At 30.9% G+C, this 57,671-nt stretch carries 39 protein-coding genes and 1 pseudogene (1 of these 40 running past the window's edge); 22 read left to right on the forward strand and 18 right to left on the reverse strand.

Going from position 1 to position 57,671, the window contains the following annotated elements:
- Positions 1-308 (forward strand): annotated as a pseudogene (locus tag H527_RS21870) (hypothetical protein); the annotation flags it as partial.
- Positions 309-403: 95 nt separating this feature from the next.
- Here H527_RS21870 and H527_RS0110980 read toward each other — a convergent pair.
- The 4 genes from H527_RS0110980 to H527_RS0110995 all read right to left on the reverse strand — a co-directional run bounded on the left by H527_RS0110980 (position 404) and on the right by H527_RS0110995 (position 5,813).
- Positions 404-2,467: a M13 family metallopeptidase gene (locus H527_RS0110980; protein ID WP_027412768.1), complete on the reverse strand. Its 2,064-nt coding sequence runs from the start codon at positions 2,465-2,467 to the stop codon at positions 404-406.
- Positions 2,468-2,669: 202 nt separating this feature from the next.
- Complete coding sequence (locus H527_RS0110985) at positions 2,670-3,125, reverse strand: RES family NAD+ phosphorylase (RefSeq protein ID WP_027412769.1); 456 nt, start codon at positions 3,123-3,125, stop codon at positions 2,670-2,672.
- Positions 3,125-3,577 carry a type II RES/Xre toxin-antitoxin system antitoxin gene (gene parS, locus H527_RS21875; RefSeq protein ID WP_051316725.1) on the reverse strand — a complete coding sequence of 151 codons (453 nt, stop codon included), beginning with the start codon at positions 3,575-3,577 and terminating at the stop codon, positions 3,125-3,127. Before parS ends, H527_RS0110985 begins: the two co-directional genes overlap by 1 nt.
- 46 nt (positions 3,578-3,623) lie before the next feature.
- Positions 3,624-5,813: a patatin-like phospholipase family protein gene (locus H527_RS0110995; protein WP_155837867.1), complete on the reverse strand. Its 2,190-nt coding sequence runs from the start codon at positions 5,811-5,813 to the stop codon at positions 3,624-3,626.
- 495 nt (positions 5,814-6,308) lie between these two features.
- Here H527_RS0110995 and H527_RS0111005 point away from each other — a divergent pair, with 495 nt between their 5' ends.
- From H527_RS0111005 to H527_RS0111020, 4 genes are all read left to right on the forward strand, one after another.
- Positions 6,309-6,842, forward strand: a complete 534-nt coding sequence (locus tag H527_RS0111005) for a hypothetical protein (RefSeq protein ID WP_155837868.1) — start codon at positions 6,309-6,311, stop codon at positions 6,840-6,842.
- Between the two features lie 214 nt (positions 6,843-7,056).
- Complete coding sequence (locus tag H527_RS21880) at positions 7,057-8,460, forward strand: ATP-binding protein (RefSeq protein ID WP_051316726.1); 1,404 nt, start codon at positions 7,057-7,059, stop codon at positions 8,458-8,460.
- A 135-nt stretch (positions 8,461-8,595) separates the two neighbouring features.
- A complete protein-coding gene (locus tag H527_RS0111015; protein ID WP_027412772.1) occupies positions 8,596-9,897 on the forward strand; it encodes a carboxypeptidase-like regulatory domain-containing protein in 1,302 nt (433 codons plus the stop codon).
- Positions 9,898-10,177: 280 nt separating this feature from the next.
- Positions 10,178-11,632: a S41 family peptidase gene (locus tag H527_RS0111020; protein ID WP_081414596.1), complete on the forward strand. Its 1,455-nt coding sequence runs from the start codon at positions 10,178-10,180 to the stop codon at positions 11,630-11,632.
- A 27-nt stretch (positions 11,633-11,659) separates the two neighbouring features.
- Here H527_RS0111020 and H527_RS0111025 read toward each other — a convergent pair whose 3' ends face one another.
- Complete coding sequence (locus tag H527_RS0111025; RefSeq protein ID WP_027412774.1) at positions 11,660-11,848, reverse strand: hypothetical protein; 189 nt, start codon at positions 11,846-11,848, stop codon at positions 11,660-11,662.
- A 498-nt stretch (positions 11,849-12,346) separates the two neighbouring features.
- Positions 12,347-12,661 (reverse strand): hypothetical protein, encoded by a 315-nt coding sequence (locus H527_RS0111030; protein WP_027412775.1) that lies wholly within the window; start codon positions 12,659-12,661, stop codon positions 12,347-12,349.
- Between the two features lie 357 nt (positions 12,662-13,018).
- Between H527_RS0111030 and H527_RS0111035 the strand changes: the two genes are divergently transcribed.
- Positions 13,019-13,603, forward strand: coding sequence for a DUF4202 domain-containing protein (locus tag H527_RS0111035; RefSeq protein WP_027412776.1), 585 nt, complete (start codon positions 13,019-13,021; stop codon positions 13,601-13,603).
- A 30-nt stretch (positions 13,604-13,633) separates the two neighbouring features.
- Here H527_RS0111035 and H527_RS0111040 read toward each other — a convergent pair whose 3' ends face one another.
- The 9 genes from H527_RS0111040 to H527_RS0111080 form a co-directional block, all read right to left on the reverse strand.
- Positions 13,634-14,494, reverse strand: coding sequence for a BadF/BadG/BcrA/BcrD ATPase family protein (locus H527_RS0111040; protein ID WP_027412777.1), 861 nt, complete (start codon positions 14,492-14,494; stop codon positions 13,634-13,636).
- 222 nt (positions 14,495-14,716) lie between these two features.
- Complete coding sequence (gap, locus tag H527_RS0111045) at positions 14,717-15,718, reverse strand: type I glyceraldehyde-3-phosphate dehydrogenase (protein ID WP_027412778.1); 1,002 nt, start codon at positions 15,716-15,718, stop codon at positions 14,717-14,719.
- 51 nt (positions 15,719-15,769) lie between these two features.
- Complete coding sequence (gene pfkA, locus H527_RS0111050; protein ID WP_027412779.1) at positions 15,770-16,756, reverse strand: 6-phosphofructokinase; 987 nt, start codon at positions 16,754-16,756, stop codon at positions 15,770-15,772.
- A 215-nt stretch (positions 16,757-16,971) separates the two neighbouring features.
- A complete protein-coding gene (locus H527_RS0111055) occupies positions 16,972-18,360 on the reverse strand; it encodes an alpha-amylase family glycosyl hydrolase (RefSeq protein ID WP_027412780.1) in 1,389 nt (462 codons plus the stop codon).
- 37 nt (positions 18,361-18,397) lie between these two features.
- Positions 18,398-20,254 carry a glycoside hydrolase family 13 protein gene (locus H527_RS0111060; RefSeq protein WP_027412781.1) on the reverse strand — a complete coding sequence of 619 codons (1,857 nt, stop codon included), beginning with the start codon at positions 20,252-20,254 and terminating at the stop codon, positions 18,398-18,400.
- A gap of 380 nt (positions 20,255-20,634) precedes the next feature.
- A complete protein-coding gene (locus H527_RS0111065; RefSeq protein WP_027412782.1) occupies positions 20,635-22,941 on the reverse strand; it encodes a glycoside hydrolase family 65 protein in 2,307 nt (768 codons plus the stop codon).
- A gap of 93 nt (positions 22,942-23,034) precedes the next feature.
- Positions 23,035-23,697 carry a beta-phosphoglucomutase gene (gene pgmB, locus H527_RS0111070; RefSeq protein ID WP_035087912.1) on the reverse strand — a complete coding sequence of 221 codons (663 nt, stop codon included), beginning with the start codon at positions 23,695-23,697 and terminating at the stop codon, positions 23,035-23,037.
- A 2-nt stretch (positions 23,698-23,699) separates the two neighbouring features.
- Positions 23,700-25,079 carry an MFS transporter gene (locus H527_RS0111075; protein WP_035087914.1) on the reverse strand — a complete coding sequence of 460 codons (1,380 nt, stop codon included), beginning with the start codon at positions 25,077-25,079 and terminating at the stop codon, positions 23,700-23,702.
- 135 nt (positions 25,080-25,214) lie between these two features.
- A complete protein-coding gene (locus tag H527_RS0111080) occupies positions 25,215-26,240 on the reverse strand; it encodes a LacI family DNA-binding transcriptional regulator (RefSeq protein ID WP_027412785.1) in 1,026 nt (341 codons plus the stop codon).
- Positions 26,241-26,752: 512 nt separating this feature from the next.
- Here H527_RS0111080 and H527_RS0111085 point away from each other — a divergent pair.
- Genes H527_RS0111085 through H527_RS0111100 form a run of 4 tightly spaced genes read left to right on the forward strand, consistent with a single transcriptional unit; the run spans position 26,753 to position 33,969 of the window.
- Positions 26,753-29,680, forward strand: a complete 2,928-nt coding sequence (locus H527_RS0111085; RefSeq protein ID WP_027412786.1) for a SusC/RagA family TonB-linked outer membrane protein — start codon at positions 26,753-26,755, stop codon at positions 29,678-29,680.
- Between the two features lie 12 nt (positions 29,681-29,692).
- Positions 29,693-31,357 carry a RagB/SusD family nutrient uptake outer membrane protein gene (locus H527_RS0111090; protein ID WP_027412787.1) on the forward strand — a complete coding sequence of 555 codons (1,665 nt, stop codon included), beginning with the start codon at positions 29,693-29,695 and terminating at the stop codon, positions 31,355-31,357.
- A gap of 30 nt (positions 31,358-31,387) precedes the next feature.
- Positions 31,388-32,497, forward strand: coding sequence for a SusE domain-containing protein (locus H527_RS0111095; RefSeq protein WP_027412788.1), 1,110 nt, complete (start codon positions 31,388-31,390; stop codon positions 32,495-32,497).
- Between the two features lie 26 nt (positions 32,498-32,523).
- Complete coding sequence (locus H527_RS0111100) at positions 32,524-33,969, forward strand: alpha-amylase (protein WP_027412789.1); 1,446 nt, start codon at positions 32,524-32,526, stop codon at positions 33,967-33,969.
- Between the two features lie 111 nt (positions 33,970-34,080).
- On the opposite strand, the gene H527_RS23955 is transcribed toward H527_RS0111100, so the two are convergent.
- On the reverse strand, positions 34,081-34,221 hold the full coding sequence (locus H527_RS23955; RefSeq protein ID WP_155837869.1) for a hypothetical protein: 141 nt from the start codon (positions 34,219-34,221) through the stop codon (positions 34,081-34,083).
- A 355-nt stretch (positions 34,222-34,576) separates the two neighbouring features.
- Between H527_RS23955 and H527_RS0111115 the strand changes: the two genes are divergently transcribed.
- Together H527_RS0111115 and H527_RS0111120 are read left to right on the forward strand one after the other, a co-directional pair.
- The gene (locus tag H527_RS0111115) at positions 34,577-36,781 is read left to right on the forward strand and encodes a peptidase domain-containing ABC transporter (protein ID WP_027412790.1); all 2,205 of its coding nucleotides are present in this window, start codon (positions 34,577-34,579) and stop codon (positions 36,779-36,781) included.
- Positions 36,782-37,016: 235 nt separating this feature from the next.
- On the forward strand, positions 37,017-38,309 hold the full coding sequence (locus tag H527_RS0111120) for an HlyD family secretion protein (RefSeq protein ID WP_027412791.1): 1,293 nt from the start codon (positions 37,017-37,019) through the stop codon (positions 38,307-38,309).
- Positions 38,310-38,750: 441 nt separating this feature from the next.
- Here the strand turns inward: H527_RS0111120 and H527_RS0111125 are convergent, their stop codons facing one another.
- Complete coding sequence (locus H527_RS0111125) at positions 38,751-39,887, reverse strand: Fe(II)-2OG oxygenase family protein (RefSeq protein ID WP_035087925.1); 1,137 nt, start codon at positions 39,885-39,887, stop codon at positions 38,751-38,753.
- A 159-nt stretch (positions 39,888-40,046) separates the two neighbouring features.
- On the opposite strand from H527_RS0111125, the gene H527_RS0111130 reads away from it, so the two are divergent.
- The 9 genes from H527_RS0111130 (at position 40,047) to H527_RS0111170 (ending at position 52,525) form a co-directional block, all read left to right on the forward strand.
- Entirely contained in the window at positions 40,047-40,691 is a 645-nt protein-coding gene (locus H527_RS0111130; protein ID WP_051316727.1) for a nitroreductase family protein, read from the forward strand.
- 25 nt (positions 40,692-40,716) lie between these two features.
- Entirely contained in the window at positions 40,717-42,249 is a 1,533-nt protein-coding gene (locus H527_RS0111135) for a pyridoxal phosphate-dependent decarboxylase family protein (protein WP_027412794.1), read from the forward strand.
- On the forward strand, positions 42,221-44,680 hold the full coding sequence (locus H527_RS21885) for a GNAT family N-acetyltransferase (RefSeq protein ID WP_035087928.1): 2,460 nt from the start codon (positions 42,221-42,223) through the stop codon (positions 44,678-44,680). Before H527_RS0111135 ends, H527_RS21885 begins: the two co-directional genes overlap by 29 nt.
- A gap of 1 nt (position 44,681) precedes the next feature.
- The gene (locus H527_RS0111145) at positions 44,682-46,010 is read left to right on the forward strand and encodes a lysine N(6)-hydroxylase/L-ornithine N(5)-oxygenase family protein (protein WP_027412795.1); all 1,329 of its coding nucleotides are present in this window, start codon (positions 44,682-44,684) and stop codon (positions 46,008-46,010) included.
- A gap of 36 nt (positions 46,011-46,046) precedes the next feature.
- Positions 46,047-47,861, forward strand: a complete 1,815-nt coding sequence (locus H527_RS0111150) for an IucA/IucC family protein (protein ID WP_027412796.1) — start codon at positions 46,047-46,049, stop codon at positions 47,859-47,861.
- A gap of 142 nt (positions 47,862-48,003) precedes the next feature.
- Positions 48,004-49,410, forward strand: a complete 1,407-nt coding sequence (locus tag H527_RS0111155; RefSeq protein WP_027412797.1) for an MATE family efflux transporter — start codon at positions 48,004-48,006, stop codon at positions 49,408-49,410.
- 40 nt (positions 49,411-49,450) lie between these two features.
- On the forward strand, positions 49,451-49,693 hold the full coding sequence (locus tag H527_RS0111160) for an acyl carrier protein (RefSeq protein ID WP_027412798.1): 243 nt from the start codon (positions 49,451-49,453) through the stop codon (positions 49,691-49,693).
- Between the two features lie 55 nt (positions 49,694-49,748).
- Positions 49,749-51,140: an AMP-binding protein gene (locus H527_RS0111165; protein WP_027412799.1), complete on the forward strand. Its 1,392-nt coding sequence runs from the start codon at positions 49,749-49,751 to the stop codon at positions 51,138-51,140.
- Between the two features lie 275 nt (positions 51,141-51,415).
- Positions 51,416-52,525, forward strand: coding sequence for a heparan-alpha-glucosaminide N-acetyltransferase domain-containing protein (locus tag H527_RS0111170; RefSeq protein ID WP_027412800.1), 1,110 nt, complete (start codon positions 51,416-51,418; stop codon positions 52,523-52,525).
- A gap of 181 nt (positions 52,526-52,706) precedes the next feature.
- Here H527_RS0111170 and H527_RS0111175 read toward each other — a convergent pair whose 3' ends face one another.
- Positions 52,707-55,019 carry a type IA DNA topoisomerase gene (locus H527_RS0111175; RefSeq protein ID WP_027412801.1) on the reverse strand — a complete coding sequence of 771 codons (2,313 nt, stop codon included), beginning with the start codon at positions 55,017-55,019 and terminating at the stop codon, positions 52,707-52,709.
- Positions 55,020-55,938: 919 nt separating this feature from the next.
- On the opposite strand from H527_RS0111175, the gene H527_RS21890 reads away from it, so the two are divergent.
- On the forward strand, positions 55,939-57,671 hold the 5' portion of the coding sequence (locus H527_RS21890; protein WP_051316728.1) for a TonB-dependent receptor. It continues 640 nt past the right edge of the window; 1,733 of the gene's 2,373 nt are visible here — the first part of the coding sequence; it begins with the start codon at positions 55,939-55,941; the stop codon falls past the right edge of the window.

The following is a 57,671-nucleotide window of genomic DNA, read 5'->3' on the forward strand; positions in this document are numbered from 1 at the left end:
TCAAACAAGATTTTGGACTAGATAACTTTTGTCTCCAAGATTTTTGGGCTACTGAAGCTTCATTTAGATGTATAATGATGGCTTATAATCTGATGAGTTTGTTCCGACATTTTGCACTAAACCATCATAATCGGGCAACATTAAAAACCTTAAAAGTCTATTGCTTTGCATTAGGAGCTTGGCAGGTTAAACACGCTAATAAAAAGGTGTTGAAGATTGCTTTACCTGCTAAAAAGAGACCTTGGATGGACGGATTATTTAGTCAAATTAAAAATCTGAACCCTCCTTTTGTATATTCTAACGCATAAACTGGGATAAACGGCATATTTTTTTTGTAAAATCCAAGCAATAAAAAAACCCTGCTAAATTGCAGGGTTTGTAATAAAAATATACTGTTTTTTAATTACCAGATGTGTACTCTTTTTTCTGGTGCTAAATACATTTTGTCTCCTTCTTTAATATCAAATGCATCATAAAACGCTTGAACATTTAATAGTGGTTGTATTGCACGAACTTTACCTGGTGAATGTGGGTCTGTTTTAATTTGTGTTCTTAAAGCATCATCACGCACTAAAGTACGCCATACTGTAGCCCAAGACATAAAGAAACGTTGTTCTGGTGTAAATCCATCAATATTTTCTGGTGTACCGTTTTCTGCAAAATGCATTTGCAGTCCATCATAGGCACCTAATACTCCTCCTAGGTCACCTATATTTTCTCCCAGTGTAAATTTACCATTAATGTATACACTATCTAACACTTCTATTGCACTATATTGTTCTGCCAAAGCATCTCCTCTTTCTGTAAATTTAGCAAGATCATTATCTGTCCACCAATTAGAAAGGTTTCCGTTTGCATCAAAACGAGCGCCAGAATCATCAAAAGCGTGTGATATCTCATGCCCTATTACTGCACCAATTCCTCCATAATTAACAGCATCATCTGCTGTATAATTATAAAATGGTGGTTGCAGTATTGCTGCTGGAAAAACTATTTCATTATTAAGTGGATTAAAGTATGCATTTACTGTTTGAGGTGACATTCCCCATTCTGATTTATCTACAGGCTCTCCTATCTCAGCATAGTTTTTATCTTTAGCCCATTTGTTTACTGCAATCATATTATCAAAATAGGTTTTATCTGCTGATACTTCCATTTTTGAATAATCTTCCCATTTATCAGGATAACCAATCTTAACCGTAAACTTTTCTAATTTTTCAATTGCTTTTGTTTTTGTTTCATCTCCCATCCAATCTAACTTCTGAATACGTTTTTTATATGCATTGATTACATTAGCAATCATTTTTTCTGCTTTTTCCTTAGCTTCTGGCGGAAATTTTGCATCTACATATAATTGCCCTAGTGCTTCTCCTACCGTATTATTAACTACTGCAAGCGCTCTTTCATCTGCTGGTCGTTGTTCTTTTTGTCCTCTTAAGTATTTGCTATAAAACTCCCAGTTTTTTCTTTCAATATCTGTAGTTAACTTATTTGTCGCACTATTAAAAGTATCCCATCTAACCAAAGTCTTTACATCTTCGATAGGTGTGTTCTTTAAAAATCCGTCTAACGCTTTAGCATATTTTAATTGTGCTACAATAATGGTGTCAAACTTTTTGGTAACTCCAAGATCACTTATCATTTTATTAAGGTCGATAGACGATAACATTTTATCTGCTTCAGCTATTGTTCTAGGATTATTATAGTTTCTTGCATCTCTACTTTCTACCTTATTTAATCTTGGCTCTGCTAATTTGGTTTCTAATTCAAGAATTTTATTTGCCGCAGCTGTAGCATCTGCCTCTGAGTCCCCTAATATTTGTAACATCCTAACGATGTGCTTTTTGTACTCTTTTCTAATTTCTTTAGATTTTTTGTCCTGCTCTAAATAATAATCTCTATCTGGCAATCCTAAACCATTTGCTCCTAAATACACAGCATTCATTGCACTGTTATTTAAATCTGCTTGTACGGCTATACCAATAAAAGGAGAAGATACTGATGGATTTTTTGCTAGTATTGTTTGTAAGTCGGCTATATTTTTAATCGACTCTATATCTTTAAAAGCGGATTCTAAAGGTGTAACTCCTGCTTTATTTCTAGCTATAGTATCTAGTTTAGTATCAAAAATAGCTAGCGCTTTTGCTTGATCTGTATCTGCACTATATTTTCCACTTTTCTTAGCATTAGCCAAAATTTCTAATACGTTCTGATCTGTTGATTTACGAAGAACTCCAAATCCCCCCCAGCTGGTACGATCATCAGGAATAGTGGTGTTTTTCATCCAATTACCATTAACATAATTGTAAAAATCATCTTTAGGACTAACTGTAGTATCCATATTCTCCAAGACTATTCCTGGGATTTTTTCTACTTGGGCAACTGGCTCAGTATCTGTTTTTTTTGTTTCATTTTTACAACTTACAAAAACAAAAGTAAATGCTGCCAAAAAGTATACATTTTTCATTTTTATACTCATTCTAGTATTAATATTAAGATTAGTTATTTATGATATGACGTATGAATTGAGAGTTCGTTACGTATATTAAACTCGTAATTTATATAAAATGAAGCATGCTAACTCTTTTTCTGCTTTTTTTTAACTAAAAAATAAGAATAAATCAAAAGCACTGATATGTTTAAAAATAGACATTGAAGATAAGTATTTCTTATTTCAATAATCGAGTATCAAAAGAAAAAGGCTCTACATTTAGAAGTTTTATTTTATTAAATTTTGGGTGTAGAGGATTTATTAAAATATTTTGTTCTTTAGGTATTATAATGCTTGGTACCATAAGTCCTAAATGTTTTTCTTCTATTATCCACTGCATTCCAAAATTCTGAACTTCTACAGGTACTGGTATTTTATTCCAATCCTCTGGTAATTGTAATAAATCCATTTTGGTTATTAAAGCATCTGGAATTTCTATGGAAGCAATTGACATATCATCTGGAAAATATGCGGCTGGTAAATGCGCTAACACTTCAAGTGCTGAAAGTGCTGCAGTTGTGCTAGTATACAAAACAGCTACGCCTTTAGGGTTCCATCTACCACCTACTGTTTTGGCTCCAATCCCAGTTAAATCTTTAATATATTTCTGCTTTGCTATTCTATATACCTGCATTATGCAAAAATTCCATGCTCTATACGAACTAATTCTTCATTTAGTAATTGAAACCCAAAAGTAGTATCTAAAAGCTCTTTTGGTTTTTTCATAGCTAGTGCTACACTTGGATGCTCCATCCAACTTTTAAAACGGCTTAAATCTCCGAAAATATTCTCTCCCTTTGCATAAAGTTTAGCTAATTGTAATACTTTAGCACTCGCTTCTGTATTTAGTTTTTTATTTAAATCATACCGTTGTATGGTACGCTCTGACATGTTTAGAACATGTGATAATTCTTTAACATCAAAATCAATAGTTTTTGCTAAATGCAATAATGCTTTTTTATCTATTCCGTTTCTTGATAACTCTATAAAATCATACATATTGCGTAATGGAATATCTATATTTAAGTATCTTAATAAACCTTTATTTTCAAAACTATCAAAATCCAATGGTGATACTGCAGTCATAACTATATATTTTATGACAAAAATACAAAAAAAAACGACAATTGTCTTATTTTGTTGTTAAAATTGCATCTAATTCCGGTTTTACCTTACCTAACCTCGCTTCTATAGACCTAATCGCCACCGTAGATAAATATCTGCCTAGTGGAAGAACAGGCTTTATTAAAAGAACTTCTTTTTCCACCTTTCCGAATAATGATTTTGGAGGAGATAGCGGTATTATAGTTGGTTTTAATTTCACTACATAACTATTTCCTAATTTTTTTATAATTTCTTGAGTATGACCATATCTAACATTTCGTAAAGTTGTTAATGGAGCATCAAATTGTGTTTGAGTTTTTATGATACTACGCTCTTCATTATTAGTAATAATTAAATGTTTAATCTTTATTTTATCTTGTAACAAAGGAAAAGAATCTTGTAATACTTTTTTTAAAACTTCCTCTACTCCTTTGGATACTGTTCCTCCAATATTATCATAATATCCTGCATCAGCATATTGATCTGAATATGACATTTTAGATTCAGATTTTTTTTGTATTTCTCCAACAGGTGTTATATATGGAAAACTTGCGTTTATACGCATGGCTGTAGATATTGCTATAGATTTTTTGGGATAGCTTTGTTGTAGGTTTTCTAAAAAATCGTTTAACCCTGTAAGAGGTCTTAAATGGCTATATGTAACAGGGCTTATCACATTATAGTTTCCTGTTTGTGTATGTGTAGTATTAATCAATAATAAAGGAGGTATTATCTCGCCATTTATTACCCCCTCTTTATCTATAACGCTTTTATAAAAAGATAAAAACTCTTTTTCTAAAACATCTTCTCCTTTTTTTTGAATAAACAACTCTCTGTACTTACTATTCCATTGTTCTTCTAGTAATTGTCCTCTATTTTTAAAATCGAATAAGCTTGTGATTTCTTTAAATAAATCCCTGCCTAATAATGAAAGTAAAGCAATGGATAAATAATTCTCTTTATAAATAGCACTTGCTTTGTATTTTAAAACTGAAGTTTTACTATCTGATCTTATTTTAAAATTAGCTTTTGTGTGTTTTAACAGTGCTTGTTGTGCCTCAACAAAAAACATAGAATTACCAACACTTCCTCCTGAAGCTCCTGTTAAAGATAATAGATTTTCTTCAAAATATTTCCCGTTAGACTTTTCATACAAATAACTGTGTACCAAAAAAGACCAAAGACCAGCTCTAGAGCCTCCTCCTTCTGATGAGGCTATAATTATAGGGAACTTGTCTTTTTCACCCTTTATTAAATCAGTTCTATTTTTAATCCATTCATATATATACTTCTCCATCGGAGGTCTAACTACGTTAGTTGATTTTAAGATAAGTTGATAATGATCAGAATTTTTTGAAAAAAATCTTGCAGAGAACAAGCATAAGATAATAGTAATAGAAAATAATGGTAGTTTTAGTTTTTTGCCTAAAAGAATCAATACAAAACTTATCATAAAAAGACTTAGTAAAGATAGTATCAAAATAGATAGCGGATTAATTCTACCAGACCATTCTGGGATAAAATTAAGCAACAAAAAAGAAAACAGTAAAAGAAAGCCTGATATCAAAACCGTACCATAAAATAATTTTCTTGGAAATTCTTTTAAAAAACTATAACTATTAAAAGATAATGTAAAAAAGAATATTATTAATGCACTATTAGACAGAAAAAGATTTCCTAAATCTTTTTCTGTCTGAGTATTTAATGTCCCTAATGATACTATAAAAATAACTAATCCTACAGATAGTAAAATTAAAAAAGCATTAGTTTTGGGTATTTTATTAAAAAAATCCTGTATGCTTTTGTACAATACAGGTTCTGATAATAAGAGTAAAAAAAGGATGCTAAAAACTAGAGTGTTTTCTGGGTTTAAGGAATTAGTATATATATTATCCAATTCAAAAAGTTCCATAGCATTTAATATACTTAAGGCTGAAATTACCAATAACAATAGAGCTAAGATTCTGGGTACAATCTTTCTCATATGAACTTTAACCTGATAGTGGTACCGTATGGGTTTTGTTTTTAGTTGAAATTGATAGTGTTGATTAGGTATAAAACCTATCAGATTAGAAAATGAAATATCTTTATAATTATAGAAATAAAAATATTTAGGGATATTCCAAATTAAAAATGCAGAGGCTGTAAGAAGAAAAAAATACAAAGGCACCTCAAAAATAAAAGCATCTGCTTGATTAAGGATCAATAACAAGTCCATTGTTTGAGGAAAATGCCATAAAGCAAAATATACGGCTAGTAAAAAAAATAAGCTAATAAGATTATTATATAGTTCCTCCAAGAATACTTTAAACCAGACACTAAAATGCTGAAAAAACAACAATAGTTTTATCATTTCTACAATAATTAGGTATTTAAGAATGGTATAAATCTAAATGAATTAAACTAATACTCCTATTTTCAAAAAAAATAATTCATTTATCTCTTAAAAATCAGTGGAATAAAAAAACATTTTTTTTAAATGTTAAAAAAATAAAAAATATTAGTTAAAATCACAGCATTTACTAGAGATACCTATATTTTTTTAAATTTAAAATTATATATGATACTTAATATTAAATATAAAAAACACGTTTTTAACAAAAAATATTGTATATTGTCGTTGATTTTACATATTACAACGATTTAAAGTTAAAAAAAGTAAGTATTAACCTACTTTATATAAAATAAATGTTCAACCCCAAAACCAAATTTTATGAAAACATTTTTACCCATATTAGCTTTGTTTATAACAAGCATTACATTTGCAAATACAAAAATTGACATTTCATATAAATTAATGTCTGTTACAGAAAACACAATTGTTAATGGTTTGGACGAAAACACAGAAGAAGGTGTTATCTTTATTACAGAAAGCCTGCATTTAGAAGCAGGAGTACGAATAAAAATCAGAAACGCCTGCTTGATAATCCTTGGTGATCTTACTGGAAGTGGTATAATTGATATTGATGACACCGCAACGGTAACACTAGAAGGTCTAGAACAAGGAAGAATCACTTTTATTAATAATTTTTTAGCTGATGATACATGTCAGCAAAGTACGGATCAAAAAACTTTTAAACACATAAAAGACGTTCCACAAGGTCTTAACTACAGTCTTTATAATATGTCTGGAAGATTACTAGACAAAGGCAATGTAGATGATTATATTCAAAACTACATGGATCCAAAAACATATTTAATAAAAATAGAAGGATACAAATTAAAAAAAATAATTTTTAAAGGATAAATCAATTATCAAAAGTAAGGTTTTAAATCCACGACAATGTATTGTCGTGGATTTAAAAAAAAAACTTCTTTTTTCTTTATTTAATTTCTATTAAATATAAGCATTGTATTTCACAAAAAACTTATATTTAGTAATTCATCCCCCTCTAGTGTAAAACCGTAACCTCTAATTTTAAACACTAAATCACATAGAGACCAAATAAATTAATTAATATATGGTGCGTATATCATGGTTTAAATCTGAGGCTGCTAGATACACTTTATATGGAATCATATTTGGTTTTTCTTTTCCTATTCTGGCTACGATTATAGATATAGTAAACCTTGATCTTAAGTTTTCATGGCAATCTGCAATATTTGTACAAAAAAACCATCCGATACATTATATAATAGATACCGCTCCTTTTTTTTTAGGGTTATTTGCTATGTTTGGGGGCAGAAATTTGGATAAACTAAAGCAAACCAATGAACAAATATTGAAATCTTCAAAGTTTAAGCAAGATTTTCTGGCTAACATGAGTCATGAAATAAGAACTCCAATGGTTGGTGTGATAGGAATGATAGATTTACTTTTCAAGAATACCACTTTAAATGATCTTCAAAAAGAATATGTTTCTACAATCCATCAATCTTCACTTAATCTTTTAGATATTCTAAATCAAATTTTGGATTTATCAAAAATAGAATCAGGAAAATTCAGTTTATTTCCTACAAATATTAATTTTAAAAAATTAATCCATCAAAACATGGATCTTTTTTCCGCTAATTCTACTTCCAAAGAAATAAAATTAATTTCGACATATTCAGAAAAACTACCAGAAAATATAATCGCTGATAGTAATCGTTTAACTCAAATTATTTCTAACCTTATAGGTAATGCTATAAAATTTACTCAAAAAGGCGAAATACATATTAAAACCTCTATTCTAACTAAAAAAGATAATGAATTAACTATAAAAGTAGAGATTATAGATTCAGGTATTGGTATTAACAAAAAAGATCAACAAACTTTGTTTACTAGGTTTAGTCAGTTTAACGAAGCATCTATTATAGCTGGAGAAGGAAGCGGACTAGGACTTACAATATGTAAAAAATTAATAGATCTAATGAAAGGAGAATTAGGAGTAGAAAGTGAAATTGGACAAGGAAGTAACTTCTGGTTTACCTTTAAAGCAAATATGATTACTCCTTCTATAATTAAAGAAAATAAAATTATACCAAATACTGTTTTTCAAAAATACAACCTTCATATATTATTAGTAGAGGACTCTGAAACAAGTATATTAGTATCCGAACAAATTTTAAAATATTTGGGATGTACCACAGATGTAGCAAAAACCGGAAAACAAGCTTTACACATGTTTAAAGAAAATCAATATGATCTTATTTTAATGGACATTAATTTACCAGGTTTAAATGGTATACAAACATGTAATCTTATTCGTAACAGCCATAAAAATGTTCCCCCTATAATAGCTTTAACTTCTAATGCTTTACCAGGAGATGGAGAGCGATATATTGCCAAAGGTCTTGATGATTATATTACCAAACCCTTTACTACAGAAATTCTAAATATTAAACTCAAAAACTGGTTCGGAAACTATAATAGTTATCATTAAAAACATATAAAATAATACTTCATCTTATATTGATTATTGTTTTAACGTATTGACAACAAACTTTTCCCCAAAATTTATTATATTGTAATTGATAGGACTAGATCTTAAGCTAATCTTACAATCAAAAAATGAGCTATGTCTAAAAATAACACCTTATTTAATAAAGCATTTAAAAACTTATTTTTTTCAGTTTTACTTATAACAGGATGCTCTATAAACATTCATGCACTTACTTATTTCCAAGATACAAATAGCAATATTAATTACAATAAATATCAAGGATACATCCTTGATTCAGAAACCAATAAACCACTTATTTCTGTAACCATTTCAGTAAAAGAAACTAATATTTCTACTATCACTAATGATGAAGGAGAGTTCCTATTAAAAGTCCCCAAAGGTATGGCCGGCTCAAAAATAATTATATCTCACCTTGGATATCGCGACAAAATAGTTCCACTTTCAAAATTTAATGAAGAAATATTAAAAATAAAACTAGAGCTATCCGTTACAGAATTATCTGAGGTTACTATTGACTCCAAAGATCCTGAAGCTCTAATACAAGCTGTAATTAAAAAAAAGGGAAGTAATTACCTTAATAACAATACCATTATGACGGCATTTTATAGAGAAACTATAAAAAAACGCAGAACATATGTTTCACTTTCTGAGGCTGTAGTAGATATATATAAAAACCCCTATGAATCTCCAAAAACAGATGTTATTAAGCTTTTTAAAGCTCGAAAAAGTGCAGATTATAAAAAATTAGATACCCTAACATTAAAACTACAAGGAGGTCCATCCAGTGCTTTATGGTTAGATGTAATGAAAAATCCTGAGCTTCTTTTTACAGAAAACATATCCAACAACTATCAATTTAGTTTTGATAAATCTACAAAAATTAACGACAAAGATATTTATGTCTTGAATTTCAAGCAACGTTCACATATAAAAGAACCTTTATATTTTGGTAAATTATATATAGATTCTGAAACATTGGCTATGACTAAAGCTATTTTTAGTCTTAATATGGAGAACAAAGAAGAGGTAAACAAAATGTTTGTTAGAAAAAAACCGAAAAATGCAAAAGTACAACCTACTCTTGCTTCTTACACTATTGATTACCGACAAAAAGATGGTAGATGGTATTATGGCTATGGAAAAATTGATCTTATTGTAAAAATAAACTGGAAAAAAAGATTATTTAACTCTATCTACAAATTAAATGTAGAAATGGCAATCACTGACTGGAAAAAGAATACTAATAATGAAAACATAAGGCCTAAAGATCGATTAAAAGCCTCTGTTGTTATTAGTGACGAAGCCTCTGGGTTTTCTGATCCAAAATTCTGGGGTGAATATAATGTTATAGAACCTGAAAAACCAATAGAGTCTGCTATTAAAAAAATTCAAAAAAAATTACAAAAATTAAATTAGTATATCTTCTGATCGCCTAACACATATAACATAAATATGGGATCAATTATTTTTATAAAATTAGATACCTAGAAATATATAAGCATCTAATTTTGATCAACAACCTCAAGGAAAACTCATGAGGCATCTTTCTGAAAAGAATTTTTTTTCGAAATAAACTCTAGAGTATTAATCTTTTTAAAAAGATTAAAAATTCACTATACAATTTTGCTACTTTTACATCTGGGAAAATAAAATTTGTAATAAAAGTCAACTAGACTACAGCTTAAAAATCATTGTAATGAGGAAAATACAATTCTTTATGTTTTTTTGCATATATACTTATGTAATTTCTGCTCAAAAAAACATAGATTCTATAGCAGTAAAAGAAGATTTTAAAATTTTTGAAAGCATTCTAAAAAAAGGACATCCTAGCTTATATGAGTACATCTCTAATGATTCTATCGAAAATATTTTTAAAACCACAAAAGAATCTTTAAAAAGAGTTACATCAGATATAGAATTGTATAAAAAAATGATTAATGTTACAGACAAGATTAAAGATGGACATCTTTTATTATTACCCCCTAATACTATTAAAACAGATCAACACTATTTTCCTTTAATTCTAAAATTGATAAATACTGAATTCTATGTAGATACTGATGATTTTAAAATCCCTATTGGTTCAAAAATTAATCGTATTAACCAAGTTGAAGCATCTGAAATACTGGAAAAACTTAAAAAACACATACCCAGTGATGGATATAATCTAACCCGAAAATACAGAGAAATAGAATTAAAATTTGGGTTATATTTTGCTTATGAGTATGGAATACAAAAAGAATTCAATATTGATTATACAGAACCAAATGGAACAGAAAAAAACAGCATTCTTCCTTCTGAATCTTTTACAAAAGTAAGACTTAGAAATACTAAACGAAATTCATATTTTGCTAAGTTTCATCAAAAAGAAAACGGTTTTGATTATTTTGATGCATTCATTAACAAAAAAGATCCTTTTGTATATTATAAAAATGAAATAAACACAGCTGTACTAGTTGTTAACTCTTTTGGAGGAGATATTAGAATTTTCAAATCTAAATTGATAAAAATATTCCAAGAGATCCACAAAAAAAAAATTAATCACCTTATTATTGATGTTAGACGTAACGAAGGTGGTTTTAGACCAAATGCAATCCATCTCTATTCCTTTATAACAGATAGTATTTTTAAACAAAGAACAAGTGAGTATATTGCTTCATTAACTGTTCCTGAACGAGAATATGTAACCAGAACATATTTTAACGAAAAAGAATTTTTAAAAGACCGGTTTAATAATCATCCCATTTATGATGGATGGAAACTTAAATTTGATGATCTGGAAACCATAATGGTGCCAAACAAAAATAGATTTAAAGGAAAAGTGTATGTATTAACAAGCGGTAGTACTTTTTCTGCCGGCTCTACTTTTGTTTTAAATGCAAAAAACAATCCTAATATAATGGTTATAGGAGAAGAAACTGGTGGAGGCTATTATTTTCATACTGGTGAATACCCTGTGTTTTATGAATTCCCTAATTCAAAAATCATTATGACTATGTATATGGAAAAAATAAATCATTATATCTTAGACAATACAGTGCCTAAAGGATCAGGTATATTGCCTGATAAAAATATTCTTCTTTCTACAGAGGATCTAATATCTGGTAAAGATCCCGAATTAGATTATATTTTTAGATGGATTAAGGGCTAAACTAGTGTAATATTAAACTCAGTTTCACTATCCTATATAAGTATTAACACTTGTTATTAATTTACAAGAATTATGCAACATTTTTTTAAATTTTAAAGCCAAATGTTCATCATTAAATTTCATTGCTTCACTAATACTATTAGATAATACAAGTTCGCCTATAAGATACTCCACAAAATAACTTTGATCGTCTGTTAAAAGCACATATTCTGTCATAGGATATTTATTTTTTCTTACTTTCTCATACAGCTAACTGTAATAAAAAAGTATCCAAATAGTAATACATTTATTGTTGTAAAAATAATTGTAATATTTACCAAAAAAATACAAGGTTAGAATACTTTTACACAGATATATTAACAATTTCAAGAAGTGGAGTATAATTTTTGATATACCCAAAGGGTTTACAAAAAACATATACTAATGAAACATGCTCTATTCCTTATTCTCGCCATCTTAAGTTTATTTTCCTGTTTTAAGTCAAAAGCATTACCATATGTTTTGCCTCAAAATTTATTAGAACCACTATTATACCGTTTATAATTTGAATTTACCGTAACAAAATGTTCTTTTTTCACCCTCAGTATCAGAATAAAAAAAAACCGTAGTCCTGCTATGTTTAATACCAGATCTAGTCTGGCACAAGCTTTTCTTCTTCACTGAAACAAAAAAATATTTATTTTCTTTTCCAGTAAATTCAAACTACAAATGGTATTATATTTTTCTTAGAAGCCCTATTTCTATATATTCTGAAATCCTCTCTTTTTTATCAATTTTATCTGTTTGTACAGGAATCCAACCATCTATTTTGACTATATCATTAGGGTTACTGCTAAAAAACATTTCATATTCACAGACCTCAAAATTATTTTTAGATGTAAAAGGTTTTTGTTTATTTTTTGTTTTATCCACTATTCTTTTTTGAACAATTTCTATTTTAGCAGCCAAATCAAGGGTTTCTGTATCCTTATGTACTTCTACATCCAAAAATTCTGAAATTGAAACCATTACTATTTCTTCTATATTCATTTTTTATTTTGATTAGTCTTATTATTAAAAAGGTTTTTAGTTCATTTTTTATAGATATATACTAGAGTTATTACAAAACATATTTTATTACACAAAAACCATATCTATTAAAAAATAATCAAATCACCCCCTCAGAATAGCATAAAACTACACATAAACAACACAAAACTACAAACAAACTACATTAAAAAAAGGGGTTAGCTGTAATATTTATAATTTTATAAAAATATTATTTAAAAAATGATTATTCCATAGTTTAAAATTTATAAAATTTTTTTTTGTAAAAAACAAAAAATCTCAACTATATTTATAATTACAAATACTTTAAATTTGTTAACTCACTAGAAATATTATTTCATGCCCATAGATAAATTAACACACGCATACACTTTGATTGATCAAGCAAATGCAGAAGATCCGAATAAAGAAAAAGTAAATAATGAATTAGTTGCTAAAGAGTTGATCTACGGTAAACGAATGACAGACACCTTAGAGAAATTTGAGCCACATGCGACTGAAGCTCTTAAACTTGCTGCTAGATCACAACATATTTGTAGATGGAAAATCTCTCGTGATAATTACCCTTTGGATCGTGTTGGATATTTAAAATGGAGAGAAGAATTAAAAAAATTTCATGCTAAAAAATCCTCCGAAATTCTGGAATCAGTAGGTTATAGTTCTGAAACCATAAACAGAGTGTCTTTTTTAATACAAAAAAAGCAATTGAAAAAGGATGAGGATACACAAACTTTAGAAGATGTAATCTGTCTTGTTTTTCTTAATTTTTATTACCCTGAATTTTTGATAAAACATACAGAAGAAAAAATCATTGATATTTTACAAAAAACATGGCGTAAAATGTCTGATAAAGGACATGAAGCTGCTTTACAACTTTCTTTTTCTGAAAAAGCATTGGAGCTTATAAAAAAAGCACTATTCTAATTCTATTATCTACAACTTGTTATCTATACATTAGTTTTTTTTTTTAATTACCTCCTTGCGGTAGTAATCAATAATGCCATCTATAGGTCTTCTTACAATATTACCTACCGTAAGATGGTATGGCCAAACAGCTGCTCTAATTATATCTTCGCTAAAATGAGCTATAGAACCTATAAAATGTATAGGAACATTCTGTGACTCTGGAAAGCACAACACCCTATTTTCTATAAACTCTTGAATCCCTTCTGTAATAATTTTATAAAAATACCCATTACGCTCACTTGTAAAAATAAACTCTGCAAAAGATGCCAAATAAGTGTTAGGGTTTTCTTTTTTGTACAAATTTTCTTTTATAGTGTCAGAAGATAAATCAAAACTTTTTTCGAATTCTGAAGCTATATCCTGAGGCATTCTTTTGTAATAATAATCTCGAATTAGCCTTTTTCCAAAATGGTTACCACTAGCCTCATCCATAAGTATATACCCTAGAGAATCTACCGACATGTGGATATCATCTCCATCAAAATAACAACTATTAGAACCCGTACCCAAAATACATACAATACCTGGTTCTGTTGTTGCTGCATATACGGCAGCAACCATATCTTCTTTAACAACAATTTCTGAGGTGACAAAAAAATCTTCGAAGACTTTTTTTAACATTGCTGCTGGCTTTGCCGTACCGCACCCCGCTCCATAAAAATGAACTATATCAATTTTATCTCGATAAGAAGAAATTTCTACGTTTTCTCTAATCCGCCGCTCTAGTAAAGATTTCTCAAACACAGCAGGATTTAATCCTTTTGTACGAGTTTTAAAAACGATTTCTCCCACATCGTCTAGAAGAATCCAATCACATTTGGTAGAACCACCATCGGCTAATAAAATCATTTTAAAATTTGTTTATTGTTAACAAAAGGAAATAAGAAAATTAATATAAAGTCACTCTTAATTAAAATCAATAAAATATATCAATAACCGTACATTTATTTTGATTAGAATCTTTATATGATAATTAATATAGTGATGTCTAAAAAGCGTATACGAAAATCATAATAAGTTTATAAAAAACTTATACTATTCTTGACTTTTTAGACATCCCAAACATCTAATTTATAGATTACCTACGTGAGCAGATAAATCTACTAATTTAGTTGAGTATCCATATTCATTATCATACCAAGCTATTAGCTTAAAAAAATTATCATTAAGAGCTATTCCTGCATTAGCATCAAATACTGAAGTTTGTGATTCTCCTACAAAATCTTGAGAAACAACATCTTCTTCTGTATATCCCAGAATACCTTTTAATTCATTTTCAGAAGCTTTTTTCACAACAGCCTTAAGTTCCTCATAGGATACTGATTTTTTGGTTCTTACTGTAAGATCTACTACAGATACATCTACCGTAGGAACTCTAAATGCCATACCTGTAAGTTTACCTTTTAAAGCAGGAATCACCTTAGTAACAGCAACCGCAGCTCCTGTTGTCGAAGGGATTATATTATTCAAGGCACTACGTCCTAATCTATAATTTTTTCTTGAAGGAGAATCTACAGTGGCTTGTGTAGCTGTAGCTGCATGTACTGTAGTCATTAACCCTTCTTCTATACCAAAATTATCATTTATTACTTTTGCTAAAGGTGCTAAACAGTTTGTAGTACAAGATGCATTAGAGACAATAGTGTCTGAGGCTTTTGCATCCATATGGTTTACTCCCATTACAAACATGGGTACATCTTTTGAAGGTGCAGAAATCACTACTTTTTTAGCTCCTGCTTTAAGATGTGCGTTTGCAGAATCCATAGTTGTAAAAATACCTGTACAATCCATAACTACATCCACTCCTACAGCATTCCATTTTAAATCTTCTGGATTGCGTTCGGCTGTTACTCGAATCTCTTTTCCGTTCACTACAAGATTACCATTTTTAACTTCTATTGTTCCATCGAATCTACCGTGTACAGAGTCATATTCTAATAAATACGCTAAATGCTCTACATCTAATAAATCATTAATAGCTACTATCTCTACATTATCACGTTTAGAAGCTATTCTAAAAGCAATTCTTCCAATCCTTCCAAAACCGTTAATCCCAATTTTTAGCGTACTCATATTTAATATTTTAGTTGTTTTAATTTATAATGTGGTTACATTTTTATTAAGTTATACCGATGTTATATCGGCTACTTTTATTAATCCATCATGTTTATGTGGTCTTTTTTCTAAAGCTGTTTTAAGCGGTACTACAGTAACAGTTTTGTGAACAATACCTATCATTATTTCACTCTTACCTTCTAATAAAGCTTCAACTGCACCTACTCCTAATTTACTAGCTAATACTCTATCAAAACAACTAGGAGACCCTCCTCTCTGTATATGACCCAGAACAGAAACTCTTACCTCATACCCTTCCAGATTTTCTTCGACATATTCTCCTAATTCAAAAATATTCTTTCCAGATTTATCTCCTTCAGCTACTACAATTATACTTGACGTTTTTCCTGTTTTTTTACTTTTTTTAAGCGAATCCAAAAGCCTCTCTACTCCCATATCTTCTTCAGGAATTAAAATCTCTTCTGCTCCTGCTCCTATCCCTGCATTTAGAGCTATATCTCCTGAGTCTCGTCCCATAACTTCTATTAAAAACAATCGATTATGTGAACTTGCTGTATCTCTAATTTTATCTATAGCTTCTACAACAGTGTTTAATGCTGTATCATATCCTATAGTATAATCTGTACCATTAATGTCATTATCTATGGTACCTGGAATACCTACTACAGGAAAGTTAAATTCCTCAGATAATTTTAAGGCTCCTGTAAAACTACCATCTCCTCCAATAACAACTAATGCCTCAATATTATTCTTTACTAGATTGTTATATGCTTTTTGCCTCCCTTCTTCTGTTCTAAAAGCACTCGAACGTGCTGACTTAAGAAAAGTACCTCCTTTATTAATAATATTACGCACAGAACGGGCATTCAATTCTTCCATTTCATTATGGATAAGGCCTTCATATCCTTTATAAACGCCAAAACAATTTACTTTGTAATAACTACAAGCACGAACAACTGCTCTAATTGCAGCATTCATTCCCGGAGCATCTCCTCCTGATGTTAATACAGCTATATTTTTAACTTTTTTTGTCATTGAGTCAAATCTATTGCTATTGGCAGTAATAACCTAATTTGCAAAAAAACTAAAACGTTTTCGGTTAATAAATTCAATCTTTTAAAACAAAAAACATGGTGTTTTAACAGATTTTTAGACTTTAAATTGGAGATAAAGCAACAATATTAAGGATTAAAACAAAAAACGACTTGGGTAGACAAGTCGTTCTCATAAATTAATATCGTAATCTTTAACTATTCTTTAATTAAAATTAAATATTTCCAAGGATTTAGTTCCAATCCTTTCCCTGTTTTTAGATGTATACGCTTTTCAGAAAAGTAATCTATATAAGCCTCTTCTTTAGTATCGTCTAGGATAAAATTTACTTTTTCTTTTGTCAAATTTGCAATAAAAACAACTTTATTATTTTCTTTTTCTCTTGCAAATGCTAAAATCTTAGTATCATCAGATGTTTTAATGCGTTTATAAGATGCTGCATTTTTACCACCATGTAAAGCCTGATTCGTGTTTTTAAGTTTCCCTAATTTTTTATACAAAGGAAAAAATACACCTTTCTCTTTACTAATTGTATCCTTATCAAAAAATAGTAAACGTTTGTCCATATCATATTCTTGACCAGAATAGATCAATGGCATTCCTGGTGCCAGATAAGAAAGTGCTGCTAATACTTCTTTGGCATCTCCCATTCTTTCTTTCACGGTACCATTCCAAGAGTTTTCGTCATGATTAGATGTAAAATTCATTAAAATATCATCTTTTGCATACATAGAGTCTATTTGCTCCATTCTTTTGTCCCATTCTGCTACATTTGCTTTTCCTTTAGCAATATCATTCATTTTATGATGCGTATCCCATCCATATCCCATATCGAATGCATTTTCTAATAATTCAGGCTCCCAACCTTCTGCCAACATAAAAACAGGTTTTATTTTCTCGAGTTCAGCTACAGCATTCTCCCAAAAATCTACAGGAACCATTCCTGCTACATCACATCGAAAACCGTCTACTCCTTCTTCTTTTATCCAATATGACATATCTTGTATCATTTGCTCTCGCATTTGTTGATTGTCATAATTAAGATCTGCAACATCTGTCCAGTCTGTATCTACTGTATGCGTAATATTACCTTCTTTGTCCTTAGTATAATACTCTGGATGTTCTTTTAACCAAACATGATCCCAACCAGTATGATTAGCAACCCAATCCAAAATAACATATATCCCATTATCATGAGCAGTTTTTACTAAAACCCTAAAATCTTCGATAGTACCAAACTCAGGATTTACTTTGGTATAATCAGATACCGCATAATAGCTACCTAAAGAACCTTTACTTTTAGTAGTAGATATTGGATAAATTGGCATAATCCACAATACTTTTACACCTAAATCTTTAAGAACGGGAATATCTTTGGTAAATGCATTAAAAGTACCCTCTTCAGAATATTGTCTAATATTGGCCTCATAAATCACCGCATTTTCAATTACGGTATCATGTACTGGAATAAACTTTTCTTTTACTTCCTCTTCAATTTCTATCTTGGATAGACTTTCTTCTTTTTTTGTCTTTCCACAGGAAAATAGAATTCCAATTACTGTAAGACTTAAAATTATCTTTTTCATTTAATTAAATTTATAGGTGGTTATTTGCGGTTATATTTTATTTTAAATCCAGTATCATTGATGTTTTAGCAGGTACACTAAAATCCTCGGTGATGTCTATATTAGAATCAGTAATAATATCGGTCCCTACGCTATAGTTTTTTATACCTTCTTTGAATCGGGCAACGTCTAATTTTTGATCTTTTAGGCTATTATTAATAATTACCATTACACTTTCTTTGTCATCATACCTAAAGTATACATATACATTATCAAAAGGAATAAACTGCAATAGTTTTCCTTTGTGTACAGAGGGTTTATTCTTTCGCCAGTTTAATATTTTCTTGGTAAAGGAGTGATATTCTTCTTGATTTATGGTTCTTCCATTTTTTATTTCTGAAGATAAAAATGCATTTTTTGAATCCTCTATCCATCCTCCTGGAAAATCTTTTCGAATATCTCCATCTCCATTTTTATCCCGATTACCAAGCATTCCTATTTCATCACCATAATACAGTTGCGGAATCCCCCGAGTAGTGCATATTAATGTCATTACCATTTTATAGACATTACTATTTTCTTGGTATATTTCGTTAATCCTATTGGTATCATGATTTCCTGCAAATACTAGAATATTGTTACTATCTGGATATAAAAAATCATTGGTAAAATTATCGTATGCTTTTATCATTCCTTTACTCCATTCACTTTTATCTTCCTTAAACATTTCTATAATAGCATCATGTAATGTAAAATCCATTACAGATGGCAAATACGAATTATAATGATCTATAGCTCCTATTTTACTATCTTTTTGCCAATATGCAATTTGAGATTGGTTATGCATCCATACTTCTCCAACGATATTAAAGTTTGGATATTCTTCCATAATAGCTTTGGTCCATTTTGCAATTGCTTTTTTATCATTATAAGAGTAGGTATCTACTCTAAAACCATCTAAATCCGCATACTCTATCCACCAAATTGCATTTTGTATAATATATTTAAGAAGTAAAGGATTACTTTGGTTCATATCTGGCATTGTCGTATCAAACCATCCATCCATACACCCCTTTCTGTCTACTTGCGAGGCATTTTTATCAAACTGAGTAGTCATACGATAGTTACTACGCTTAAAACCTTCTGGCCATTGATGAATCCAATCTTTGGTTGGCAGGTCTTGTATCATCCAATGTTTAGATCCCCAGTGATTGGTTACATAATCCATAATCAACTTCATATCTAATTTATGCATTTCTGAAGCTAATCTTCTGTAATCGTTGTTTGTACCATATCTTGGATCTATTCTATACAAATCACTTTGTGCATAGGTATGATAGGAATAGGCTGGTTCATTATCTTCTAATAATGGGGTGCTCCACAATGCTGTTACCCCTAAGTCCTTTAGATAGCTTAGGTGATCTATTATACCTTTTATATCCCCTCCATGACGACCTCCCGGATTAGACCTATTTACTTTTTCTGTAGTATTTTTATGAGAATCATTACTCGAATCTCCATTTGCAAATCGATCTGGCATAATTAAATACATCACATCGCTACTATCAAAACCTTTTCTTTTAGCTGAATTCTCTTTTCTAATTTTAAATTCATAAGGTTGTGAAAGTACAACTTCACCCTTTTCTTTAAAATTAATCGAAACCGTACCTGCCTTCATCCCTTTGGTATCTATAGTGATAAATAAATAATTAGGATTTTCAGTCTTCGTAATTTTGTTAATCGTTATACCATCTATCGCTACATCATATTTAGAAAGGTTTTTTCCATAACATAAAATTTGAAGCTCTTTATTATGCATATCGCTCCACCAAAACGGAGGCTCTATTTTTTCTACCTGAGCTTGACATAAAAAAATGGCGCACCAAAAAAATAGTATAATTAGTTTACATTTCATTTGTTTAAATATTTTTAATCCTTGTGTTATATTTTTAAAGATTTAAAAAAAATCGCATCGACATGAGTAATTGAATAGTATACCTATTAAAAAAATGTACTAAGTATATGATAAAAAATAAACGATCAAAAATCAAAAGTTTAAGCATTCCTACTCGTTGTTTTTTGTCATTCCGTTCTTCAACGGAATGACAAATCAACTCATTTCTATAATTGTGTTATTTTTTATCATTTACAAAAAAAGTGTAACTATTTTTTTGGGCAGAGTAAAAAAACGGAAACTTATCCGTCTTACTATATTTTGACTCTGCCCAACATAAAAATGGGGGGGGCAAAAAAATAAACAGTTACTACTTCTTCTTCCTTAAAATTTTATAAAAGCTATACTGTTATAAGATTGTTAGGTGAAATTTTAACTTCTTTACCTTCTACAAAAATTAATAAATCACTATTCCCTTCTAAAGTAAAAGAAGTTCCTTCTTGAGATACATTTACTTTGATAATTTGGTTTCTAAAATTAACTTTAAAGGTATACCCTTTCCATTCTTTAGGGATTTTAGGAGTAAAAGACAAAGTTCCTTTCTTAATTCTAAGCCCTCCAAATCCTTCAACAATGCTCATCCATGTGCCTGCCATACTAGTAATATGCAACCCTTCTTCTACTTCTTTATTATAATCATCCAGATCCAGTCTTGATGTTCTTAAATAAAAAGTATATGCTTGATCCATCCTATCTAGTGTAGCTGCTTGTATACTATGAACACATGGCGAAAGAGAGGATTCATGCACTGTAAAGGGTTCATAAAAATCAAAATGACGTTTTAACTCCTCTTTTGTAAATTGATCTTCAAACATATAAAACCCTTGCAGTATATCTGCTTGTTTTATATAAGGAGAACGTAATATTCGATCCCAACTCCATTTTTGATTAATAGGTCGTTGAGATTTATCCAGGTTATCTACTGTAATTAATTCTTTATCTAAAAACCCATCCTGCTGTAAATAAACCTGGTGTTTTTCAGAATATGGAAAATACATTTTATCTGCTACTTCTAACATAGCTTCCACCTCTTCTTGCGCTATACTAGTTTTTTCTACGATTCGTTCATAATCGCTTTTGTATTCTGTTTTTACTTTAATAATATTCTGCACACAATACTCTATACACCATTTTGCCAGATAATTGGTATACCAGTTATTATTTACATTATTTTCGTACTCATTAGGGCCTGTAACTCCAAGAATTACATACTTATTTTTATCTGTAGAAAAAGTTGCTCTTTGATGCCAAAAGCGAGCAATTGCAATCATTACTTCTAATCCTTTTTCTGGGATATAACTATAATCGCCGGTATATCTTACATAATTATAGATAGCAAATGTCATTGCTCCGTTACGGTGTATTTCTTCAAAAGTAATTTCCCACTCGTTATGGCATTCTTCTCCATTCATGGTAACCATCGGATATAATGCTGCCCCATTAACAAACCCTAGTTTGCTGGCGTTTTCAATAGCTTTATCCAGATGATTATATCGATACGTTAATAAGTTTCTCGCTACAAGCTGATCTTTTGTTGCCATATAAAATGGAATACAATATGCTTCTGTATCCCAGTAGGTGCTTCCTCCATATTTTTCGCCTGTAAACCCTTTGGGTCCAATGTTTAATCTTGCATCTTTACCTAAATACGTTTGGTTTAACTGAAAAATATTAAAACGAATACCTTGCTGTGCTTTTACATCCCCATCGATAGTTATATCTGCCATTTCCCAGATTTTGGACCATGCGTTTTTTTGTGAATTTAATAGAACGTCAAACCCTGATTCTGAAGCTTTCCTCAGAATTGCTGTACTTGCATTCTTTAAATTATCTTCCTCGTGATTTAAGGATACTGTATACCCCCCATACTTTATAATGCTTGTTGTTTTACCTTTAGGAACCTCTACACCATAGTTTAAACTTATAGATGTACCATCCATTTTTACTTTAGGAGATATATCCTTTTGTTCTCCATCTATAAAGATTTCACTTAACATCCCGGTACACACATGAAAGTTGGTTTTCATTGTTTTGGATAAAATGTATGCTTCGTTTTTGTCATGAGCCAGATTATATGTATCCCAAAACTTATCTTCCCAATTAGTGTCTTCATTAGTAATTCCTGAATCCAAGTAAGGTGCAAATTCAATATTTACATCTTGATTTACAGGAGTTATTTCATATTTAATTACCCCTACTTCATCTAAATCCAAGCTCAAAAATCGTGTGGATTTCACCAATACCTCTACCTTATTTTGCAAAACTGCTATAAAAGAACGTTCATACCACCCCTCTTTCATATTTAATTCTCTACGGAAATTATTTACAGCTACACATGTATTAAGATCTAATGGTTCTCCACTAATTTTGACTCCTATTCCAATCCAATTTGGAGCATTAAGTACTTTTGCAAAATACTCTGGATATCCGTTTTTCCACCAGCCTACTCTGGTTTTATCTGGATAATAAACTCCTGCTATATAGCTCCCTTGAAAGGTTGGTCCTGAGTATGCTTCTTCAAAATTAGCACGTTGTCCCATTGCTCCATTACCTATGCTAAACAAACTTTCTGAAGACTTAACTCTTTCTTTATCAAACCCTTCTTCAATAATTGACCAGTTATCTGGTTTTATATAATTCTGATTCATTTTTTCTTTATTCGTTTTTAGTTGTTGGATAAAACCAATCTAGAGCATCCTTGTACATGTATATTAAATTGGCACGCTCTTTTTGCATCGCAACTAAACCTTTTTGGTTATAATCAATTGATTTACAAAATCCTCTCCTATTTCTGTAAAATCTTTAAAAACATAATCTGCTTCATGTAATATATTTTTATCTCCGATACCAATACTAATCATATCTACGGTATTAGCTGCTTGAACTCCTGCAACCGAATCTTCAAACACTATGCAGTTTTTTGGAGAAACCCCTAATTGTTTTGCTCCTATTAAAAAGACCTCTGGATCTGGTTTTGCTTTAGAAACATTAGTTCCGTCTACGATGGTATGAAATCTGTTATATAATTTTACTTTTTCTAAAATTGCCCGAGCATTTTTACTTGCAGACCCTAAAGCAATTAACTGTCTTTTAGCTTGTAAATATTCTAAAACCTTAGGTACATCTGGTAAGATTTCTTTAGTATCCATTTTTGAAATATACTTGAGATATTCTTCATTTTTTTCAGACATTAACTGGGTGAATTTCTCTTGAGAAATACTTACATTTCCCCATTCTAAAATCTTTTCTAAAGAACGTACTCTACTTACTCCCTTAAGCTGTTCATTTTGCTCATGAGTAAAAGAAATCCCTAAACTATTTGCCAAATTTTGCCACGCTAGAAAATGATATTTTGCAGTATCTACTATAACACCGTCTAAATCGAATATAAATCCTTTTTTCATTATTATATAGCTTCTTTTGGGTTATAGGTTATCGCATCTTTATTAGTAATCAACACATTGCATAAACCTGCGATGATTAAACTTATTCCGGCAACAATCATTGCGTTGATCGTTTCGTCTCCAATAAGTTTATATGCAAAATTTACTCCTCCCAAAGCGGCTATGATTTGCGGTATCACAATAAACATATTAAATATCCCCATGATGACTCCCATTTTTTTAGGATCTACCGAGCTAGACAACATAGCATAAGGCATCGATAAAATACTGCCCCATGCTAAACCAATTAAGCTAAAAGAAAAGGTTAGCCATTGTGGCGAAGGAATATAATACATGGATATAAAACCTATTCCTCCCAAAATAAGAGATACCATATGTACCCATTTTCTGTTTATTCTTTTTCTAGAAGTATAAAATGTGAGTAGTAATGCAAAAGCCATAGAAGATAATCCATAAACTCCCATATATCTACCTACATTATTAGAGGCTTTTTGAAATGCTGTATTTGCCGTTTCAAATGCTATTACCGATTCTGGAACATCCATATTATATGCAGATTCTATTGGCACTGGAGTTTTAAATATATGCTCTGTTAGTGCTGGATTTGCAAGACTCCACATAGTAAAAAAAGCAAACCAGCTAAAAAACTGAATAAGCCCCAATTTTTTCATGGTAAGTGGCATACTTCCAATATTGTTTAAGATATCTGAAACAAATTTGTTTTTTTGTTTTTTTTCTTTTTCAAACTCTTCCATATCTTCTGGGGGATATTCTGAAGTAGTAAATACCGTATAAAGAATACTAATAAGAAAAACGAGTGCTCCTATAGCAAAAGCTACTTTTACAGACATTGGGACAACTCCTGTAGGAGCTCCATCACTAACCCCCATTTGAGAAATCAGCCAAGGCAAATTACTTGCTATCCAAGTTCCTATACCAATAATAAGCGTCTGTGTAACGAAACCATAAGATCGTTGAGAATCTGGAAGTTTATCTGCTACTAATGCCCGAAAAGGCTCCATCGAAATATTAATAGAAGCATCTAAAATCCATAAAAAACCTGCTGCAATCCATAAAGCCGGAGAATGAGGCACTAAAAACAAAGCTATAGAACTAAGTATGGCACCAATTAAAAAATAAGGTCTACGACGACCCCATCTTGGGCTCCAGGTACGATCACTAAGATATCCTATAATAGGTTGAACTAAAAGACCGGTTAACGGGGCTGCAATCCACAATAAAGGTATGGCATCTTTTTCTGCACCTAAAGTTTGGAAAATTCTAGACATAAATCCGCCTTGCAATGCAAAACCGAACTGAATTCCTAAAAAACCGAAACTCATGTTCCAAATTTCCCAGAAACTTAACTTACGCTTCTTCATCAAGTAAATATTTGATTATTACTCTGTCTGATAAGCGAAATACTTATCAAAACTTATTTTTATATGTAGAAAGTGAAAATATAAGTTTTGATAGAAGCCAAAGATATTATAATTTTTTAATTAAAAAATATCTCTTTATATTTTTTTTGTAGAACTTCTCTGAATCAAACTGGTATCGATGATAACAGTTCTATATTCTTCTGTAGCTGCCTCGTCCCCCTCTAGTTTATCTATAAGTAATTTTGCCGCTCTTATCCCCATATCTTCTCCATGTTGGCTTATTGTAGTAAGAGTTGGTATAAAATGTTTGGATAAAATACCATCGGTAAACCCTACTACAGATATATCATCTGGCACTTTTTTACCTTGTTTATCCAGTACTTTAACTGCTGTAACTGCAAACAATTCATTTACCGCAAAAACAGCATCTATATCTTTGTCTTTTAAAAAATCTGAAATTTCTATTTCACAATTATCTATATCTTCTATTTTAAGTATAAGTTCTTCTCTTTCGGGTATATCATATGCTCTTAATGCCCTTAGATACCCATTAGTCCTTAGTTTACCTACACTTATATAATCTACTGTGGTAAGTATTGCTATTTTTTTACAGCCAATAGAAAGCAAGTGATTTGTAGCGGTTTGTGCTCCTTTGGCGTCGTCAATAATGACTTTATCACAAACTACCTCATCAATTATCCTATCAAAAAGTACAACTGGCATTCCTTGATTCATGGTTTCTTCTATATGGTGATAATCTTTTTTAAGTTGTGTTTCTTTAGCAACAGATAAAATAAATCCATCTGCGCTTCCACTAGCTAACATTTCCAGATTAATAACCTCTTTATCAAAAGAATTATTAGAAGAACATATAATTACATTATAGCCCTGTTCATTTGCTACTTTCTCTACTCCTCCTATCACCGTGGTAAAAAAATGATGTACAATTTCAGGAATGATAACACCTATTGTTTTGGTTTTCCTGTTCTTTAGACTTAAAGCTATATTATTAGGTTTATAATTATATAACCTGGCAAAAGCTTTTACTTTTTGTCTGGTATCTAAACTTATTTCTGTACTATCTTTTAATGCCTTGGATACTGTAGAGATAGAAACATCGAGCTCTTTTGCAATATGTTTGAGTGTAATTTTTTGTTTCATACGTAAACCTTTTATTTGAATTATTTAGATAGTATCTTTTCTTAAGATGGTTTAACCCAGATTATGCAATAGAAAATCTATTTCATCTGTGATCTACTGCAAACACTGTCGCCTTGCTTTGTTTTTCACTTTAACCATAGCGATGCTATGCTAAAAGTAAGAAAACAACAGTGTTCATTGTATCTCAAAGCTTCGTAACGAAGTTCTATTGCATAATCTGGGTTTAATAACAATTATCGCTGAAATTGATATAATTATACTTATCAAGATAGCCTTTGGTATAGCTTTTCGCATTTCTCATTTTAATCAAAAGTCAAATTTAAGGGTGAAAATATGCTATATGAACAGAATTATACTTAAAATTTTAGTGAGACTCTAAAAGTTTTCCACACGCAAACGTTTGCGTAAGATTAGAACTACAACTTAGCAGAAAATTAACACAAAATTTACATACTTTGGTTGCAGAAAGTGAAAATATAAGATTTTAAACAATCAAAAACTAATTTAATTTTATGAAAACATTTACCAAAAGTGCATTGTTTTTATTGTGGTTAATACCAATGGGCTTTTTTGCACAGTCAACTGTTATTGGAACGGTTACTGATGCAGGAAGCGGGCAACCAATTCCTGGTGCTAATATCATTGTTAAAGGCTCTACAAACGGAACAACTTCTGATTTTGATGGTAATTATTCTTTAAATAATGTCAGTACAGGGAATACAATACTTTTTTCTTATGTTGGTTTTGTAGCACAAGAGATAACTTATAGTGGTCAACCTACTATAGATATCATATTAGCAGAAGATGCTTCAGAACTTGAGCAAGTAGTACTTATTGGATATGGTACTACCCGAAAAAAAGATTTAACAGGATCTATAGCACTAGTAACCTCTGAAGATTTTAATACGGGTAATACTATTACTGCAGAAAATCTTTTTAATGGTAGAGTTGCCGGAGTATCTATTAATACCAATGGTGGTCCTGCAGGGAATTCTGAAATTAGAATAAGAGGAGGAGCATCTCTTAATGCTTCTAACGATCCTTTAATTGTTGTGGATGGCTTACCCTTAAATGATCCAGGGGATTTATCTAATGGATCAAGGTCTGTTCTTTCTGCAATTAATCCAAATGATATAGAATCTTTTTCTATCCTTAAAGACGCCTCTGCTGCTGCAATTTATGGTAACCGTGGAGCAAATGGAGTGATCATCATTACTACAAAAAAAGGAAAAAGTAAGCTACAAATTAATTTGGATTCTAAAACCAGTATTACCACTGCAAATGAAACCGTAAATGTTTTTTCTGCTAATCAATACAGAGAATTTATAAACCAAAATTTTCCAGATAAAGTTGGAGAATTAGGATCTGCCAACACCAATTGGCAGGATGAAATTTACAGAACTGCTTTTTCTACAGATCATAACCTATCGGTTAGTGGATCTATATTAAAAACTTTACCCACTAGAGTTTCTATTGGGCGTTCTGATCAGGAAGGGCTTAGAAAAACATCAAAATTTGAAAGAACTACATCTTCTATCGCCTTAAATCCAAAATTATTTGATAATCATCTTAAAATTGATATAAACGCAAACCTTAATTTTGAAAAGAACCGATTTGCTCCTAATGTAGAAGGTGCCGCAATTACTTTTGATCCTACACAACCCGTATTAGATGCAAGTTCTCCTTATGGTGGTTTCTTTGAATATAGAGATTCTAGTACAGGATTTGCATTAGGTAATGTTTCTAGAAACCCCATTGCTCAACTATTACAAACCAGAGAAATAGCAAACGTAAGACGGTATTTTGGTAACATTAAATTAGATTATCAATTACACTTTTTTCCAGAGTTAAGAGCTGTGTTAAATTTAGGCTTAGACGATAGTGAAACCGATAGATTTAAAGATGTTTCTACAGAAAGTGCAACTGGTTTTAACGCTACTCAAGGAGAGTTTTTAGGATTTAAGTCTGATACAGATTTAGCGGTTAAAAACCGTCTTTTTGATGCTTATTTAGCCTATAATAAAACTTTAGGAGATCTAAATATTGAAGGTACTGGAGGATATTCTTATCAAAAATTTGAATTAAGCCGATTAGAAACCGGAAATCAGCGAGATCCAAGCAATGCTACAGAAAGAACTATTAATCCAGACGAAGTGTTACTTGCTTATTTTTTAAGAACAAATCTAAAATTTAAAGACAAGTACTTTATATCTGCTTCTATTCGTAGAGATGGAACCTCTAGATTTGGTAAGGACAATAGGTTTGGGTATTTCCCTTCTGCTTCTGTAGGATGGCAAATAAGTGAAGAGAATTTTCTTAAAGAATCTTCTATAGTAAGTAACCTTAAACTTAGATTAGGATATGGGGTTACTGGTCAGCAAGATATTGATCAGGCATATGCATATTTAGAGAGATACAGAGGTAGTAGTCCTTTTACACAATATATCTTAGATGGTGAAGTCATAAATATCGTACAACCACAGTTTAGAAACGAAGACATAGAGTGGGAAAAAATTACAGAGTATAATCTTGGATTAGATTATGGGTTCTGGAATGATAGAATTATCGGTGCTGTAGATGTATTTAGAAAAGAATCTGACGATCTACTTTCTCAAGCTCCTATCCCGGATGGCGCAAATTTTTCTAATCAAGGTTTTCAAAATATAGGTAAATTTATTACTCAAGGTATAGAGTTTTCTATTAACACCGATATTATTAGTAAAAGTGATCTAAAATGGAATGTGAGTTACAATGCTACTTTTATAGATCGGGAAATTGAAGAATTAGCTTTTGGGCAGGATATTTTAACTACCGATATTGGTGGAGGTACTGGTAATACTATTCAAATTCAGCGCCAGGGACATGCTCCTTTCTCCTTCTTTACATACGCGCAAATTTATGACACCAATGGCAAACCTATTGAAGGAGCGTATGCAGATCTAAATGGAGATGGGCTTATTAATAATAACGACAGATACATATCTGGTAAAGGTACTCCAGATTTTATCATGGGCTTTCAATCTAGTTTAAACTATAAAAACTTTGATTTCAGCTTTAATATGAGAGCAAATATTGGAGGCGAAATCTATAATAATGTTGCCTCGTCAAATGCACAATTAGGAAATGTAGTAAGAACCGTTTTTAATAATACACCAATATCTGTATTAGACACCAAATTTAATAGTACTCCAGATGTTATTCTTTCTGATTATTACATAGAAGACGCATCTTTTTTAAGAATGGATAATATAACATTAGGATACACCTTAAAAGATGTTATGAAAGGAGTATCCAGTCTTCGATTATGGGCTGGTATACAAAATGCTTTTGTTATTACCGATTACTCAGGTTTAGATCCCGAGATTCAAAATAATGGTGTAGATGATACTATTTTTCCAAGAGGGCGAACACTTTTATTTGGATTAAATTATAAATATTAAAAAAATCAGGAAATGAAACTATATAATATTTTTTTATACGCATTTCTATCCATAGGTATTTTTACCTCTTGCGAAAAGGATCTGGATATTAAACTAGAAGACGACGATGACTTACTAGCAAATGATGTCTTTAACACTAGAGATGATTATAGGAGTGCCCTAGGAGGAGTATATGCTAATCTATCTTTAATAGGTTTAGACGTTAATGCCGACGGAAGACCTGACACTGCTAACCTTGAAGGAATAGACGATGGTACCAGCCAATATATACGAGGGTTATTCTCTATGCAAAATGTATCTACCGATGAAGTAATCTGGAGTTATGAAAATGACCCTGGTATTCGAGATATACAAAGAAATAGTTGGGATGATAATAATGTATTTGTACTTAGTTTTTTCTCCAGAGCTTCTTTTCAGATATCCTTAGCTAACGAGTTTTTACGCCAAACAACCGATGGCAAATTAGATAGTAGAGGAGTTTCTGCAGATTTAAAAAGTGAAATTCAAACTTTTAGAGCAGAAGCAAGAGTACTTAGGGCTTTATCTTATTATCACTTATTAGATTTATACGGAAGAGCTCCTTTTGCTACAGAAAATGATGCTGTTGGTTTTACCAGAGTACCAGAAATTAAAGGAGAGGCTTTATTTAATTATATTGAAGAAGAACTTTTAGCGGTAGAAAGTCAACTTCTGGATGTTAATCCAGGGCAAAATTATGCTCGTGTAAACAAAGGAGTTGCTAAAATGATTTTAGCAAAAATCTATTTAAATGCCGAAGTATATTTAGGTAAAGGAAAAGATCGATATACAGATTGTTTACAAGTATGTCAAGAGATAATTAATAGTGGGTATTCTTTAAACCCAAATTACTTAAATAATTTTAATGCAGATAACGATACTAACGGTGCACAGAACGAAATCATATTTCCTGTGGTTGGTGATGGATCTTCTGTACGAAACTTTGGAGGCGCTTCTCTTATCATACAAGGAGAACAAAATGCAGCAGGATTTGAACCTACTCCTGCATCCCTTGGTGTAGAAGGTTTTACTACTTTATATAGAGCTAGGAAACAATTTTCGGAAAAATTTGTTTCTAATCTTCTTTTTGTAAATGATAGCCGAAATACTTTAGTTACACAAGATGTAAGTACAGATCCTACAGTTGCAACAGTAGATAGACCTATTGAAATTGGTACTGATTTTACAGATTTCTCTAAAGGATATTTGGTAACAAAATATTCTAATATAAAATCAACAGGGCAACCTGGATCTAATGTAACATTTGCAGATACTGATTTTCCTATGTTTAGATTGGCAGATGTATATCTAATGTACGCAGAAGCACATCTTAAAAATGGTGGTGGAGATCGAGCAGCAGCCCTTGGATATATTAATGCTTTAAGAGAAAGAGCTTTCGGGAATCCTTCTGGCAATATAACCGATACAGAGCTTACTTTAGATTTTATCCTTGACGAACGATCCAGAGAACTATATTGGGAAGCACACAGAAGACAAGACTTAATCCGACATGATAAATATACAGGTGGAGCTTATAACTGGAGATATAAAGGAGGAACACCAAACGGATCTGCTATTTCAGATAACTTTAAATTATTTCCTGTGCCTGCATCCAGTAGAGCGGCTAATCCAAATCTTGGACAAAATCCTGGATTCTAAAAAACTAATACAAATTTAATTTATACAGTCATGAAAAAAATTTCAATATTAATATTTATATTCATAACTGCATTATGCTTCAATGCATGTGTTGAAGATGAAGACCCAACATTTGTTATTAAAGAAGAACAATCTGAAGGGCCTTTAATTGTAACTGCTAACACAACTGTTAACCTTATTAAAGATTTAGAAGCAGAGCAGGTTTTTACATTAGTATGGGAGCATGCTGGTTATAATATAAACACCCCTATTACGTACAAAATCGAAGCTGCTGCTGCAGGTACAAACTTTGCTACTCCACAAGAAGTAGCTGTAACCACAAGTCGTTTTTATAGTTGGACGATAGGGGAACTTAATAGTCTGGCAATTGTATTGGGATTGTCACCAGATACCGAAGCATCTTTAGAATTACGACTAATCTCTTCTATAGGGAGTAATGGTGGATCCTCTATCTCATCTAATGTAATAGCTATTACTGTTACTCCTTATGCAACAATAATCCAACAAAAAAATCTTTTTCTGGTAGGAAATGCAACTGCACCGGGATGGGAAAACGATAATAACAATCCTCCTTTGGTAAGAGACCCTGATAACCCAAATGAATTTAAATATACAGGTAAGTTTTTAACGGGTACTGATATTGCTTTCAAGTTTTTAGAAGTTCTGGGGCAATGGCAACCACAGTGGGGAACAAACGATGGCAGTACTTTATCTGTAAATGATGGAACTGGTTCTGATCCAGACTCATTTAGTGTAGCTGCAGAAGGATATTATGAAGTAACTGCTAATATAGAAGATAAAACATTTACAATTGCTGCTTATGATGCTTCTACCGCAGCAACCTTTGCCTCCATAGGTATTATCGGGGATGCTACTCCAGATAAATGGGATGCAGATACCGATATGACTAAATCAGCTTTTGATGAGCATCTTTGGTACATACAAAATGTAACTTTAACAGATGGAGAAATGAAGTTTAGACATAGTAATGACTGGCCTGGTAACTGGGGTGCAAGTACCGCAATAAGTGGTCAGACAACTACCGATGGAAACCCTCCTAATATTCCTGTTACTGCAGGTATCTACGATATTTGGTTTAACGATCTTGATGGACGTTACATATTCATTCCTAAAGGGTAAAATGTTAATAAACTTTAATAGTTAAAATGAAGAAAACAATAAACATATACCCTAAAATCATCCTCCTTTTAGGAGGGTTGGTTCTTGGGTTAACAGGTTGTTCTAAGGATGATGATTCTACAAATAAAACAGAAGATATCATTACTAGTCAATCATTAAAAATGGATCTTACCCAACTAAAAAAAGAAAATGCGGGGGTATTTATGCAAGCTTTTTATTGGGATGTAGAACCTAAAGGAGAATGGTATAATCAAATTAGCACCAAAATTGAAGAGTATAAAGCTGCTGGTGTTAATAGAATCTGGTTACCTGCCCCAGGAAAAGGCGCTTCTGGAAGTTTTTCTATGGGATACGATCCATCTGATTATTTTGATGTGGGTGAGTTTGATCAACACGGTACTATAAAAACCCGTTTTGGTTCCAGACAGGAATTAGTAGATCTTATTCAAAAAGCACATGCCAATGATATAGAAGTTATTGCTGATATTGTTATTGGTCATAACTCTGGCGGTGGATTACAAGCTAATCCTTTTCGAGGAGGTACAGAAGTATACTCTTTATTTAATGAATCCAACGGTAATGCTTCTGGAAAATTTAATCGTACTAATGACCATTTTCATCCAAACGATATTCATAATCAAGACGATAGTAATTTATTTTATGCAGAAACCGATCTCTGTCATGATCAACCTTATGTACAGGATTGGTTATGGGGTAGAGATGACTCTGTAGCAGAGTTCTATAAAAAAACCCTTGGTTTTGATGGATGGCGTTTTGATTATGTAAAAAGTTTTGATCCAAAATGGGTAAAAGCATGGAATGATAAAATTGGCGGATTCTCTGTAGGAGAAAATTTTGATGGTAACCAACAAGTGCTTAAAGATTGGGTAGATGCTTCTGGCTCTCCTGCTTTTGACTTTGCTTGTTTTTACAGGTTAGATGAAACTCTGGACAGAGCAAAAGATCTTACTGCATTAGGAGAAGCAGATAATATGCTTAGAAAATTAGATCCAAGTAAAGCAGTTACTTTTACTGCCAATCACGATACAGAAAAAGATAAAAATCCTGATAACAGAATTAGCTATGGCAATAAATTATTAGCATACTCTTATATTCTTACTCATGATGGATATCCTACCATTTTTTATTTAGACTATGAAGCCTTTAAAGGACAACTTAATACTCTTATACAAATCCACAATACGTTGGCTGTAGGGGATATTGAAATAATTGAAGCTAATAAAGATGAATATATCATGAAAAGAAAAGGTAATGGTGATAATCCAGGATTAATTCTTTATATGAATATTAGTAAACAGCCAAAGCAACGAATAGTGAAGACCAATTGGATAAATAAAACTTTGGTGGATTATACCGATAATTCCAGAGCAACCCCAACTACAGATGCAGATGGTAACACTACATTATATGCTCCTGCAGGAGGATATGCAATATGGTCTATTACAAAATAATAACATAATTTTATATTATTATATTAGCTATATAACCCAAAAAAAGAGTGCTATAAAGCACTCTTTTTTTAGTTATATATTATGTAGTTTAATCCTATAGTTTCTATATTTTCAAGGTTTAATCACTACAGAATGATGTGTCCCATATCGAACTTCTCTTGCTTTTGCATGTATATATTGCATCCAGTCTGTTGGATTATTCGTCTTTCTTTTAGGTATATATACACTTTTTAAAAGTAATTTATTTTCCATAAAATGATGTTTTAAATGTTTTCATATACCTATAAACAATCATAGTGCCAAAAAACAATTTATTTCCTAACCAATTGTTATTAAAAACATTAAGGACAGTAGCAACATCTTTTTTGTATATTCTGCTTCAACACACTCAGCAGGATATACAAAAAGATACAGCAAATAGCCTGATCCATTTAGAGGCAAGCCCAAAATAAGCAACATCAATACCAGCAAACATAAAACAAAAATACCCTCAATAACAATTCGAAACTCGTATAGTTTTTAAGCTAGCCTTTAGTATTATAAAAAAGAATTACTTTACTTTGTAGATAGATAGTAATTCACAAAACATCCTAATTCAAAAAGCTTAATGCCAAAATTTCCGTTTTATAAACAAGCCGAATCCAAAGATTGTGGACCTACCTGTATTAAGATAATCTCAAAACATTATGGAAAAGTCCTTAATACAGAAAAACTTAGAGCATTAAGTGAAACAACTCGAGAAGGAAGTTCTCTTTTGGGACTTAGCGAAGCGGTAGAAGAAATAGGCTTTAGATCCTTGGGTGTAAAATTATCTCTACAAAAATTAGACGAAGTACCTCTACCCTGTATTGTGCATTGGAACAAAATACATTATGTAGTATTATATGATGTAAAGACCAATCGCAAAGGTAAAATGACCCTATATGTATCAGATCCTGCACATGGACTAATTACCTACACAAAAGAAGAATTTATTAAAGCATGGATTGGTAATAATGCAGACGAAACTACAGAAGAAGGAGTCGCATTATTGGTAGAACCTACTCCCAAGTTTTATAATGATAACCTAAATGAAGAGGATGAAAAATTTGGATTTAAGTTTATCTCCAAATATATATTTAAATATAAGGCCTTTCTTTTTCAACTCGCATTAGGACTAGGTGCAGGAAGTTTGTTGCAACTTATCACTCCTTTCTTAACCCAAAGTATTGTAGATGTTGGTATCAAAAATCAAGATCTAAACTTTGTATACCTTGTTCTTATTGCAATGCTATCGTTATTTATAGGTAGAACTTTAATCGATGTATTACGAAGTTGGATACTGCTGCATTTAAGTACCCGTATCAACATATCGCTGATATCTGATTTTTTTATAAAACTTATGAATCTGCCTATCTCCTATTTTGATGTAAAAATGACAGGGGATCTCTTACAAAGAATTAATGATCACAAACGTATCGAGCAAATATTAACCATGTCTTCACTTAATGTACTATTCTCGATGGTTAATCTTATAGTTTTTAGTATTGTATTAATTTACTATAGTGTTCCTATTTTTGGAATTTTTGCAATTGGTAGTACTATATATTTTGCATGGATATTGATCTTCTTTAAAAAGCGTAAAAAACTGGATTATAAGCGGTTTTCACAAATTAGTGAGGAACAGAGTAAAGTTATTGAGTTGGTAAATGGTATGCAGGAAATAAAACTGCATAATGCCGAAAAAAGAAAAAGATGGAACTGGGAGTTTGTGCAAGCAAAATTATTTAGAATCTCTATCGAAAACCTTGCTCTGGAGCAATACCAAAGTGTAGGCTCTGCTTTTATAAACGAACTAAAAAACATACTAATTACTGTTTTTTCTGCCAAACTCGTTATCGATGGGGATATTACGCTGGGTATGATGCTTGCCATAACAGCTATTGTAGGGCAACTAAATGCGCCGATTGCACAATTAATAAACTTTTTAAGAGAATTACAGGATGCACAAATCTCCTTAGAACGTTTAGGAGAAATTCATAATAAAGAAGACGAAGAAAAAGCCGGAGATGAAAAGATAAAGGATATACCTGATACTTCTGATTTTGAAATAAAAAACCTAAGTTTTAGATATGTAGGTTCTGATAAACCTGTACTAGAAAATTTAAATCTTTCTATTCCTGCTAATAAAATAACCGCAGTAGTTGGTGTAAGTGGTAGCGGAAAAACTACTTTAATGAAACTATTACTTAAATTTTATGAGCCTAATGAAGGACAAATATATATTGGGCCTCATGATCTACAAAATGTATCTCAAAAATCATGGCGAGATCATTTTGGAGTAGTAATGCAAGAAGGGTATATTTTTAATGATACCATAGCAAATAATATTGCTGTAGGAGATGATTATATAGATAAGAAAAAATTAGCTCATGCCGTAGATGTAGCCAATATTAAAGAATTCATAGAAACACTTCCTCTTTCTTATAATACAAAAATCGGAATGGAAGGTGTTGGATTAAGTACTGGACAAAAACAACGGTTATTTATTGCCCGAGCAGTATACAAAGATCCTAAATACTTGTTTTTTGACGAAGCTACCTCTGCTCTGGATGCTAACAATGAAAAAGTTATCATGGAAAAACTGGATACCTTTTTTAAAGACAAAACCGTTATGGTTATTGCTCACCGATTAAGTACTGTAAAAAATGCACACCAAATTGTGGTTCTGGATAAAGGACATATTGTAGAGGTAGGAAATCACGAAGCATTGATCAAAAAGAAAGGTAACTATTACAACTTGGTTAAAAATCAATTAGAATTAGGTAAATAATACTTGAGTTACGAATTAGGAATTAGATGAAACGCACAGGATAAATTCTTAGATTAGAATATCAAAACTGTATCCTACATGACAAAATTGAATGTTATAGAAATGAGTTGGTTTGTCATTTCGGCGTAGGCCGGAATCCACTTGATTTAGTACGGCACAAAAAATGGATCCCAGTCTACACTGGGATGACAAATAACTATTAAATTAAAAAAATCGCAATACATAATTAAACACTATGCCAGATCATTTAGAAGAAATACAATTACGTAGTGAAGAGGTACAAGAAATCTTAACCAGAGTTCCGCATTGGATGATACGATGGGGAAATCTTTTAATGCTGGTTTTAATTCTATTATTATTATTTCTTTCGTGGCTGGTTAAGTACCCTGATGTAATCCCTGCAGAGGCCATTATAACTACCAGAATACCTCCTCAAAAAGAATATGCCAAAGTAAATGGAAAAATAGAATCTTTATTGGTACAAGACAATCAGATCGTACCAGAACACACCCCTCTGGCTATATTAGAAAGTAGTGCTAATTATAAAGATGTCTTTTTATTAAAATCGATTGTAGATACTATTAGGATTAGTAACAAATCCTTTTCTTTTCCTATGGATAAATTACCCGTATTATTTTTGGGGGATATCGAAACCAGCTTTGCTATATTCGAAAACAGCTATTCTGAATATATTTTAAACAAAGAACTACAACCCTACTCTAACGACGCTATTGCGAACCAAATATCCTTATCAGAACTATACAGAAGACTAGAAAGTCTTAAAGCTCAAAAAAGATTAGGAAAAACAGAGCTGGAGTTTAAACGAAAAGAATTGCAGCGACAAAAAAACTTGTTCGAAAAAGGAGTGATCTCTGCACAACAATATGAAGGTAAAGAACTAGACTACCTGCAAGCAAAACGTAATTATGAAAATAATGATGTACAGCTATCCCAGATTAATGAAAGTATTAGTAATGCAAATAGAACATCCAAAGGCACAGAGATCAATAAAAGAAAAGAAGAAATTAATTTGTTTAAAAAAGTACTACAATCTTTTGGGCAATTAAAAAAGAGTATCAAAGACTGGGAATTACAATATGTGCTTACTGCAGATATCGAAGGACGAGTTTCTTATCTTAATTTTTGGACCGAAAATCAAACCGTATCTGCCGGTGATTTAGTTTTTATCATCATCCCGTCAGAAGACTCTTCGTATTTAGCAAAACTTAGAGCACCTTCTCAAAATTCTGGAAAAATTAAAGTAGGACAAACTGCTAATATTCGTCTCGAAAATTTTCCAGATAGTGAGTTTGGTACCCTTAAAGGAAAAGTAAAGTACATATCGCTTTTACCCGATAAAGATGGTATGTATCTAATTGATGTTGCTTTACCCGATAAACTAATCACTACCTACAATAAAGAAATTCCTTTTAAACAAGAAATGAGAGGTGTAGTAGAAATTATAACCGAAGATCTGCGACTTATAGAGCGTTTTTTCTACCAGTTTAGAACAATAATGGATAAGTAAAACTATATACTACTATAAATATAGTTTTAAGCTTTAACCTGCTTTATGTAGTAGAACTTCGTAATGAAGCTTGAAAGCACCATAAATATAGTCGTTTTTTTTGATTTTAGTATAGCATCGCTATGATTAAAATCAATAACCTCGGAGCAAGCTCACGAGGTATATTTTCAAAAATATATTTTGTTTTCGAAGCAAGCCTCGCAGAATTAAACTCCACAATGTAGATTAAAAAACGAAGTAAAGCGTCTGTATTTGCAGCTGCTGCAAGATGTAATAGATTTTCTAATGCATAAAATGGGTTTAATTGATAATAAAAAAATTACGTAGCAAAGGTTTACTCGGCAAGTAATTGTTGATAAAAATAAAAAAACACCTTTAGATTGCCTGATATGATCTAAAGGTGTTATAAATAAAGGGTTTAAGAGATGGTCAAAAAATAAGTCAGGTATTTTCTTTTTGTTGGTTTTCATTAAAAAGTTTTCCGTAATGCTCTTCCATAATCAAATATGGATCATCTGTATGAGTTACATCTCTTATATTAATGAGACTAGTTTTACTCATCATTCTTAACATTTGTCTTCTTTCACATTTAATAATTTTACCGTCTACTTTTTTAATACCCGCATCAAAAGCACTTCTTCCATGCGCACATATATGATTGTTTACAAAAATTAAATCTCCAGAATCAGGAATAAAGCTATTATAAATTAATTTTTTAGCATCATTCCAAAAATCAGTTAGATTCTTAAATGCCTCTGGAGTTTGATTTGCTTGGTCATTATAAATTTGCTCTGCAGCATCAAAACGAATAAAAGGAAATTTTTCATTTCCATAAAGAACAGATGTAATAATCTCATCTGTAGTTTCATTTATATTAAAGTTTGCGTCTTTAGGGCATTTATATATGGGATTAAACATTTTTTTCATAACTTCATTAACCTCTCCATGAGATCGAACAGAGTATAATGAAGAAGGTACATTTTCTTCATTACGTAAATATAATAAGCTTATAAAATCTGCTTGATTAAATAAAAATGCATCTTCTGTATGAACAAATAAATCTGTTTTAGAGCCTGCACCAGTTTGTGTTTGTTCCATTTTTTTATCTGGTATAATTGCATGCATAAGTCCTCCTCCTTTTCTTTGTGCATAATATTGAACAGGTTTCGAAGGGACTGCTCCATGTAACAAGGATGCTATAAAACCATATTTATTTAACTTGTTATAATCCGCTTCTTGCCAAGAGGGAGGGGTTGGTCCCAAAGCTTCTTGATCTACATCAATTAAACCTCTAAATACAATCGCACCATATTGACTTCTGGAAAAATCAGTTCCAAAATTGCTTAAAATTTTGGCTATGCGCTCTGGAAGTAATTGAAAAGCATATAAATGAAGTTTTGAAATATATTTGGGATCCTCATAACTACCATATGCTTGAGAAAGAATATCACTAATATTTGTAATAGTATTTCTTTCTTTTGGGGTGACTTCAATAATAAGAGGAGCCATTGGGGGGCAGAAATCAGAGCCCGATAATGACTCTTTTAGCACTTCAACTAATTGAAAAGACTCTGTCATAATTTTAGGTTTTAATTGTGATCTTTTTTTTAAAATTCTTTAGGAATTCATTTTATAATTACTAGATTTGTTATTCTTAATTAATCTAAATAAAAATAATATAGAAACACAAATTTACATTATTTAGATTAAATAAAAATAATAATTTTAAAAAATAAGATGAAAAATATTCATAAATCATCTAATAGCAGATTGTTACACAATAAAGTATCTGATATTACAATAACAGACATTATTAGAAATCGAAGAAGTGTATATGCAGATGAATTTACTGGCGAAAATATTTCTGATGAGATTATAGAAGAAATTCTAACAAATGCTACATGGGCTCCTACACATAAATTAACAGAGCCTTGGAGGTTTATTGTTTTTAAAGGAGAGTATTTAAAGGAGTATGGACTTTATTTATCCGAGTATTACAAAGAGTATTATAAAAATAAGTTACTTCCTGATGATTTTTTATTAAAACATAATTTCCTTAAAGAATATCCGCTAAAAGCAGCATGTATGATAGGGATTGTTTTTGTTAAAAACTCAAAGTCAAAATTACCTGAGTGGGAAGAATTGGCGGCAGTATCTTCTGCCGTACAAAACATGGCACTAACATGCACCTCTTATAATTTAGGTTCTTATTGGAGTACGCCAGATGGCGCCATTGATTTTGTAAGCAAATTTGGTCTAAAAGAAAACGAACAATCTTTAGGCCTTTTTTATATAGGATGCTACGATCATCTTAACTATAAATCTAAAAAGAAAAGAAGCCCTTTAGCTAATAAAGTTTCTTGGCTAACACACAAAAAATAAAAAATTAACTTAAAATCTAATTACAATGAATAACCAAGTTTTATTAGAAGCTCCTGATATAGATTCTTTGCAAGAGTTGTTTGATGGGGACTTTTACAAGGATATTTTTCATGAAAATTCTGAAGAAGAATATTCTAAAGCTATCCAAATTGCCAGAGAATGTATTTCTCGTTTTTTAAAAAATAACAAAACACCTTTTAGTGGTATAAAGCCTGCAGATTTATTGTCCGTTTTTAAGACAATTGATTTTAACACTCCATTAGAAAATTATAAAAGTCTCTTTGAAGAGATAGAAACATTGTATGTCAACCATGCAACAGCCTTTCATCTGCCTAATTATATAGCACATTTAAATTGCCCCGTAGTTATACCTGCACTTGCAGCAGAGGTATTGATTAGTGCCATTAACTCTTCTCAAGACACATACGACCAAAGTGCTGGAGGAACTTTTATGGAACGTAAACTAATCGATTGGACGGCTAACCAAATTGGATTTGACTCTAATTGTGATGGTATTTTTAATGCAGGAGGATCTCAAAGCAACCTAATGGGACTATTATTAGCTAGAGATTATTACTCTTTGGAGCATTTAAAACATAATATAAAAATAGATGGTAATCCTCCTGAATCTTCTAGATTTAGAATTTTTGTTTCAGAAAAATCACATTTTAGTAACCTCAAAAATGCTTCTCTGATGGGATTAGGAGAACAGGCTGTGATAAAAGTAAAAACAGATTCTCAGTTTAGAATGAACCTAAAAAGTTTAGAAAGAGCCATCACTAATGAGATAGAATTAGGAAACATACCTATTGCAATAATAGGAACAGCAGGAACAACTGATTTTGGAAATTTAGATCCTTTAAATGATTTAGGGAAAATTGCTAACCATTATAATTTATGGTACCATATTGATGCTGCATATGGATGTGGATTATTATTAACGGATACGTATAGACATCTATTAAATGGAATTGAATTAGCAGATTCTGTTACTGTAGATTACCATAAATCTTTTTTTCAGCCTATTAGTAGTAGTGCCTTTATTGTCAGAAACAAATATCATCTCAATATAATTAAACACCATGCTGATTATCTTAATCCTAATGATCAGGATTATGATGAACTTCCTGCACAGATCAATAAATCTATTACCCAAAGTACTCGTCGGTTTGATGCCTTAAAACTATGGTGTACACTACGATTATTAGGTAAAGAAAAACTAGGCCAATATACAGAAGTAATTATTGATACCGCAAAAAAAACAGCTCTGTTTTTGGATACTCAGGATGATTTTGAACTCTTAAATCATTCTGATTTAGGAGCATTAGTTTTTCGATACTTACCAAAAAATGAGCAAAACTATGATTCTTGTGCTATGAATCAGTATATCAAGAAAACTTTATTTTTTACAGGAGAAGTTCTTATAGCAAGTACCAAAGTTGAGGATAAATTTTTTCTAAAATTTACCATTCTCAATCCCCTTACAACAATCAATCACACAAAAAACATATTAAAAAAGATAAAAAATCATGGACAAGAGTATTTACAATCCATCTGAAATATATAAGGAAGCCGAAGAAATTAATTTTACAGCATTACTTAATAGCTATTGTAGAGAATTTACTAATTGGAGTAAATATCAAGGTATTCCAAAATATGATAATACCCTTAAAGAATATATTGAATCTACAGGGCTCCTCCTCTATTTAAAAATTGATTTTTCTGATATAGACTATGAGGTTTATGTCCCAATTAAATATTTTTCTGAAACAGGAATACATTCTTTTTATTTCCCTGTGGTTGAAAGAAACCTAAAAGAAAATATCATTAAAAGAATAGAGTATTCTCGTTTCTTAGAATTGACTTCTCTTTATGCAAAATCTGAGTTTCCTGATATTGACAAAACATTTACTCAACAATTAATGAAGAATAGTATACATAACTTAGATACATTTCTTTCTTATTTCCAAGAGTCAAAATCAACTGCTAATAGTGCTTATTTGTCATTTATAGACGCAGAACAATCTCTGATATTAGGTCACAATGCACACCCTCTGGCAAAAACACGAGAAGGTTTTTCTGACAAAGACTTATTAAAATATTCCCCAGAAACAAAAGGAAGATTCAAGCTACATTATTTTCTAATTCATCCTGATAATATAGATGAAAAAAATGCAGATGGGGAATTACCATCTCAATTCTTAAAAAAAGAGATACTTGCCAGCGAAAATGATTATGCAAAAAAAATGCTAAAAAACAATCCTAGTTGGAAAATAGTTCCATCTCATCCATGGGAAGCAAAATATCTATTAAATCAACCAGACGTAATAGAAATGCAAAAAACAGGATTATTATATAGTATTGGCGAATCAGGTGCGCAATACACAGCAACATCTTCTGTAAGAACAGTTTATAATGAAGAAAGTGACTGGATGTACAAGTTTTCTTTGCATGTTAAAATTACAAACTCCTACAGAATAAACTATGCTCATGAATTATATAGAGGCTATGAAGGTAGTTGTCTTCTAAAAACAGAATGGGGAAAAGGAATAAAAAGAGACTTTCCGGAAATGAATTTTATAACCGATCCTGCATATATAACAGTTTCACATAAAGGGAAAATAATTGATGGTTTTAATACAAGTATTCGTAAAAATGTTTTTAAACAAAATCTAGCTAAGAAAAATGTATCCTTATTAGCAGGAATATGTCAGAATAGTATACTAGGAAAATCATCACGAATAAAAACTATTATTGAAAAGGCTTCTGAAATACATGGAACATCTTTAGAGGAAACTGCCAAAAATTGGTATAAAAAATATTTTGACATTGGTATAAGACCACTAATCGGAATTTTTAATACTTATGGGTTTGGAAGTGAGTATCATCAACAAAATGTAATATTAGAATTAGCAGAAGATTTTTTTCCATCTGCAATTTATTTCAGAGATAATCAAGCTTTTTTCTTTAGAGAAGAAAAGAAAGAAGAACTCTTAAAAATATTTCCTGATTTAGGAAAAAAAGGAAAAGCATTTATCCCACAATCAAGGATGCGAAGGTATTGGGATTATTATGTGATATCGAATAACCTTTTTGGAGTAATAAACGCACTAGGAAAAAATGGCTTAGCAAATGAATTAGAGTTAATAAAAATTACTTACGATTGCTTTAAATCTATCGAAAAATTAGATACAACAGGGTATATAAATCATTTTTTAACTAGTCCAAGGCTAGGTATAAAAGGAAATTTATTAACTAATCTTAATAAAATGGATGAAGCTACCGCTTCCAGAGAAAATCCAGCCATTTATCGTTCCTACTATAATCCATTAAATACATTTTTTTATTCAAAAACCTTATTATCACCTAAATCGAAAGATATAATCTATAGTCGTTATTTTCCAAAAGAAGATGTTACAATTAGTATACGTCATTTGGATCTTGATCGCGATCTAGAAATGTTACATGAATGGTTTCATCGAGATCATGCCAAAAAAATATGGCAAATGGATTGGTCTATCCGAGAGTTAGAAGCTTACTACAGAACAATGATTGCTGGCAATGCACTAAGTAGCTATATAGGAGAAGCAAATGGGATACCTACTTGTAACTTTGAGGTATACTGGGCGATAAGAGATATGGTTGGGGATTACTACGATGTATTACCAACAGACTATGGAACTCACCAGTTTATCGCTCCTACAGATCCTAAGAAAAAATATGTATCCCCCTTTACACAGTGTATGATTGATTATGTCTTTGCACAACCAGAGGTTGGAAAAATGATTGGAGAAGGAGCCGTAAATTCTTTAGCTTCAATGATGAATAAAGCGCATGTAGGTTTTAAAATTGAAAAAGTTATTGAAATGCCACATAAAAAAGCAAACCTCAACTTTTGTTATAGAGAATGGTATTGGGCTAAATTTCCACAAAATAAAGACATACTCATACACCCGATTGCAGAAGAATCAACACAAAATATATTATAATATGAAAAATAATAAAATACATTCCGTAATAGGAATAGGAATAGGCCCTTTTAATCTAGGACTAGCCGCATTATTAAGCCCCATAGAAGATGTCTCTGCCGTTTTTTTTGATCAAGTAGATGAGTTTGACTGGCACCCTGGATTAATGTTAGATTATGTAACGCTTCAAACTCCATTTTTATGTGACTGTGTATCCATGGCTGATCCTACTAACCCTTATAGCTTCCTTAATTTCTTGAAACAATCAGGAAGGTTGTATAAATTTTTTATCAGAGAAAATTTCTATATTCTTAGAAAAGAATACAATCTTTATTGTAAATGGGTATCCAAACAACTTCCTAGTTGCAAATTCTCTCATAGAGTATCCTCTTTACAATACAATGACGGTATATATGAAGTAACTGTCGAGGATATAAAAGGCAATAAAACAGATGTATACTATGCAAAAAAATTAGTGTTAGGCACTGGAACTAAGCCTTCTCTTCCTGATTTTATTAGCAATGAGATGAAAGACTATGTATTTCATACATCCAACTATCTATCTAAAAAAGAAGAACTTCTAAATAGTAAATCGGTAACCATTATTGGATCTGGACAAAGTTCTGCCGAGGTTTTTTATGATCTTTTGCAAGAAAAAAGAGAAGATCTTAGGATAGAATGGTATACAAGACCCGATAGATTATTTCCTATGGAATATTCTAAACTAACTTTAGAACTGACCTCTCCTGATTTTGTAGACTACTTTTTTAATATGCCATCAGAAAAGAGAAAAAAAATGTTATCAAATCAATTTGCTCAGTTTAAAGGCATTAATTATGACCTTATCAATGAGATATATGACACCTTATATAGAATGAGTGTTGGAGATAAAAAAATTAATGTAAAAATTCAACCCAATAGTGAATTAAATTATATAGAAAAAAAGGACAAAAGAAATTATAAATTACAGTTTACTCATGTAGAACAGAACAAAAAATTTGAGAGTACAAGCGAATTTGTTGTATTAGGAACTGGGTATAAATATGTAGAGCCTAATTTTCTTCAAGGAATCAAAGAAAGAATTTCTCGTAAAAATAATGGGCAGTTTGATGTAAAAAGAAACTACAGTATAGGAACTGATGCTAATGATATTTTTGTGCAAAATGCAGAAATACATACACACAGCCTTATATCTACAGATTTAGGTATGGGAGCATATCGTAACTCATATATTATTAATCAAATTACTGGTAGAGAGGTCTATAAAGTAGAAAAGCGCATTGCCTTTCAAGATTTTGGTGTAGAAAATTCAGAAAAACAAACCGAAAAACCTTTGGGAGTGCTAGCATAAAAAAAACTTAATTACTCATTAAAGCTCATAATAAAAATGACTGCAAAACCATTAAATAGCACTGTCTTTCCTGATGAAAAAATTTGGAAAAAAGTAAATATAAATTTATTAGCGAAAAGTCTGTCAGAACTTATGCATGAACAGGTTGCAAAACCAGAAGTAATTAATGTGGATGATAAAAACATTACCCATTTTATACTTCATACTGACAGCAAATCAATATACTATACATTCTCAGCAGAAGCAAGAATGCTTGATTATTGGTATGTTCATAAAAACACAATTAAAAAATACGAAAACGGGAAATTAAACCAACGTATTAATGTCCCTGAATTTTTTATAGAAAATCAAAAATCATTTAGTATCCAGCCCTTTACTATGGCTCATTATACAGAAGAGCTACTTAACACCTTATATGCAGATGCTTCTATATTACTAAGGGGAAGACTGAATGTTGAAGCTTTGGCCGAGGCCGATTATCAAACAATAGAGCATCAAATGGATGGGCATCCCTGGGTTATTGTTAATAAAAGCCGTATAGGATTTAACCATAGTGATTATAAAAATTATGCGCCTGAATCTGATAAAAATGTTAAACTTATATGGATAGCAGCTCATAAAAGCAGAGCTTCTTTTAATTCTTTACAGACAATTGATCAGGATCAGTTTTATAAAGAAGAATTAGGCAAAGAAAAGTTAAACATATTTTATCAAATATTATTAGACAAAAAAGTAGAAGTAAAAGATTATATGTTTATTCCTGTTCACGAATGGCAATGGACAAATAAATTAATCATGCAATTTACTTCGGAAATTGTAGAGAAAAAAATAATCCCTATGGGATTAAGTGATGATATCTTTTCGCCACAGCAAAGTATTAGAACCTTTTTCAATATTAGTGATTCTAAAAAACATTATACAAAAACAGCTATATCTATATTAAGTACAGGAAATATAAGAGGGTTATCTCCTAAGCAAATGAACATTGCTCCAAAAGTAACACAATGGGTAAGTGATATACTTAATAATGACTCGTATTTACAAAATACTGGCTTAATTCTTTTGGGAGAAATAGCTACAGTATCTTACTTACACCCTCAATATAGTACTATCAAAGAAGTGCCCTATCAATATAATGAAATGCTAGGAGTACTATGGCGGGAAAGTGCGGATAAGTATCTTAAGCCTGGAGAAAAATTAATGACTATGGCAGCATTGCTATACGTAGATGATAACGAAAAAAGCTTAGTAGACGAATTAATTTGTAAATCTGGATTAACCAAAGAACAATGGGTTGACGCGTATCTACAAGCATATTTAAAACCTCTATTACATATTTATTACAAACATTCATTATGTGTAACACCGCATGGGGAAAATATCATTATTGTTATGAAAAATTATATCCCACAACGTATCGTAATAAAAGACTTTGTAGATGATATTGTAGTAACCTCTGAAGCAATAGAAAATTTACCGAAAGATTTGTCTGACGGTTTAATACAGTCCTCTAATAAAGAGAATATTCCATTGTTTATACTTATTGGTGTTTTTGATGCTTATTTCAGGTATTTAAGTAATGTCTTACAGGTATATTCTGGATATAATGAAAATACATTTTGGGAAAATGTTACAGATGTAATTATCGAATATCAACAAGAACATCCTGATTTGAATTGGAAATTCGATAAATACGACATCTTCACTCCTGAGTTTAAAAAATTCTATATCAATAGCTCAAGGTTACATCAAGGGTATGAAGAAAGAACAGGATTTGTTATACCAAAAAAAGGTGGAAAATTAGAGAATCCACTTGCATTAATTAAACAAGTGGAACCAAAATACAGTTAATAAAACTATCCTTTTTCAGAACATGTAAGTTCGATTTATGACAAGCATAGGTATGGATATCTAGAAGTGCTTTATTGTAATCAACTTACATGTGTCTGAATCATTAATAGTAACTGATTAGGTTAAAACCTCATGAACTAAAATGAAACTAATTATATCACGAATAAGATATGTTCTTCACCTTTTTAAACAAGCTTTATTAGGTAAAGAAAAAAAATTCACTTCAGGAAGTATTAATAAAGCAATAGTACTACTCTCTGTTCCCATGGTTTTAGAAATGGTAATGGAATCTCTTTTTGTATGTTCTAATTTATTTTTTGTTAGTAGATTAGGAGCAGGAGCAATATCAATCGTAGGAACAACAGAATCTGTGATTTCTTTTGCTTATTCTATTTCAATTGGATTAAGTATAGCTGCATCCTCAATTATATCAAGAAGAATTGGAGAAAAAAAGTTTAAAGAAGCAGGCTTAACTGCTATGCAAATTATTTATATAGGATTTGCTATTTCTTTAATTTTAAGCATACTATGTGTTGTTTTTTATGAAGAAATACTACTATTGGTAGGAATGCCTGTTGCTCTTGTTGCAAAAGCAGAGTGGTTTGCTAAAATTATGTTTGCCAGTATTGTATTTATCATATTAAGAATTTCTATCAATGGAATTTTTAGAGGAGCAGGAAATGCAGCTATTGCGATGCGTACTTTATGGATATCTAACACCATCAATATTGTTCTATGTCCTGTACTAATTTTTGGGTGGGGTATCATCCCTGCGTATGGTATACTAGGAGTTGCTTTGGCAACCGCAATAGCCAGAGTTATAGGAGTCTTGTATCAATTCTGGCATTTGGCTAAAGGAAAAACTATAATGATTATAGGAAAAGAACAACTAATGCTCTCTTTATCTTTGATCAAAAAAGTATTGAAACTAGCTATAACAGGAGCTATTCAATATATGATCCCTGCATCCAGTTGGGTTTTAATGATCAAAATAGTTTCTCATTTTGGTCCTAATGCTTTGGCAGGATATATTATTGCACAACGAGTAGCTTCAATAGCAACCATGCCTGCTTGGGGAATCGGTAATGCTGCAGGAATATTAACTGGGCAAAACCTAGGAGCTAATCAACACGAAAGAGCAGAAAAATCGGTGTGGAAAGCAGGTTTCTTAAATATGTGTTTTCTATGCTTAGTAGCTCTATTCTGGAAATTTACCGCAGAACCAGTAGTATTATTATTTACGAATGATCCTGAAGTGTTAAAAAATGGAGTCTTATATCTTCATTATATAACTATAGCTTATGTGTTATTAGGATATACGATGGTTATTTCCAGAGCTCTTAATGCAGCAGGAGATGTAAAAGTAGTAACTCTCTTGTATATCCTTATGTTTTATATAACACAGATACCCTTATCCTATTTATTTGGAGTTCGTTTGGATTGGGGACCCAAAGGTATTTTTGTTGCTATTCTGATTTCAGAATTAGTGTTAGCAATAGCATGTATTATAGTATTCAAAAAAGGAAAATGGAAATACATAAAAATTTAAAAGTATTTAAAAAATAAATCTTAAAATCTATTAAAATAAAATGAACACATCAAAAGAATTATTAGGCGTTTTTGCAAAAGCATTTTCAACACCTATAGAAGAAATCACAGAAGAACTAGAGTATCAAGGTATTGCAGAGTGGGACTCTATGAGCCATTTAGTATTGGTAGAGGAGATAGAAAGTGCTTATAAAGTTTCTATTGAAATGGAAGATGTTTTAGAAATGGGAAGTGTTACCAAGGTAAAGGATATGTTAAAAAAATATGGTATCAAAATTATATGAAGACATCAATATATACTTGATTTAGATATTCATATTACTTATAAAATAAAATAAAATGAAACTGTACGATTTAATACAACAAAACAAAAAATTAAGATTTGTCGATCCAGATACAGGAAACTCGTCTAATGTAAAAGATTTTCATAAATCCATAACAATAGAAGATTTTCACGGTTTAGCATTTGTATACAGCAACAATAAAATTAACTCGATAGAAGTATTCCTAAACTTTTTGCAAAGTCATTTTACTATTTCTCTATTAAGTAACCAACTGCATATACAATTCAAACAAAACTTGGAAGAAATTTATCAACCGTACTATATTTACGACCCTTCCAGAACAGAAATAGAGGGTTATGAAAGATATTTAGCATCTTCATCCATAGGATTGTTTAAAAGAAGAAATAAGCCAACGTATACTATTCATAAGGATATCAAACTACTCTTAAGTACATCAGGAACAACAGGGACTCCTAAATTTGTAAAATTATCAGATGAAAATTTGGTAAAAAATGCAATGTCAATTTTAGAATATATGCCTATAAAGGATGAGGATATTGTACCACTTAATGTCCCAATTATATTTGTTTATGGGTTATCTATTTTTACAACAAATTGTATGAAAGGTAAAACCATTATTTGTACGGATAAAGATATTTTACAAAAAGGATTTTGGGAAGATTTTAAATCCTATAAGTTTTCTACCATTAGCGGGGTGCCTTACGTATATGAAATGTTACATAGAATAGGTTTCTTCAAAAAGGAACACAAATCTTTAAGATATATGACACAAACAGGAGGAATTCTTAATGAAGCATTAATTCAAGTAATCGATGCATATTCAAAGAAATACAATATTCCTTTTTATGCTCAATATGGGCAAACTGAAGCTGCAGGACGTATGGCCTTTTTACATCCCGACAATTTATTAAAAAAAGGATCCTCTATCGGTATGCCTATTAAGGGAGGGCATTTTGAAATAGAAAAAGAAACGAATGAGTTGATTTATTATGGAGAAAATGTTTTTGGAGGATATGCAAGAGAATCAGAAGATCTGAATGCTTATAAAAAGACAAATAAATTATATACAGGAGATATTGCCAAAAAAGATGCATCTGGATACTATTACATAATAGGGAGGATAAAACGTATCATGAAATTATTTGGAACAAGGATAAACCTTGATGAAGTAGAACTAATCCTAAAAAATAATTTAGGAGGAGAGACTTTTATTTGTACTGGAATGGATGATAAATACTTATCTGTTATCCACCTTAATAAAAATTTAACCAATGATTCTATCAATAAAGTATTAAGAGATACACTTAATCTTCATGCAAGTTCTTTAAAAATAAAATGTATAGAAAATGTACCTCTGACCCCCAATGGAAAAATAAATTATCAACAAATTAAAGAGCTTTCAGATCTCTCTGAATTGAAAGTTTAAAGGAATAACGTAGGTAAAAAAGGCATGCGTATAAAGATAATTATAGTAGTTGTTGTTGTTATTTTTATTCGTTACATGCCTTTTTTAATCCGTAATTGATGACTAGGATATTAGTCTACAAAGAACATATTTTTTGGTAGAAAAATAGATTAGAAAATCAATAACCTTGGAACAAGCTCACAAGGGATGCTTCCGAAAATATATTTTGTTCTCGAGGCAAGCCTGAGAGAATTAAACTCTACAATGTGGATTAAAGAAACTCATAAATAGAATACATGAAAAGTCAAAATAACAGAATTTTAACCTTAGATTTAATAAAAGGAGGAAGTGTTATCGGAATGATTATAATTCATACCTTACTTATATATGGTAATATAGAGACACAATCAGAAACATTTTTAGGGAATTTTATTCGATTTTTGGGAAGAGGAACCTCTATATTTTTAATATGTATGGGTATTACCTTTATGACCTCACGTAATCAAAGTCTTAAAAGCTCAATTAAACGTGGTGCTGTACTTTTATTAGTAGCATTATTAATGAATTTCATGAAATTTATGATACCCATAATTTTTGAATTTGTTCCAGAAAATTACATGAAAAAATTTCAATGGGATGCACCGCTAGAAATGCAATATTTGTATTTGGTATTATTAGGAGATATTTTGCAGCTAGCAGGAATGTCTTTACTTATCATAGGTTTCATTAGAAAGTATGTAAAAAACAAGTTTGGAATCCTTGCTATAGGTCTAATTATAGCTTCCATTTCTAGAGAACTTAGTGGGATCAATATCAATATTCCTGGGGTTAATTATGTTTTAGATCTTTTGTTTAGTAATGATTTTCCTGCATATGTATATTTCCCTGTATTTCCTTGGGTATCATTTATTATAATAGGAATGTTCTTTGGAAAATGGTATGCAGAAATTAACTATAACCCATCATTTATATTTAAAAAAATGATGCTTATAGGTCTTTTTTGTATTTTATTAGGAGGTCCACTTGTTTTCTTTTATAAAGAGTATCATTATAATACTTTTTTTTATCTAGGACCAGGAGGAGTGATCTATTTTGCAGGATGGACTCTTATTTTTTTATGGCTAATTCATATAACATTATCTAAGGTAAGAGAAAATTTCATGATAACAACTTTAGTGTATTGCAGTAAAAATCTAACTACAATGTATGTCATACAATGGGTCTTAATATCTTGGGGAAAAGGAATATTTGGGTTTAGACAATCAGGAATAACTAAGGTATTTTTACTCATGCTTTTATTTATAACACTTACTTTTATACTACAGAAAGCATTAGACGAAATAATGAAAACTATTAAAAAAGGAAGAGTAAAAAAATCTCTTTTAATAAAAGATCATACCTTATAAAGTAAAAATAGTTCAACAACCTTTTTTGAAAATAATAAATCATGTAAAAATTTGTATTCATTAAGGTTATTTATTTTTTTACATAATTTAAAGATATATCACAAACTCTATTAGGATTAATAGTACTTTTTATAAAGCATCTCTATTTTTTTAAAAAAATTTAACTCTACAGATAAAATACTTAATCTGTTTTCAATTTTTTATGTAATAAAGAAAAAACTAAAAAATCGGTTAATGGTTTTCCATTAGCTTTTGTTCGAATGGTATCAAATGTATATCTAAAGTCACATCCATTTTTGTATGCACTACATCCATAAGCTGTTTTTCCTTTTATAACCGTTCCTTTATTACAAACAGGGCAAGGCATAGGATTAGGAATCTTATTAGAGGCAGAAACACTTGTAGTTTTCTTTTCTTCCAAAAGTATTCGAAATTGATCATCAAAACGAATCAACCCCTCTTTATCCCCTTCTGAAGTCTTAAAACCTTTAAGGTTTACAGTACATCCTTTTTGGAGTAATCGAATATATTGTTTGTCAGATATTTTCTTGCCTTCAAAATAAAAAGGAAGAATAAAATCACATCCATTTTTATAAGCACTGCATCCATAAGCAGTTTTACCCTTGATAAGTTTCCCTTGTTTACATTTAGGACAACCTTGATCATTAATCGTTTTTTCTTTCTTTACTTTTTTAGAGTCAGAAGCTTTGGTTATTGTCACATGAGAGATATTGGCATGTATTTTTTCTGTACGAACTTCATACACCAAATGATCTACCATATTTTTCATGTTTTTAATAAAAGTCCCCGCATGAAAGCTTCCTTTTTCAATTTCTTTTAGTTGTTTTTCCCATTGCCCAGTAAGTTCCGCAGAAATAAGTAATTTATTTCTTATTGTATCTATAAGCTGTATTCCTGTCAAAGTTGGTAGGATTTGCTTTTTATTTCGCTCAATATACTTTCGTTTAAAAAGTGTTTCGATAATATTAGCTCTTGTAGAAGGTCTGCCTATACCGTTCTCTTTCATCAATTCACGCATTTCATCATCATCTACTTGTTTCCCTGCTGTTTCCATAGCACGTAATAAAGTAGCTTCGGTATATTGATTTGGTGGTTTAGTTTCTTTTTCTAAAAAAGAAGGCTCATGTGGACCTTTTTCTCCTTTTGCAAAAGAAGGTAATATATCCTTTTCTTTTTTCTCTTTAGAGTTTGCCTTTTCAAACACTATTCTCCAGCCTTTTTCTAAAATTTCTTTCCCTGTAGTTTTAAATGTTACAGTATCGGCTTTTCCTATTATGGTTGTATTTGCTACCGAACAATCTTCATAGAATACCGCAATAAATCGTTTTGTAATGATATCATACACTTGTTGTTGATTGTATTGTAAATTAATCTCTACACCAGTAGGAATAATAGCATGGTGATCTGTTACTTTTTTATCATTAAAAACTTTAGCAGATTTTTTAATCTTCTTACTTAATATAGTTTGTGTAAGATTTTGATAGCGACTCAATTTTTTTAATATTTCAGGTACTTTAGGATAAATATCGTTAGGTAAAAAAGTAGTATCTACTCTTGGATAGGTAATTACCTTTTGCTCATATAATTTTTGAGCTATCTTTAAAGTTTCATCTGCAGAAAACCCAAATTTAGTATTACAGTACACTTGTAATCCTGTAAGATCAAAAAGTTTAGGAGCATATTCTTTTCCTTTTTTCTTGGTTATAGATATGATCTCAAAATCACTTTCTTTTACCACCTTAGCAAAGGCTTCTCCTTCTTCTTTTTTTAAAAATCTACCTTCCTCGCAATTAAAAAGAGTATCTCTATATACTGTTTGTAATTCCCAATACGGTTGTGGTTTAAAATCCTGAATCTCTTTAAATCGGGTGACTAGCATAGCTAGTGTTGGTGTTTGTACTCTACCTATAGATAGTACTTGTTTGTACCCACCATGTTTAACTGTATATAATCGTGTAGCATTCATACCCAACAACCAGTCTCCTATTGCTCTTGAAAATCCCGCATAATAAAGATTATCATACTTTGCAGAAGGTTGTAATTTTTCAAAACCTTCTTTGATAGCCTCGGTAGTTAATGATGAGATCCATAACCGTTGTACTTCTCCTTTATAATCTGCCTGATCTATAACCCATCGTTGTATAAGTTCTCCTTCTTGACCCGCATCCCCACAGTTAATAACTACTGTTGCTTTATCAAACAACTTTTTTATAATACTAAACTGTTTCTTAATCCCCGAATTATCTACTACCTTAGTTTTAAACTTATCGGGTAACATAGGTAGATTATTAAGATCCCAGCTTTTCCAATACGGTTTATAATCATTGGGTTCCAATAGTGTACATAAGTGCCCAAAAGTGTAAGTTACGGCATACCCATTTCCTTCATAATACCCATCACATTTAGTATTAGCTCCCAATACAGAGGCAATTTCTCGGGCAACACTTGGTTTTTCGGCAATACAGACTTTCATAACTAAAAACAAAAATAGTTAAAATATGATAAGAATATAATTCTTATAACACAACTAATAATTTATATATAGCATAAGTTTTCAATCTGGATATAAGTAATAAACGATACTATGACTCTTCGTAGTAAAGTTATGACAGAAATGCCTTCTCTAGAGGTCTCTATTAGTTCTTTACTTAATAGATGAACAGGAAATCTTATAAGCTAAAATTATCAACAATTTAATACCTTAAAAAAAGAGATCAAAAAAGAGATTTCCTTATACAGTCACTACGCACATATCATTATTTATTATTCTAAACCTTACTAAAAATTAAACTTTATACCTCAAAAAAAGTTTTTTGTAATTGTAGATTATCTCTGGCAAAAGAAAAATTTCTAACACAAACAATAATTGACTTAGAATTTGCTTTGAAAGTTATCCAAAACTCATTAATAATTTAAAAATAACCTAAAAATATTCACTAATTAATAATACATACAATTCTAATATAAATACTTCTTCAATAATAAAAATTTACATAATTTAATTATATTTGCACTTATTTAGACTAATTAAAAACAATATATTTTATTAGAGAGTAATTTATAAAAACAAAAGCATTTTTTGTCTATGCTATAAAACATGATGAAATAGTTTAGATATATTTTAAACTTCTATCAGAAAACAAATAGAGTTCAACAATAATTAACCAATAACTTCGGAGAATTAAGCTCCAAAATGTGGATTAAAAAACAGAGAATTATTAAATACTCTTATTTAAATATAAAATCAGAAAAGGGAAAACATATCATCTAGAAAAATTAAAGAGTATTACATATTTTATTAACAAAAACATTTAATCCATAAAATAAGGATTAAATACTACATGAAAGAACATTTTTATTTTTCTAGATAACATACTAATTATCAAATTTTTATGAAAACATATATTGTAATTTTATTTTTCTTATTTCAATACACTATACTATTTGCTCAAAATAACAATTTAATATCAGGAAATGTTATTGACGATTCTGGATCTCCAATTGCATATGCTCATATAGAGATAAAAAGCTTATCTATTGGTGTTATGACAGATAATAAAGGGTATTTCGAATTGAAAGATATTCCTGAAGGGACCCACAAAATAGATGCTAGTTTTCTTGGATTTATAACTGAAACACATACTATAAAAATACAAAAAGGTCAAAAAAAAGAGCTTTATTTTTCTTTACAAAAAAATATTGAAGAGCTAGATGACGTTATGATAATATCCGAATCTGAAAAAACAAAAAAAGAAAGAACCGCACAAGCGGTAACAGTAATAGAAACAAAAGAAGCAAAACTCAAAACGACAGACCTAGGAGAAGTTATAGCCCAAACAGAAGGAGTTAGCATACGACGAAGTGGAGGCTTAGGTGCTACAGCCAAGTTTTCACTAAATGGGCTTACAGGAAATCAAATTCGTTTCTTTCTAGATGGTATCCCTCTTCACTTTAATGGGTATACTTTTGGAATATCTACAGTACCCGTTAATTTAATAGACCGTATAGAAGTATATAAAGGAATTGTACCTATACAATTTGGTGCAGACGCTTTGGGAGGCACTGTTAATATTGTTTCTCCAAAAATTTCTGTAGGTCTTAGCGGATCAGCCTCCTACCAAACAGGATCCTTTGGCACACACCGCACTGCTGTCTATATAAAAAATCGCGATAAAAACACAGGCTTATTCTTTACTGGAGGAGGATTTTATGATTATTCTAAAAACAACTATAAAGTAGATGTAAAAGTCGCTAATAAAGAAGGGAAACTAACAGAAGTAACTGTTCCTAGATTTCATGATGCTTATCAAGGTTATGGAGTAAACTTTACCATAGGAGTAAAAGATCGGCCTTGGGCAAACGAATTAAGTGTTAAAGGATTCTATACCGATTACACCAAAGAAATTCAACACAATAACCTTATGTCAGGAATCCCTTATGGAGAAGTTATGTCTTTTAGAAAATCTGCTGGAACGATTCTAACTTATCGTAAAAATATTACTGACAATATAAATTTAGATGCCGTTTTTGGATATAATTATAGCGAAAGACAATTTGAAGACACTTCAGATTGTGTATATAATTGGTTTGGAGAATGTATTTCTAATAGAAATATACCTGGAGAAATTAACGCTCAATTATCTGGCTCTAATGGCGCAAGTGATCAATACACCTGGAACAACAATTTTTTTTCCAGAATTAATGCTTCTTGGAAATTAAAAGAACATCATATAATTAGCGCTACACTGGCTCCAACCTATACAAAACAAACAGGAGATGACAGGTTTGTTAAAACTTTTGATCCATTAAACACTCGCAAAAACCTTTTTACCTGGGTTAATGGAGTTGAATATAAAATTAATGCATTTGATAAAACATTAGAAAATATCTTTTTTGTAAAAAATTATTTGCAAAATATTAAATCTGAAGAATATACTCCACCAAGTAACAATTTAGCAATCTCCAAAAGAAATGTGAGCTATTTTGGTTTCGGAAATGGATTAAATTATCGATTTAATAAACAGTTTTCGACAAAAGTCACATATGAATATGCAACTAGATTACCGCAACCAGATGAACTTTTTGGAGATGGCCAATTTATTCTTAGTAATTTAGAGTTAGAACC

This window comes from Aquimarina muelleri DSM 19832 (genome assembly GCF_000430665.1).
Classification (GTDB): domain Bacteria; phylum Bacteroidota; class Bacteroidia; order Flavobacteriales; family Flavobacteriaceae; genus Aquimarina; species Aquimarina muelleri.

Excerpts from the sequence above, each read along its gene's own strand:
- H527_RS0110985 (WP_027412769.1), bottom strand. The coding sequence starts at position 3,125 with ATGCAGGTATATAGAATAGCAAAGCAGAAATATATTAAAGATTTAACT.
- H527_RS0111095 (WP_027412788.1), top strand. The coding sequence starts at position 31,388 with ATGAAAAAAATTTCAATATTAATATTTATATTCATAACTGCATTATGC.
- H527_RS0111100 (WP_027412789.1), top strand. The coding sequence starts at position 32,524 with ATGAAGAAAACAATAAACATATACCCTAAAATCATCCTCCTTTTAGGA.
- H527_RS0111165 (WP_027412799.1), top strand. The coding sequence starts at position 49,749 with ATGAAACTGTACGATTTAATACAACAAAACAAAAAATTAAGATTTGTC.
- H527_RS0111115 (WP_027412790.1), top strand. The coding sequence starts at position 34,577 with ATGCCAAAATTTCCGTTTTATAAACAAGCCGAATCCAAAGATTGTGGA.
- H527_RS0111060 (WP_027412781.1), bottom strand. The coding sequence starts at position 20,254 with ATGAAATGTAAACTAATTATACTATTTTTTTGGTGCGCCATTTTTTTA.
- H527_RS0111025 (WP_027412774.1), bottom strand. The coding sequence starts at position 11,848 with ATGACAGAATATGTGCTTTTAACAGACGATCAAAGTTATTTTGTGGAG.
- H527_RS0111035 (WP_027412776.1), top strand. The coding sequence starts at position 13,019 with ATGCCCATAGATAAATTAACACACGCATACACTTTGATTGATCAAGCA.
- H527_RS0111130 (WP_051316727.1), top strand. The coding sequence starts at position 40,047 with ATGAAAAATATTCATAAATCATCTAATAGCAGATTGTTACACAATAAA.
- H527_RS0111160 (WP_027412798.1), top strand. The coding sequence starts at position 49,451 with ATGAACACATCAAAAGAATTATTAGGCGTTTTTGCAAAAGCATTTTCA.
- H527_RS0111005 (WP_155837868.1), top strand. The coding sequence starts at position 6,309 with ATGAAAACATTTTTACCCATATTAGCTTTGTTTATAACAAGCATTACA.
- H527_RS0111065 (WP_027412782.1), bottom strand. The coding sequence starts at position 22,941 with ATGAATCAGAATTATATAAAACCAGATAACTGGTCAATTATTGAAGAA.
- H527_RS0111135 (WP_027412794.1), top strand. The coding sequence starts at position 40,717 with ATGAATAACCAAGTTTTATTAGAAGCTCCTGATATAGATTCTTTGCAA.
- H527_RS0111175 (WP_027412801.1), bottom strand. The coding sequence starts at position 55,019 with ATGAAAGTCTGTATTGCCGAAAAACCAAGTGTTGCCCGAGAAATTGCC.
- H527_RS0111150 (WP_027412796.1), top strand. The coding sequence starts at position 46,047 with ATGACTGCAAAACCATTAAATAGCACTGTCTTTCCTGATGAAAAAATT.
- H527_RS0110980 (WP_027412768.1), bottom strand. The coding sequence starts at position 2,467 with ATGAAAAATGTATACTTTTTGGCAGCATTTACTTTTGTTTTTGTAAGT.
- pgmB (WP_035087912.1), bottom strand. The coding sequence starts at position 23,697 with ATGAAAAAAGGATTTATATTCGATTTAGACGGTGTTATAGTAGATACT.
- H527_RS0111085 (WP_027412786.1), top strand. The coding sequence starts at position 26,753 with ATGAAAACATTTACCAAAAGTGCATTGTTTTTATTGTGGTTAATACCA.
- H527_RS0111015 (WP_027412772.1), top strand. The coding sequence starts at position 8,596 with ATGTCTAAAAATAACACCTTATTTAATAAAGCATTTAAAAACTTATTT.
- H527_RS0111145 (WP_027412795.1), top strand. The coding sequence starts at position 44,682 with ATGAAAAATAATAAAATACATTCCGTAATAGGAATAGGAATAGGCCCT.
- H527_RS0111030 (WP_027412775.1), bottom strand. The coding sequence starts at position 12,661 with ATGAATATAGAAGAAATAGTAATGGTTTCAATTTCAGAATTTTTGGAT.
- H527_RS0111090 (WP_027412787.1), top strand. The coding sequence starts at position 29,693 with ATGAAACTATATAATATTTTTTTATACGCATTTCTATCCATAGGTATT.
- H527_RS0111120 (WP_027412791.1), top strand. The coding sequence starts at position 37,017 with ATGCCAGATCATTTAGAAGAAATACAATTACGTAGTGAAGAGGTACAA.
- H527_RS0111155 (WP_027412797.1), top strand. The coding sequence starts at position 48,004 with ATGAAACTAATTATATCACGAATAAGATATGTTCTTCACCTTTTTAAA.
- parS (WP_051316725.1), bottom strand. The coding sequence starts at position 3,577 with ATGACTGCAGTATCACCATTGGATTTTGATAGTTTTGAAAATAAAGGT.
- H527_RS0111080 (WP_027412785.1), bottom strand. The coding sequence starts at position 26,240 with ATGAAACAAAAAATTACACTCAAACATATTGCAAAAGAGCTCGATGTT.
- pfkA (WP_027412779.1), bottom strand. The coding sequence starts at position 16,756 with ATGACAAAAAAAGTTAAAAATATAGCTGTATTAACATCAGGAGGAGAT.
- H527_RS21885 (WP_035087928.1), top strand. The coding sequence starts at position 42,221 with ATGGACAAGAGTATTTACAATCCATCTGAAATATATAAGGAAGCCGAA.
- gap (WP_027412778.1), bottom strand. The coding sequence starts at position 15,718 with ATGAGTACGCTAAAAATTGGGATTAACGGTTTTGGAAGGATTGGAAGA.
- H527_RS23955 (WP_155837869.1), bottom strand. The coding sequence starts at position 34,221 with ATGGAAAATAAATTACTTTTAAAAAGTGTATATATACCTAAAAGAAAG.
- H527_RS21880 (WP_051316726.1), top strand. The coding sequence starts at position 7,057 with ATGGTGCGTATATCATGGTTTAAATCTGAGGCTGCTAGATACACTTTA.
- H527_RS0111170 (WP_027412800.1), top strand. The coding sequence starts at position 51,416 with ATGAAAAGTCAAAATAACAGAATTTTAACCTTAGATTTAATAAAAGGA.
- H527_RS0110995 (WP_155837867.1), bottom strand. The coding sequence starts at position 5,813 with ATGGACTTGTTATTGATCCTTAATCAAGCAGATGCTTTTATTTTTGAG.
- H527_RS0111040 (WP_027412777.1), bottom strand. The coding sequence starts at position 14,494 with ATGATTTTATTAGCCGATGGTGGTTCTACCAAATGTGATTGGATTCTT.
- H527_RS0111075 (WP_035087914.1), bottom strand. The coding sequence starts at position 25,079 with ATGAAGAAGCGTAAGTTAAGTTTCTGGGAAATTTGGAACATGAGTTTC.
- H527_RS0111055 (WP_027412780.1), bottom strand. The coding sequence starts at position 18,360 with ATGAAAAAGATAATTTTAAGTCTTACAGTAATTGGAATTCTATTTTCC.
- H527_RS0111125 (WP_035087925.1), bottom strand. The coding sequence starts at position 39,887 with ATGACAGAGTCTTTTCAATTAGTTGAAGTGCTAAAAGAGTCATTATCG.
- H527_RS0111020 (WP_081414596.1), top strand. The coding sequence starts at position 10,178 with ATGAGGAAAATACAATTCTTTATGTTTTTTTGCATATATACTTATGTA.